Consider the following 49,362-nt stretch of genomic DNA (forward strand, 5'->3'; position numbering starts at 1 on the left):
GAAAAATCTTTCTTCTGTATCTCGGACAAAATACAAAATGATAGTTTATCAAAGATACTGTTGTATTTGTATGTCTATAATTATTTTCCATATACATATTATACTGCTATATGTGTATAAAATCAATTATTACATACATATTTCTTGATCATTTTGCGCTATCCATCCCACACCTAAAGGCGTGGGCTTTTCGCGCATTCATTGTAAAACATGGCAAAAAATAAAACATGATAAAACAAGCGAAAATAAATGTATTTCCATCAACCAAATCTCAGGGAAAAAAGGGAAAAATTGAGAATCCAGAAAAAATCCAGAAATGCGAAAGAGCCAGCGGGGTAGCTGGCTCTTTCAGGAGAAGGTATTTCGTTTCTTATGGGGTGTAGCAAAAAACTATATAATGTATTGGGGGGTTTACGCTAATTATAGTACCATAAACCTCATCCGAAGTGTGCACAAACATGCACAAATTTCGCAACTTTTTTTGTGCATGTTGTCTAGTTTTGTCGCCTTGCCCCGATTCAACCGCTCCCGTTCCTGCGTTGCACAAACGGAAACCGTCTTAAACTTCCTTGCTCAGGTTCACTTTCCGGTTTTCAAAAAGTGCCTCAAACTCTTCCTGACCGATCTTCTCCTTCTCAATCAGCAGGGCACTGCAACTTTCCAGAACATCGCGGTGTTCCAGAATGATCTCTTTTGCCTTCTGATAGCACTCGTCGATGATTCTCTTTACTTCCTCATCAATCTCCGTGGCAACACCCTCGCCGTAACTTCTCGTGTGGGCGAGATCTCGTCCGATAAACACCTCATCGTCATCGGTTCCGTAATCGATCATACCGATCTTCTCGGACATTCCGTACTGGGTCACCATCGCGCGCGCGATCTTCGTCGCATGCTTGATATCCTGGGACGCTCCGGTCGTCACATCCTTGAAAATGATCTCCTCCGCGATTCGTCCGCCAAGGGATACCATGATATCCTGAAGCATCTTGCCCTTGGTGTTGAACATCTCATCATCTCCCGGCAGAGGCATCGTATAACCCGCTGCCCCGACTCCGGTCGGAATGATCGAGACAGTGTGCACCGGTCCGACATCCGGAAGAACATGGAAGAGGATCGCATGACCAGACTCATGGTAAGCTGTGATCTTCTTCTCCTTGTCGGAAATCACACGGCTCTTCTTCTCCGCACCGATTCCAACTTTTACGAAGGAACGGTCAATATCGCTCTGGCGGATATAACTGCGATTCTCGCGAGCTGCAAGGATTGCCGCCTCATTCATCAGATTCTCAAGATCTGCACCCGTAAATCCGGAAGTTGTCCGAGCTACACGCTTGAGATCCACATCCTCCGCGAGCGGTTTCTCTCTCGAATGAACCATGAGGATCTCCTCACGTCCCTTCACATCCGGACGACCGACTGCAACCTTGCGGTCGAAACGACCCGGACGAAGAATTGCCGGATCAAGAATATCCACACGGTTCGTCGCTGCCATCACGATGATGCCCTCATTGACACCGAAACCATCCATCTCAACGAGGAGCTGGTTTAACGTCTGCTCTCTCTCATCGTGACCACCGCCCATACCGGTTCCTCTCCGGCGTGCAACGGCATCGATCTCATCGATGAAGACGATACATGGCGCATTCTTCTTTGCGTCCTCAAACAGATCGCGGACACGGGAAGCACCGACACCGACAAACATTTCCACGAAATCAGAACCGGAGATCGAGAAGAACGGAACGCCCGCCTCTCCTGCGACTGCCTTTGCAAGCAGGGTCTTACCGGTTCCAGGAGGTCCCACAAGAATCACACCCTTCGGAATTCGCGCTCCGACTCCGGTGTACTTCTGCGGATTTCTCAGGAAATCCACCATCTCCTCGAGGTCTTCCTTCTCTTCCTGAAGACCTGCGACATTCTTGAATGTCACATTGCTGTTGTGCGTCATCCGCGCACGGCTCTTTCCAAAATTCATCATCTTGGCATTCGTTCCGCCACCACCGGCTCCGGCACGCATATTCATCATAAAGATGATCAGTGCGACTCCGCCGACCGACAGCACAACCGGGAAGATCACGCTCATCCAGTAACTGCTCTGAGAGACATTCTGAATCGTGAAATCAATTCCCTTTTCCTGAAGCATCTCCTCCGTCTTCTTCACGTCGGAGACATAGGTCTCATACTGTCTTCCATCGCTTGTCTGCATCTGAACACGGCCCGTCGGAACCTGTTCATTCTGATGAATCACAAGCATCTGGACTCCGCCACCGTCAAGAACCTGCTCAAACTGCTGACTGCTCAGCTCTCCCTGCTCATTCTGTCCCGGCAGACGAATCAAAAACAAAGCTGCAATCAGCAGTAAAAGCACCAGAAGCCCAGTGCCTCGATACGTCTGTTGTTTCACTTATTAAGTCCTCCTTACTCCTGTCTTACCGCTCGTACTGCTTTACTGCTGTTCTACCACACCGATAAACGGCAGATTGCGGTATTTCTGAGCATAATCCAGTCCATATCCCACAACGAACTCGTCCGGAATCGTAAAGCAGGTGTAATCAACCTTAACCTGTTTCTTCACACGGCGCTCCGGCTTATCGAGAAGGGTGCACAGATGAATGCTCTTCGGTCCCCTCTGCTTGAGCACCTCAATCAGGTAGGACAGCGTGCGTCCGGAATCAATGATATCCTCCACAATCAGAACTTCCTTGCCTGCAAGCGGTTCATCAAGATCCTTTACAATGCGGACAACTCCGCTTGACTTGGTATCGTCACCGTAGCTGGAAACCGACATGAAATCAAGAGATACCGGAACGGTCAGACGCTTTGCGAGCTCACAGGTGAAAAATACGCCACCCTTGAGCACACAGATCAGATGAACGCTCTTGCCCTCATAATCCTTGCTGATCTGCTCTGCCACTTCACTGATTCTCTTATTAACCTCTTCTTCTGTCAAAAGAACACGAATCTTATCTTCCATTTCATTCTCCTCCGTCCAATGTTCCTGTTACCTCTAATACCGTTTTCGTATCATCCGTAATCTTATAATATTCGCTGATCCGGTACCCAATTACCCAGAGCACATGACTGCCCTCAGCAAGAAGCGGAATCTGATCGCGCAGATGCCTCGGAATCTTCTCATCGATCATGTATCGGGTTATCGCCTTTCGCTTTCCACCCGGAATACTCAGATAATCTCCCTCTTCTCGGAAACGTACCGAAAGTGCACTTTTAATTTTATCATAATCAAACCATTTCGTATACAGGTTTTTCGGAAATTCAGCACCTTTTTCATGTGGAAAAATCCGCATTTGCAAGGTCGGAAGTTTCTTTTCTTCCAGATTTTTCTCCTCGAAAATCTCCTCGCTTCTGTCTTTGTTTTCCTCAAATTCTCCCTTTTCTGTTGCTTCTCTCTCGCCGTTTTTATCTGTCTTACAAATCCAGAGATAGCGGTATCCGGTCTGAGCGCGCAGATTTCCCGGAAGATCCGCACTGCCCCCGACCGAGCCGAATGCGAGACGCTCAAGACTCTCAAAATGACGGCGCGTGATATCCTTCCATCCCGGCTGTGCATGATCGAGCAGAAGCCTAATCAAGTACGATCGAATGATCGCCTGCTCTGCGCGAAATGCGTCAAGCGCGATTCCTGCGACTGCACCGGAGGGCGCATCCTCCTCATTCTCTGCACTCTGCTTTCCGGCATGTTTCCACACCGCAAGCGCCTGCTGTTCCAGATACTCATCCGCCTGTGCAAACAGCTCTCCCGCATGGAGAAGATTCTCCTGCGCCCTCGCATTCACGAGACTTTCCATCATTGGAAGCAATTCCCGGCGAATCCGGTTTCGCGTGTAATCGCCGGACTCGTTTGTCGAATCCTCACACCAGAAGAGTTTCTGATTCTTTAAGTACTCGCGGATCTCCTCACGCCCCGCACACAAAAGCGGACGGATTCTGCGCCCCTGCACCGGATGCATGCCGGACAGTCCGCGAAGTCCGCTTCCCCGAAGCAGATGGTGAAGAATCGTCTCCGCCTGATCCTCCTGATGATGCGCGAGCGCGATTTTTGCAAAACTTACAGAGCTTACAAGATCTGTGCGATTCGTGGAATTCATGGGATTTTCAATCAAACGAAGTTTGGAATTCTCCTCATCCCACTCTCTCGCCATCTGCTCAAATGCCTCGTAGCGCAGGACGCGTCCTGCCTCCTCCTCCGACATTCCATGTTCCCCGGCATAGGCGCGCACATCCCTGTGCACAGAAAAAAACGGGATCTCCATACGCCCGCAGACTTCCTGCACCCACGCCTCATCGCGATCTGCCTCAATTCCTCTCAGACCGTGGTGGACATGAATCACACGAAGAGAAACCGGAAGTACCGTGCGAAGCTGGTCGAGAATCGAAAGAAGACAGATCGAATCTGCCCCTCCCGACACAGCCACAATCACCCGGTCCCCCGGTTCCAGCATATGAGTCTCCCTGATAAACCGAATTACCTTATTTTTCATAAATCAACTGCTCTCCTCTTCTTTTGTTTCTTTCTTCATCTGCTCTTTTTCTTTTCTCTCAGCGCTTCTTCCAGATTCCCGCGACAAACACGGTCATGTCGTCCCGCCCTCCGTCCTGACTCGCAAAGTCGAGAATTCGCTCCGCCAGATCCTGAGGACTCTTCGCGGAAACCTCCTCGAGAAAGCCCTGCATGCACTGTTCTTTGTATACACCCGGACAGGCCTCCAACACCCCATCCGTCATCATCACAATCCAATCTCCATCCCAGAGCTTTCGCGAGAGCAGGGACGGCTCGGCGCCCGGCAGAACCCCGGCGGGAAGCTCCCCTGCCTCAAGGATCTCCGCCTTGCCGTCGCTGAGCACAAACGTTGCGACGGCTCCCATCTTCATCGCCTCGAGAACCCCATTGTGGAGATCGACACAGGCGAGATCTATCGTCGCCGGATGCTGTTGTCTGCCCGTCAAGAGCAGAACCGTATTTGCCATCTTCATCGAAGCGCGGGCAGAAAATCCCGTCTCCAACAACTGACCGATCAGCTCCACAATCCTTCCGCTCTCCTGACCGGCACTCGCTCCGCTCCCCATCCCGTCGGAGAGCCCCAGAATCACCTGTCCCGGCACCTGCTCCGACCAGACGTAATTATCCCCACAGACGCTCTCCCCGCTCTTCGGAATCCGTGCAGTCCCGTACCGCATCTGGTACTGCCCCGCCTCCGCAAACCGGATTGACGCGCTCTGTCGATTGATCAGTGTCCTCGTGTCCGGCGGGGCATACCAGTTTCCGCCGACAACCTCACCAAATAGTTCCGCTGCCTCCCTCGCGGTGACACAGCGATTTCCAAGCGCATGAAGCGTCAGATATGCCTCCCTCTGATGATTCTCGTACTCGAGCAGAAGCATATTTTCCACAGCGACGCGGTGGAGACGAAACATTCTGCGAACTGCGTCCTCCTTCGCCTGCGTCACGTCAGTCGCCCTCTCCATCTGGTGAGCAAACTCATCGAGAATCACCGCAAGCTCCCGAAACTGCACCATGACGGTGTCACGGCTCTCAAGAAAACGATTCTTCCATTCAAGATTCATCGAAGCCCGTCCCAAATTTCGGTTCAGCTGTGCCATGTAATCCGCTTTTCTCCGGCACGCCTCAAGAAAAAGTCGGGGCATGTCCTTCTCATCGACCTGCCCTTTCTGCTCAAACGCGTGAAGCAGGTAATAGAGATAATAGCTGTCCGACTTCTCGCTACTGCTGTAAAGATTACAGCGACTGCAATCCCCGCACACCATCGCCCGCGCCATCTGCATCGCACTCTGGGCGTCCTCCCTCGTCAGCCCTTTTTCTCCCTCTATGCCGTCCAGACAGGAACGCGCCAACAAGCCCAGAGAACGCGCCATTCCGCTCAGCCTTCCCGCCGTATAAATATTCACATCCGCCATATCCCGGCGCCGTTCCCGTTTCCACACAAAAATCCCCTCCTAAGCCACATTATATGTGACAGGAGAGGATTCTATGCCCTCTTACTCTTTTTTCTCAGATGGCTTCAGAAGAATCTCATCTGGATTGACAAGACCCAGTTTCTCTTTTGCAACCTGCTCGATATACTGTTTGGTCTGTACATAAACCCGGTATGCTTCGAGTTCTTTCGCCCGTTCTTCCTCTTGTGTTTTCTGTTTGATCAGGGACGCTTCCTTTACCTGATATTCCAGATCCTTTTTCTTCATCGAGGTGCTTTTTACATTCACTGCAAAAGCCAGACTCGCCACAACCACGGTGATTCCGATGATCGCAAGGCGATTGCTCCACCGATCTCTTTTCTTTTTGCGCGCACGCTTCCGCCTGCCCATTTCATCACCTGCTCTGTTTCTGTGTTTTTTTTCGTATCTTTATTCTAAAGCATCTCCCAGCCTTTTTCAATACTCTAAAAAAATTTGTACTGACAATTCGGTCATACAAAATCATCCCCAGAATCACGACTCCGATCATATAAAAACGGAGGGCTCCGTCATTCTCGAGATAGAAAAGTCCAAACACGGTAAACGATGCAAATACCCAGTAAATCACGTCCTCCACCCCGATCATCCACGCACTGTGTTTCACGAGAAGGCGAAAGAGCCGAAAAATGTCATAGATCATCATCAGCACAATTCCAACCGCCAGACTGCGCCAGCATGCATGTGCCTCGTGAAAAACGGCTTCGCTGAACCGTGTGCCTGACATTCCGGACAACTCAAACAATCCCGGCACCGTGATCACACGGATCTGCCCCGCAATCCTCCCCCAAATCATCGAAAAAGGCGGGCGAGAAGAGACTGCCCCTCTTTCCGATAAGCCTCATTCGAGGAGTAGGCGAGCTGATCGACCGTCCCGTCGACGTCAACCTCCCCTTTTTCCACCGTCAGTCGACTCACATGCAGATCCTTCCCCTTTATCGTCAAAAGACCGAGGTCTGTATCCATAATCACCTGATTCTCGTCAAATGAGACAACCTCCCTCACCCCGGTCAGCGCCACACTGTTTCGATTCGACATCAGGCAGGAGTGAGAGCGGATTTCCTTCTTTTCTTCCATGACAGCAGACCTCCTTTTCCTGATTTCAGTATATGGGAAATCTGGTGCTTTGAGTACAAATTCTGCGACTGCAACTATCTGATCTGATCTAATCTCTACTGTGTTACTGTGCCTTTGCCGACTCCCGCACAGCCGTCAAAATCGCCTGCTCCATGACTTCCGCAGACAGAGTTCCCACCATGTTTAAGTCCGCCGAAACCTTACCGATCGATGCCGCATAGATCGAGTCCCCGTCCGCCATCGTGCCGACCGGATTGATACAGCGCGCATAGCCACAGCGCGTCATCGACGCAATCTTGTTGAGCTCTGCCTTGGAAAAATCACCGTTTGTGATGATCGCGCCGATCGTCGTATTTCCGCCTTTTCCCGCAAACAGATCGGTCTTCATGCTGAGCTTGTAGAGCTGTTCTCTGCTGTCCGCAAATCCCTCGATTCCCGGAAGTTTCGGACCTGCCACCTTCTCGCCGGTCGACGGGTCAAAAATATCTCCGAGCGCATTGAGCACGACGATTGCGCCAATCTGAAGTTCTCCAACCTGAACCGCACAGATTCCGATTCCCGTCTTTGTCGCATACTCTCTTCCGTAGATTTTTCCAACGCTCGCTCCGGTTCCGGCGCCGATGATTCCGCTTGCCGGCTGGTTGAGTTCGGCATTCTCACACGCCTCATATCCCATCTTCGCAGTCGGGCGAATATCTGCTCGTCCGATTCCAAGATCGTAGATGCACGACTGGCAGACGAGCGGGACTTTCGCAAATCCCGTCTCATATCCGATCTCATGCTCCTCGAGATACTGCATCACTCCATCGCTTGCAGAGAGACCAAACGCAGAGCCTCCCGACAGCACAATCGCATTGATCGGATTGTCCGCTGTGATCGGGGAAGTCAGCGGAGTCTCTCTTGACGCCGGACCTCCTCCGCTGATATCCATTCCCACTTTTGCGCCCTCATCAAACACCAACACTGTGACCCCGGTCATCGCCTCAAAATCCTGAGCATTTCCAATCCGAAGTCCCTGCATTTCTGTGATCGGAATCTCCTTTACCAAAGAACTCAATTTCATAACATTTTCCCTCTTCTTTCGTTTTTATTTTTCTGCTTCTATTTTTTTATTTTTTGATTCTTGATTTTTATTTTTTCGTTTTCACCAAAATCGTTTCGCAACATTCTAACCGTTTCATAGTTTCATTTTTTAATCATATTTTAATCATAATGATCGCATATTAAAAAGTAAAAAAGGAGCCTGCCCCATCTGCATCATGCAGGTTCGGACACGCTCCTTTCGGTTTTTTACTTTCTTAAGGCAACTGCCAGTGCTCTCGATACGGCACTTCCAAGCAGAGTGCAGACAACTGCCTCAATCGCACCCTGAACGCCTACAAACAGGACAACGAAGATGAACGGATTTCCTGCTCCGAGACCGGAAGCAAGGTTCTGGATGTAGTCGGTGTTGTAGAAGAATACAACCAGAGAGCTCATAAAGAGCAGGGTGTTGAGAAGCGGGCAGGACAGGCTTGCCACAACAAAGGCACCATTCTTCGATACTTTCTTTACCGCCTGGAAAATCAGACCACAGAGCCAGCCTTCCAGAATACGCGGTACAAGCAGGGTGAATAAAAGTCCAAACGGGTTAATCTGAAGAAGGGCTGCGCTGAATGCGGAACCACCGGTCAGTGCCATGATCATGCTCGTCATACCGAAGGCGCAACCGCAGACAGCACCGGCGGTCGGTCCGAGAATGATCGCTCCGACTGCGACCGGCACAGTCAGAAATGTAATCGTAAGTCCCGGAGTTCTGAGATAACCGAGCGGTGAAAATGCCATGACAAAGATGATGGCAACCATCATCGCCAGCTTCACCATAAAGGAAGTCCGGGAGCGGGATTGTTCAAGAGTAATTGTGTTTTTTGTGACTGCTTTCATTTTGTTCTCCTTTTGCTCTGATAAAACGGCGCACCACAAATCTGCGGGGCGTTCCCCTGCTTTTCAGAATATTTATTTTTTCGGGGATACACATACGAAACAAACGACTCTCAAGAATACAAATTTCATTTTTTAGAAATCAATGAAAAGGAAGATCACATAAGCTCAGACAGAATTCTGCATACAGATACTTAACACGCAGAAATCACTTACCCGGATTACACACAGATTTTTCAAGAAAACTTTTTCCCTGTTTTGAAACACGTTCGCTCAGATCCATCTGCACACCCTGTTACAGCCTCAAGAGGTCTATACATCCATGCCTGTCTCTGATTCATGATTCCAATCTGAAATTCTCTGATTCATTCATCCAAGTAATACGAATTCAGAAATCGCAGAAGCGATTTTTCATCCCGACTGACCGTGATACGTTTTCCCAAGAATAACGTTCATTCGCAACGGTTCATAACGGTTTCCAATCTCTGCACGTTCTGCACACATTCTGCATAAATTTGTAAAACCGTTACATTTCTCTCTTACTATAACACAAATCTTTAAAACAGCAAGTTTTTCTGGAAGGACAATTTTGCAATCACTCCTATATCTTATTTTTTCTGTTTCCATATTTCTCTGAGTACAGACAAAAATTCCTCTTCTGAAAATCCATTTCCACTTACAGAAATTGTTGTCCCATTCATTTTCCACTCAGCACCGTAAGTTGGCAGATCTCCGCCACTGTCCGTCTTCGTCAATGTCACCTTCATCCCCTGAATACGGGAAACCTTTGCATCTTCCACAGCCGGCGATGTCTGTGTGACACGAGACAAGGTGAGGCTCACAAACTGATTCTGCGCTTCATCCTGATACCAGATCTGATTCTGGTCATAGACAACTGCCCCGCCCGCATCTTTATAGAGCGAAAAAGATCCCTGTGCCATCTGCTTCAAATGATCGCCAAGGGTTTTTGGAATCTCACCCAGCTGATAATATTCCACAGCTTCCTCCGGCGACATCTCCTGCCAAATGGCATCCGCCGAAATTGCCACTTTAAAAGAGGACATTCCCATCGATTCATTCCAGTACACGGATGTCCCAAAACGAAGGTGATATAGAGACAAACAGATCAGGCAGACGCAGGCTGCCGACAAAAGCGTCCACATTCGAACAACTTTTTTCGTTTTTTCCGATTTTTTCACTGGCTGTTTTTCGGCTTCAAGAATCAGATCATCGTCAATCTCTCCGATTATGCGATACAAATCTTTTGCATTCACAGAACATATCCCTCCTTTTCTAAGTATTCTTTCAAGCGTCCTCTGACGCGAAACAACAGGGACTTCACCTTGCTCTCACTCACACCATATCGATCTGCAATCTCTCTCACAGAATCTGAGTACCAGTATCTACGGACGAACATATTTCTGGATTCCTCATCTTCCGTCCGCAAAAACGCGGAGATCGCAGATGCGACCTCCCGCTCTTCATACTGCTGTTCCGTGGAATTTCCATGTGTCAGACATTCCTCCAACTCTGACAGCTGTACCGAAAAAGACATATCCCTTTTCTTTGCACTCAGATAGTCATAACGATTCAGGGCAAGGCACCTTACAATCCTCCCCAAATAGGGAAGAAGTCGCAGAGGGCGATCCGGCGGTATCTGATTCCAAGCCGAAAAGTAACCCTCATTGACACACTCTTCCGCCTCTTCCCATATGCTTAAAATATTTAAGGAGAGTTTCATCAGATAGGCACCATACTGCCGGATTGTACATGCAATCGCCTCCTCAGACCGCTTCCAATATAGCTCCACAATCTCCTTGTCTGTTATCCTTCCCATTTTGCTTTCTTCCTGTATTTCCGTTTTTTCCCTGTCAGATTCGATTTCTGACTATTTTCCGATTTCCGGAGTGTTCGTCCAGATCTGAACCGCTGTCACTTCATCCTGTTCCGGTTGATCCTCCGTGTATCCCTGAATGAAATTGCCCGGCAAAATCTCCCGACTCACCTCGTTGTTCGTGTCTGGATCTCCTCCAAACTCCGTATCCTCTGTGAGCAGAATCTTCTTGCCGTCCCCGAGCATGATAACCTGACCATCCACCGAAGACACCTTTCCCTCGAAATTGATTACCGGCTTGTAAGAAGTTACATTTGAATCATCATGTGCGATCGTCTGAATCGTCATCGTCTCGTCATTCGCAGGGTGATTGGAACATCCCGTAACCACTGTCATAGAAACTGCCATAAGCGTCGCCACCATGATACCAAGAGAATTTGTTTTTTTCATAAGCTTACCTCCATCTCTGATTGATGAAACTGTTTTTTGTCCTTTCACCTATCAAGTAAGCATTTCTGTCCTCCTGGTTGCATCATTTTTTTAATTTTTTTATTTAAACTTAAAAATGTAACATGCAAAAAGTAGGGCGCAATCTCTTAGTAAAAAAAGTCCAGTGATTCTGGGTACCTGTCCTGCTGTTCGGATCGGACGTATTTCCCGTTTGAATCACTGAGCTTTTGAGATTTTTTTGTATTATGTTCTTAGTTTTGTGAATACCAAACTGTTTTCTCACAAACCCACTCTTACAGATACTCGAACATTTCCTTCGCATCTTCCTTGCGAATCGTCTCCTGCACGCTTGTCACGCGCACTTTAACCGACTTGTTGCCGAACGCAATCTCAATCACGTCACCGGCCTTCACCTCCGCGCTGGCTCTTGCGACCTTGTCGTTGAGCATCACGCGTCCGCTGTCGCACGCCTCGTTTGCCACGGTTCTTCTCTTGATGATGCGGGAAACTTTCAGATATTTATCTAATCGCATATCGTTCCTCCTTCTAAAATTGACGGACACATCCTTTATCGACACCGATATGTCTCTGATTTCAAGTCGACGCTCGCGGAGACTTGGCGCGTGATTTTGGTCAGCTCTGCTGACATCTTCTTATCAAAATCACTGCGCATCTACGCGGAGCGTATAACTCAGAAGGGGATTGTCTCCCCTCCTGAGAAAGTTTGTGATACCCCCCACCTATAGAGGAGGGGGACATCCACTCTGAGTTATAAAACAAAATTCCCCCTACAATGCAGTCGCACATACCATGCAAGTCGCACATAGAGGGAATTATTTTACGCGTTCTATTAAAATCTCAGATTTTTCCACTGCTAAACGAAGTAACTATACTTTATACCTAAAGGTCCTTCGCAAGTTCACAGGAACTGTACCGTTACCAGGAAATAAACAGAGATTTTATATATTTTCGTTCGTTATAAACTTATGCGTTTACCAGATCCTTCAGAGCCTTACCAGCTTTGAACTTCGGGGTCTTGCAAGCCTCGATCTTCATGCTCTCGCCAGTCTTCGGGTTTCTGCCCTCTCTTGCTGCTCTCTCAGATACCTCAAAAGTACCAAAACCAACCAGCTGGATCTTATCTCCCTTCTTCAGTGCATCAGAAACAACATCAGTAAATGCCTTTACTGCTGCCTCTGCGTCTTTCTTGGAAAGACCTGCCTGCTCTGCTACTGCTGCAACTAATTCTGTCTTGTTCATTATCATTTCCTCCTAGAATGGTCCATAGTACCGTTTCAGGTTACTATCTTGTATTAAAAAATGTACTCTTCCATTTATATCTGTTTTACCTTGCTTTGTCAAGGTTTTTCCACGGTTTTTCCGATAAACACGGCAATGCTTCGCGAGGGCGCCATGAACTTTTTCTGAGACTTGAGTTCCGGCTCTTTTCCTGCCTCATAGAAGCCATTCTGAGCCTCATCTGCGGTCTGAAATACCACATGCCACTTTTTTCCTGCTGACAGCGTTGGAAGCGCAAATTCATGCGGTTCCCAGTGCATATTGTAGACAACGAAGAACGTATCGTCCGGTGTCCCGTCCGCCTTCCGTGCATAATCTCCGCAGTAGAGAATTCCAAACTGTCTGCGGAAATTGTCAAATTCCGGCTTCCACGCACTGATTCCATGGTAGGAGACATCCGGCTGACCACAGGCGAGCGAATCCATGAGTTTCGGCTCTGTCGGCTGATGGAAAACCGGGTGTTCTTTTCGGAACGCGATCGCATGCTTCACAAATTCGAGCTGATCTGCGTTCGTCTTCTGGTTGTTCCAGTTCAGCCATGAGATCTCGTTGTCCTGACAGTAGGCATTGTTGTTTCCATCCTGCGAATTGCCAAATTCATCCCCCGCAAGCAGAAGTGGAGTCCCCTGGCTCAACATCAGAAGCAAAACCGCATTTCGAAGCTGTTTCTTGCGAAGCTGACGGATTTTTTTCCTGCGTACCGGTCCCTCTGCCCCACAGTTCCACGAGCAGTTGTAATCCGTTCCGTCGCGGTTCTCCTCCCCGTTCGCCTCATTATGCTTCCGGTCATAGGAAACCATATCTGCCATCGTGAATCCGTTGTTGGATGCCATATAATTCAGCACGCCGAAGGTCTCGGGATTTCTGCGACTGCGAAACGCCAGTGTGCCCATCTGTCCCTCATCACCCTTGAGAACGCGTCTCATATCGACGAGAAAGCCATCGTTGTACTCGCCAAGAACTCTCGTCCGTCTCTTTGTCTCCTCCGGCAAACCGCTCATTTCTGCGCCTTTTTCAGAAGCCTTCTCTTTTCCGGCACCTTTCACGATTCCTGTACCATTCACGGTTTCCGCACGATTCACGCTTTCCGCATGATTGACATGATTAGCATTGTTCGCTTTTTCTGCACGGTTCGTTTTGTCTGCACCTGCATCTTTGCCGTTTTCCGCTTCCTGCACCTTGCCACGGCTTGCCTGTTGAACCTGTGCAAACTGCTTCTCCCAAATCCGACTCTCTGCGAGTCTTCTCTGGAATGGATCGGTCTTCGACTCTCTTCCCCGCCCGCTTCCAGCAATCTCAATTCCATCCCAGCTCGTCGCCCAGATCATTGTGTCAGCGAGATAAGGATCGGAGGCGAGAAGCGCAATCGGCGCAGTTCCGCTGATGTGGAGTCCATCGACATGGAATTCTCTCACCCAGAATCTTGCCACTTCCACGACATCGGCAGGCGTCTCCTCCCCGGTAAAGAAAAGTTCTGCCACAATTCCGAGTCCTTCCCGGTGCAGGGTTTTTACAAGGTTCTTGAATTCTGTGACCGGATTTTTTCCTTTCCCCGCATAGGATGCCTTCGGCGCAAACAAAAACGACGGTCCATATCCCCAGTAGTTTAAGCGACCATCCGCCTCCATGACAGATGTGCTCGGATTCAGATCCATTTTCTCCGATGTGATTTCCGAGGACGCAATCTCCGAAGGCTCCATTTCCAAGGATGATGACAAGCCCGTTTTCATTTCTTTCGATCGCTCCTGATAGCGATGCATAATCTGCCTCGGGCGCATCATCACCTCATTAAACTCATTTGATGGCATGAGTTCGACCGTTGTCACCCCAAGTTCCTTGAGATACGGGATCTTCTCCGCAATTCCGGCAAATGTTCCCCGATCCTCCACACCGGACGAAGCATGGCGGGTGAAACCGCGCACATGAAGCCGATAGACAATCATATCCTCGTAGGAAATCTCCTGACGCTCATCCTCCTCCCAGTCAAACTCCGGCTGAGAGATCGGCGTCTTTAACAGAATGTTTCCCAGCTCTTTCTTTCCCCAGCGCTCATGTCCCTTAAACGAACGCCCGTGAGGATCTTCAAAACGGACACCATCTGCCTCAAACGCATAGTCATAGCGGTCTAAATCTTCCCCGAGAACGGTCATCGTCCAGACGTTACCGATCCTTCCCTCTTCCGGAAATGCAATCCGTGCCGTCTCTTTCTTCTCCTCCCTCTGCCGTGACTGAGAGCCCGACAGATACAAGAGCAGGACACACTCCTTCGCATCGGCTACCACTGCCACACGAATGCCTCCGTCCACCTTCGTAAGTCCCAGCACTGCGTCTCCCCTCGCACTGCCGTCAATCTTAAATGAATGCATCTCCAGCTCCCCCCTTCTTTTATGATTATGAATTACCACATTTAAAGTCTTTGTCTTCTCTGTCTTCTACGTCCGCAAACATGGCATTCCATGATTTCAATTCCACGATTTCAATAGAAAAAAAGGGCAGTCACAAAACGGCACACAGATCACACTGTTTTTGCTGTTTTATGACGGCCCATTTGAAATCTCCGTTTTCTAGCAACATCCAGCAACATTGTTCTTTTTATGCAGAACTTATCTTTTTTATGCCAAAATTGCTATCCTTTCAGATTCAATTCTACCGGACAGTGATCTGATCCCAGCACCTCTGTGTGAATCGATGCGCTCTCAAGACGGTCTTTTAAAGACTCTGAAACGCAGAAATAGTCGATTCTCCATCCTGCATTCTTCTCTCTCGCCTTGAAGCGATAAGACCACCAGGAATACACACCCTCCTGATCCGGATAGAAATAGCGGTATGTGTCGATAAATCCTGCATCGAGAAGGCGGGAAAATTTCTCGCGCTCCTCGTCGGTAAATCCGGCATTCTTTCGATTCGTCTTCGGATTTTTCAGATCAATCTCCTTGTGTGCCACGTTCAAATCACCACAGAAAATCACCGGCTTCTTCTCCTCGAGCTTTTTCAGCCACGAAAGCCAAGCGTCCTCCCATCCCATTCGATAGTCCAACCGTGCAAGCTCACTCTGGGAATTCGGCGTGTAACAGGTCACCACATAGTACTCCGGAAATTCTGCCGTGATAACACGTCCCTCTCCGTCATACTCCTCGACACCGATTCCGTACATTACGGAAATCGGTTCTCTCCGGGTAAACATCGCCGTTCCGGAATATCCCTTTTTCTTGGCATAATTCCAGTACTGATGATACCCCGGCAGTTCAAGATCAATCTGTCCCTCCTGAAGTTTCGTCTCCTGAAGGCAGAAAATATCCGCATCCGCCTCCTGAAAAAAGTCTAAAAATCCCTTGCCCACGCAGGCACGGATTCCATTGACATTCCAGGAAATCAGTTTAGTCATACAGATGCTCCTTGTAAACACCGTCTGCAATCAGCTTGCGGATCGAATCCACTACGGTCTGCTTATCTGCCTGATAAGTCACACCAAACCACTTGTCGCGGGTCTCAAGAACCTTTACAGAACCACGTCCGCTCTTGATCATCTGGTCGATGATTGTCGGGAGCAGGTACTCAGCCTTGAGATTGCCCTCCTCGATGTTGTCGAGGAACTTCGGGAAACCGGTCTCAAGCTCGTCAAAGAACTTCGGCGGAAGTCCCCACATATTCATAGATACATGCTGATGAGGATCTACGGTTACTGCATTGCCCTTGCCGTCAACTGCACCAAGCACGCCATCCTTCCACTGGATCTCGAAGGTCTCGGTTACGTCCTTTAAAGTTCCATCCGGATTTACCTCGCAGACACCACGGGTTACGGTTCCGTTGTCGCTTAAGGTGTTCTCCAGAATGAATCCGCCCATGCACATATCATACGGATCTGCATCCGGGTCCATCTCATTTACCATGTAATCATGGATCTTCTTGAATCCCTCTTTGCCGTAGTAGTCATCGGCATTGATTACGAGGAACGGCTCGTTTACAAGATCCTTTGCGCACAGAACTGCCTGACCAGTTCCCCACGGCTTTGTACGACCTGCCGGTACGGAATATCCCTCCGGAAGCTCATCAAGCTCCTGGAATGCATACTCTACCTTTGCCACTTTCTCAATACGATTTCCGATGATCTCCTTGAAATCTTTCTCCAAATCCTTGCGGATGATGAAAACGATCTTATTGAATCCAGCCTCCAATGCATCATGGATGGAGTAATCCATGATGATCTCTCCGTTCGGTCCTACCGGTGCGAGCTGTTTGATTCCACCGCCAAATCTGCTTCCGATTCCGGCTGCCATAATAACCAGAGTTGTGTCTCTCATTGTCTTTTTTTCCTTTCCGTGTATTGCTTTCTCTGATTTTCACTATAACATAAGTAATCAAAAATAGCAATTTTATCTTTTCCTCAAAATTCTTATTGTATTTTTAAAAAAATGGTTACTATTACAGTATCCCACAAGTATGGCATCCTGCAAAATTGTCAACTCAAAACATTTCTACCTAATATACAGGAAGATTTCTCTATAACCTATTTTCGTAACATTTGTTACATACTCTCTGGATTTTTTCTGTTAGAATGCGTATAGTAAAAATAGTTAAAAAGCAAAACAAGTCAAGTACACACAAGCATGAGGAGGAAACTGATTTGAATCCATATTTTTCTCTTACCGATAAAGTTTACAATATAACCGAACAGTACCCGGAGTTGATTGAACCGCTCGTGGAGATGGGCTACGAATCTCTCAAAAACGATGCCCTGCGAAAGCTGATGGGGCGCTCCATCTCCCTTGAAATGGCTTTAAAAACCCGCCATCTCGACGTAGAAAAAGCAGAGCAGACACTCGTCGACGTAATCCGTCGCACCCGCGAAAATCCAGACGCACTCCGTGTGACCGGCGTGCTTCCCTGCCCGATCCGTATTCAGCTGATGGAAAAACTCAACAACTGGATCGAAGAACACCACGCGGATGTCAGCTGTGATCTTCAGGCTGCAAGCATGGGACTTGATCACATTGAGGAACAGGTAAAAAACAGCAAGAGCGCCGATGATCTCGCAGATATTTATCTGTCTGCCGGATTTGGTCTCTTCTTCGACCGCAGTCTCCTCGGACACTATTCTGACGCAGGAGTCTTCGCCGATTTAACCGGAATGGAAAGACTCAACTCCTGCTTCGACAATGAACACCTTCAACTGAAAGATCCGAAACATCAGTACACCATCCTTGCAGGCGTTCCCGCTGTCTTCATGGTAAACGAATCCGTCCTCGACGGACGCGCGTTTCCAAAGAGCTGGAGTGATCTGCTCTCCCCGGAATTTGAGAATTCGATTGCAATGCCGGTTCGAGATCTCGATCTCTTCAACGCACTCCTGCTCGGCATTTACAGCCATTACGGGGAGGACGGAGTGCGTGCCCTCGGTCGCAATCTGATGAGTGCAATGCATCCCGCAGAGATGGTCAAGACCGGAACAAAGGCAAAGAAAGCCTCCGCCCCGGCAGTCACCGTCATGCCGTACTTTTTCACACTGATGAACCGTGAAAACAGCACCCTGACTCCTGTATGGCCGTCAGACGGTGCGATTTTAAGCCCGATTTTCCTGCTGAGCAAGGCATCCTCTTCCAAGAAATCTCAGGAATTTATCTCCTATCTCGCCTCCAAAGAGATGGGCGAAGTTTTCTGTGCCGGCGGAAAATTCCCATCCACACATCCGGATGTTGACAACGGACTCTCGCCAGAGGAGACCTTCCTGTGGCCGGGCTGGGATTTCATCTACTCACACGATATCGGCTCTCTCTTAAAAGAGACAGAGCGCATGTTTTTTGAAGCATCGGAGGAAACAAAATGAATCTGATTATTTTTTCTGGTCCGCCCTCATCCGGCAAGACCTCGGTGATTTTAAAGACAATCGCTTCCTTTCAGGCAGATGGAAAGAAAGTCGGCGTTGTAAAATTTGACTGTCTCTTCACTGACGATGACATCCTGTACGAAAAAGCAGGAATTCCCGTCAAGAAAGGGCTCTCAGGCGGTCTCTGCCCTGATCACTTCTTCGCCTCAAACATTGAGGATGTCGTAAACTGGGGAAACCGCGAGGGACTTGATCTTCTGATCACCGAGTCCGCAGGGCTTTGCAACCGTTGTTCCCCTTATCTTGAGGAGATCACCGGAGTCTGCGTCATCGACAACCTTTCGGGAATCAACACGCCGAAAAAGATCGGACCGCTCCTCAAATCGGCGGACATCGTCGTCATCACCAAGGGCGACATCGTCTCCCAGGCGGAGCGGGAAGTCTTCTCTGCCCGTGTCAGTGCCGTCAACCCGCGCGCGATGGTCATCCATGTCAATGGTCTGAGCGGACAGGGTGCACACGAACTCAGCACTCTGCTCTACAATAATGAGCAGAACGTTAAGAGCGTTCAGGGTATGAAACTGCGTTTCTCGATGCCGTCTGCAATGTGTTCCTACTGTCTCGGCGAGCGGAGAATCGGTGAAAAATTCCAGCTTGGAAACAGTCGAAAAATGGATTGGAAGGAGGACGAATCATGCGCAAACAGACAAGTCTGATCAACCGTTTCACGATCGCAGAACTGCTCGAGAAATACCCGTTTACAGAGGAATTCTTTCTTCAGAACCGACTCGATGCAAAGGGTTCAGAATCTCTGACGTTTCCGGAATATCTCGCCCAGCTTGACCAAGATGAGATCGAGGAAAAAGCACTCGACTGCGCCGAACTTCCGGAACAGTTCGATATCTATATCCATCAGATGGCTGAATTTCTCGGAATTCAGACTGACAACCAGGTTCGCTCCCTCACGATTCTTCCGGGAACGGACAAGAGCCATATGCCAGAGGGCTTTGACGAACTGACGATTCTTCCGGGGCAGATCATCTCGATTGTCGGACCGACCGGTTCTGGAAAGAGCCGTCTGCTTGCAGATATTGAGTGGGCCGCCCAGAACGACACTCCGACCGGGCGCAGTATCCGAATCAACGGAGAGCGCCCTGATCCAAAGTGGCGCTACTCTGCAAACAACAAACTCGTCGCCCAGCTTTCCCAGAACATGAACTTTGTCATGGATTTAAAGGCGGGCGAATTCCTCGAGCTTCATGCACAGAGCCGAATGATCGAGAACAGCAAAGAAATCGCAGAACAGATCCTCGAATCTGCCAATCAGCTCGCCGGTGAATCGTTCACCGCCGACACTCCTGTCACCGCCTTAAGCGGTGGTCAGTCCCGCGCCCTGATGATTGCTGACACGGCGATTTTAAGTTCCTCCCCGATCGTCCTGATCGATGAGATCGAGAATGCCGGAATCGATCGCAAAAAAGCGCTCGACGTCCTCGTCTCTCAGGACAAAATCGTTCTGATGGCGACGCATGATCCCCTGCTTGCACTGATGGCAGACCGACGAATCGTGATTCAGAACGGCGGAATCCACAAAGTTCTCTCCACAACTCCCGAGGAAAAAGAACTTCTGAAACGCTTAGAAGAGCTCGATGCAATGATGGGAAACGCCCGCCAGCAACTTCGTCAGGGACTCTCCCTCAACCTCGATCTCGTGCAAGATCTCACACAAAAGCAAGACACTTAAAAAGCAATGATTCTGCCTCTCATGAGAAAATTTGCGATGTCCCCGTCTTACAGAGATGTGGGACATCTACTCTGAGTGGTAAAATCTGTGGTAAAATTTCGTGCCAACGAAAGGATGTTATGCTATGAAATTTGATCTGAATCAGTGTCCTCTCTTTGCTAGAATGTCGGAGGCAGAGATTGAGGAGTGTCTTCTCGTCAGTCAGGCGCGCATTGTCTCCTACCCAAAGGACACCTACCTCTTTCATCAGGGAGAACTGCCACGCTACATGATGGTTCTGCTCTCCGGCTCGATCGTCATCGGCAATGACTCCCTTGGCGGAAAACGTAACATCGTTGCGACGTTTCAGGAGCATGGAGAGATGTTTGGGGAAGTTTTTCTCTTCTTAAACAAAAAGGAATACGACTACTTCGCTCTGGCAGATTCCACCGCTGAAGTTCTCCTGATTCCAAAGGCATTCTTTGATGTGGATGCCGTGAACCAGAATTCCTTCAGCTACCGGCTGATTGCAAATCTTCTCCCTGTCTTCGCCGGAAAGGCGTACTATCTGAACCAGAAAATCCGCATCATCTCCGGAGCTTCACTTCGCCAAAAAATCGCCAGAATGCTGCTTCAACATACACACTCCGATCCCGACTACACATTCTCAATGAACCGGGAAAAGATGGCAGATTACCTCGGCGTTGCCCGCCCTTCCCTCTCAAGGGAACTCTCAAACATGCAGGCGGAAGGACTGATCTCCCTCGAAAAACGGCAGATCCGCATCGCGGATCTCTCCGCACTTCAAGACATCATATAAGTGAGAGTAGAACTCAGATAGGCATCCACTCAAAGTTCTACTCATCCTGCACCAACGCGTCACAGCGCACGGCAACGCGTCGCCCACCTCCGGCGGTGCAGGTAAACAATGTCAGTGCCCACCAACTCTCCGTCATCCGTTCCGTCTCCTCCGCATTCAAAATTTCTGTTTCTGCGACTTCATAGAAAAATCGATTTCCGTCCATATCCGTAAAAATCACAGAATCCCCCTTTTTCAGATTTCCAATTCCAGAAAAATGAGCACGATAATTGTGACCGGCAATCACCAGATTTTGCAGATATGCCGAACCTGCATATCGACACGGAGTCTGTCTTAATCGCCCCTCTGACCATTCACTCATCACCGGAATTTCGCGCTGAAGCGAAGGGATCTCCAACCTTCCAATATAGGCTTCTCCATCCACCACTTTCTCCGGCATTGCCCGACCCGGGTCAAGCAGATAGAGTGGTTGTTCCTGCTTTTTCTTTGCTTGTGCTTCTACCTCCAGCTTTCGTTGACTCTCCCTGACATGATTACACGCTCGAATTTCATCAGAACTATTCTTTCCCGCAAAAATCCCAGCCAAAATCATACAGAATGTCCCTAAAACTCTTAGCATCCACCTCCAAATGCTTCGCCCTTTTCTCTCCCCTGTCTTATCTTCTATTCTCTCTTTTTTTCTCCCCCTTTTTTCGTCATCTACCTTTCTTCTTTTTGCATTCTTCCCACAACAGCTCAAGAGCAAAATTCCGACTGCTCCCAAGATCCAGACCAGGTACCACGAAGTTCCCGTCTGCGGAAGTTTTTCTGTATCAGGCTCTTCTAAATCTGGCAAATCTGGCTCATCCGCCGAAGTCTCCGACACCTCTGGCAAATCCCCGTTCTCTCTCCGGTTTGTCAGCAGAAATGTCTCTCCCTCCTGACGAATCGAGACGATATATCCTTCCGGAACTTCCTCTGCCACCTTCCAGACCCTGTCTGCATCCAGATTTTCCCACACACAGCTCCATTGATTGTCCTCCGACAACACAACACTTTCCACAAGCACACCGTCCCGCAAGAGCTGTACGGCGACCTGCGTCGGCTGATCTGAAATCTCTTGTCGTTCCATTTCCGTATGATCCCTCGTCTTCTCTTCCTCCCAGATCTTCACAGCCCTCACTCGAACCTTTTCTGAGGAGTCATCATGATCCCGATTTGAAGACCGAGGCTTCTCTTCTTCCCGGTACTTCGGGCGCACCGTCACCTGATAAGACCCTTCATTATCCGCATTCTCAGATTTTCCATTCTCCAACTTTTCGTTTTCTGATGAACCCTTCTCCGATACCGCATCTTCCAGTAATTCGCCATTTCTCGCGAGGACAAGTAAAATCGGCTCTGGAATATAAATCTTTCGCCCCTCTATCTTTTTCTCTCCAACAATCAGATAGACTCCTGCTCCCAGATTTTCAAATCTCAATCGACCATTCAGATCTGTCTCTCCTTTTCTCAGCGGAGTCAATCGATCTCTCAGCGCATAAATCTCCAATGTCTCCGCGGTCTCTCGCCACCGCGAAACCTCCTCAAGTTCAATCTGAACCGGACAATTTTCAAAGTCTCCCGTTTTCCGGTAACTTCCACGTTCCGTTTTCTCTGACCCCTGAACTTTCTCTACTACCTGAATTTCCTCTGCCACCTGAAAGATCGAAAAAACAGCTTTCTGAATCGGCTTTTCCCGCCCATATTCCAAGGTCACAGATCCGGTCTTCCGCCCCTCTATGGGACTTTCTGAAAGATTCTCCGTCATCGCCAAAACCTGAATCCCCTGCATATGAAAAAACATCATCACGCACAGGATTCCCACGCACACTCCACCTGAGATAAGTGTCATGATTCTTCGCATTTTATCTCCCCATCTTTTTCTTTTTACACAATGCCGTTTCTGACCTTCTCCTCTACCTTTTCTCTTTCCCTGTTTTTTATCCCTCCATCACTGTTTTCTCTTAATCTCTATCTCTATTTTGTTTTTCTACACGACTTCCCCGAACCAGAAGCCGATGAGAATTCACCCCATAAGGGGTACAGGTGACAAGCGTACAGAAATCCTTTTCCGGGTCAATCTCCAATTTTCCAATGTCATCCGGAAGCACCACATTGATCTCATCGATCTGATACTGCAACGTCCGGTTGAGCACCCGCAGATTAAAAAAATCTCCGGTTTTCAGCTGATCAAGACCCGAAAACAGTCTTGCCGACGGAAGCCCCCTGTGACCGGAAATCACGCAGTGACTCCCAGCTCCTCCCACAGGAAGAGAACTTCCCTCGATATGCCCCGTCGCAACCTGAAGAACCGACTCATCCGTCCCGTGATAGATCGGGAGCGAACACCGAATCGAAGGAATTTCAATATACCCCATGATTCCATTTCCAGTCAGGTTTAGGAGATGCTGGTAGCGAAACTGATCCTCCTCACTCAGATAATAGCGATTCTTCTTTCGCTTTAACTCCATATTGTAAATCCTTGCCTGCTTCCACATGTTCTCAAGATCTTCCTGCTTTTCCTGCGAAACGGCATCTGCATATCCCGCAATCGCACGTGACTGATGCCACCGATTCCATCTATCACTGACAGACGGATAAAACATCAGAGACAATCCCACGACAAATAAAAGCACAGGAACAACTCTCAAAAATCTTCTAATCCATCGTCTCTTCGCGCTCGTCGTCCTCCCCTCCTCTCGACGAATTTTTCATCAGATACATCATTCCGGCTCCCATTGATGCAAAGATCAAAACACCACCGACTGCATAAAACAGAAAAGTTCCGCGTCCACCGGTCTCCGGGAGTGACACTCCATGTTTGTTCACAACGGTCGTCTCAAGAAATCCTTCCTCCTTATCAGCGACAAAGGTGATCTCCCCTGTCGCCGACTCTCCATTCAATGCTTCCAAAATGGGGGAATCTGACAGAATCTGGTGATCCGCCGTGATCGTAAAATAGAGAGTCGGAACCGTATTGTATCCTGCCGGTGTGACCGACTCTGTCAATCGATACGCGCCGTCATCCAATCCCCGAAATGTAAAAACGGTTCCCGTTGCATTCTTTTTTGCCACAAATGACTGCCAGTTTTCATCTCCCTCATCCGTATCCGGCAACTGTTTTTCCAGAATAAATTCCGCACCCTCCAACGCTTTTCCCGTCTCATCCAATTTCTTTACAACGACCTTGTAAGTAAAGACGATTACCGTGTCCTCCGGTGTCTTTCCCGTCTCTCCTTCCTGTCCCTGATTCGGGTTGTTTGAGTATTCCAGATACATCGTATTGAGATTTCCCTCTGCCCCCAAAACTGCCTGATCCGTCAACTGTGACTTATATTCAATCCTCACCGTACTTCCCGCTTTCACTTCCGGGATTGTCTTCATATTTTCAAACACTACCTCAAAAGCATCCCCATCCTCTGTCGCCTCCTGCACTACAAATCCCTGCGTAATCTCCGTTTCGTCCACAAACACTTGCACCGTATCCGCCTGAAATTTCAATCCGTCCGACTGCTGATCATGAAAAACAAAACGATAGCTCGAATAGGAATCATAATTTGACGCTACTTTTCCTGTAAGCTGAAATGGAACCAGATCCTCCACATCATAATCTGCGGAATCCTGCCATCCAGACTCTTCTCCCAGCGTGTCATTTCGATCCTTCACTTTCTTTTCGGACGAAGGCTTGTCCGCTTTCGGAGCTATTTTCACATCGCCTACAACCTTCACGAGCCAAGTTGTATACGCATCATTCTTCCCCGCCTGAGAACCATCTTTATCCTTCATCAGATAATATCCCGACGGAACACTCAAACCCCGTTCTTCCGAGATCGTCTTAAATGCTTCCTCTTTTTTGATTCTTGCATACTTTTTAATCACTGCAAGTTTCTCTGCATCCGTTCCACCTGCCTCCTCAATCTCCTTCAAAATAGAATCCGGAACTCCCGCTCCACACTCTCCACTTCCATTTTCTCCCCACTTCACATTCGCCAGAATCCCCTCGGTCTCATCGCCTGTGAAAATCTGATAGACCTCATACTCATGTCCATTGTCCGGCGCCGTAATTGTATGCGTCGTACCCGCAAGCACTGTAATTCCCATCGTCATGATTCCAATACAAATCACCATCGAAATCCATGCCATCATCCTACATCCCCACTTGTACCACACAGAACTCTCCCTAACATTCTCGCTCATCTTTGATCCTCCTCTGCTTTTTTCTTCTATTTTTTCCAGTCTCCTTCACCTGTTCAATCGGTTCTGAAACACTGGAAACCATATCAAATACACTCCCCATCCCTGCAAATATCAAAAACGCAACCGTTATATATCCATCCGTCCCGACTCCGCCGGTCTGAGGAAGTGTATATGTTTTTATTCTCTGGTCCGTCACCAGAATCCAACTCGAAAGACTCTCATCCTGTCCCGCTTGAATCTCGATCGCCTCTCCATCTTCTGCACCATAGATTCCCGTAAAACGCGCCTCTTCCAACAGCGGACGAATCGACTGCTCATAATCTGATTCCGCAAAATAGAACCATGTTTTCGCCTCATTTTTCTCATATCCATCCGGTGCTTCTATCTCTTGCAGATAATACAGACAATCTCGATCCAAGAGAAAACCATTCACCGGATCTCCCCGAAGCAGACACTCTCCCAGCGCATCCGTAACTCCCTGCACCATCAGCTCTCCCGTAGACGAATAAAGTCCATAAAGAGCACCAGAAACCGCCCTACCGCTATCCTCCTCACTCTTTTTCATTCGCACAAAATATTCCTCTGCACTAGAGCTAAAACTGTAATCCTCTGCACAAAACTCCCGCCCCCACAAAGTAACCTGCGCTTCATTTTTCACCTCACCCGCCCCGCCATCATTTTGGGCTACTGTCTGATAGGTGAACTGATAACAATACGCCCCCGGATTCGCAACATGAATCCGAATGTGCTGAGCACTCCCATCCACTTTTTCCACTGTAAAATCCGTTCCATATTGAAGCGGGAACGTAACCCCATTTTTGTCCGTCACAAGCACAGTCATAGAGCCCGTCACATAGTAAGCATTGCCAGTCATAACGTCATCAATGACAACCTCTTGCCGACTTAAATCATAGAAATCTGGATTTAATGTAATTGTGTATTTAGATGAATCTGAAGAATGAGATTTGCTGAATATGGAGGAAAGATCAATAGTATAAATACTGCGTGTAGTATTTAACCATGCATGATTTTCAATAGAGGAATCTTCATCAGTAAAAAGCCAATCACGGCTATCTTCTAATGTTGAACTATAATTGATTATAACTACTATGTTTTTTCGGAAATACCAATGTACACAATATCCATTACACTTATCTTCATCCGTTTTATTAATCATATATAATCTCGCAGGCTTTTTTGTATCATCCCAACGAAATGCTATCCCTAAGTCATTTTCCTGAATATCGGATTCACTTAATAGTTTTTTCTTTTCTCCATCGCAAATAATATTTATATCTTCAATCATATTTTGACTCCAATTAATGGAATTTCCTTCCAAGTCATACATAATATCCCTAATAGACCACTCCTTCGCCTTTCCGCCAGCATATGCCGGAATCTGGGCTGTGATCGTCCACTCAAATTGTCCTGTTAGTCCATTAAAATATCCTGTTTTCGCAATACTTCCATCTTTATGCGATTCAATTTTAATTGCAGGATTTTCTCTTTCAAAATCAACCGTACAAGAAAACGTCACATTCAATCGAATCTTTTTATTTTCTCTCATACTGACACTCAAGACTTTTCCTGATTCCAATATTTCTAAAGTTCCAATTTCTGCTCCATCGCTTGCTCGAATATTTTGTGATGAAATTTGAATCGCTTTTATTCCTTCTGGCATAACGTATTGATAAATACCTTTTTCTGGAATTCCCATAGGTGCATAAAAATGAACGTTCAGATAATAAAGATCATTCTCATAGACATGATAGACACCATCATCGTCCGGCTCGATTGTTATTCCTCCTGCATCTAACAGAGAAACTTTAAAATTTGCCAATTCATTTGCACTTCCTCTGCTGAGTACATAATCCTTTAAATCTCTTATTTGATTTTCACTTATAGATTCTGTTTTCTGTTCTGAATTTTTTTGATTTTCTGATGTGTTGAAATATAGATTTTCTGATTCTTGATCATTTGTTACTGTATCTTCAAAATTTTCCTGAGGATTCTCGTTTTCTAACTTCTTATCCTCTGTTTTTTCCTGTAAATTCTTGTCATCCCAGTCACTATTTGATGCTTTTATTATCTCATTCAAACAATTATCTTCTTCTAAATTACCATCATCTTTATCCAATCTTACTTCTTCTTTTTTTTGATCATCATCCTCTCTTGCATTTGATCCGGTAGCATATTGACTTATCGCTTCTATCCTATTATTGTTCATTATTGTTTTCCGAATAATTTTTTGATTCTCCTGATCTCGATCATGTACATCTCTTGTTTGCATCGCAAATACAGGAAAAGTGGATACTACAAGCAGAATAAAAAATACCGCCATTAAAATTCCACGCCTCAATCTATGCCCTAACATATTTCGCACTTTAGGGCAAAGTATCCAGTAGATCAACTTTTTCAAATTCCCTCATCTCCTTTTTGGTCTACGTTTATTTATTTTTTAACTTTGATTTTTTATTTGATTTACAATTAGATCTAACCGACTTTTTTAGAATTCTTCTGAAAAAGAAAAACTTAATTCTTATTTTTCTCTGATAGTTGGATTATAGTCTATCCCCCACTCGCTGTCAACTGAAAACTCAAAAAACTCACAGCGCCGTAAGGCTGTAAGAAATCCAGGGGGACCCGTATGAAACGCCGGTGTTTGGACTGCGTATTTTGCAGTCCTATGCACCGCTGCGTTGAATCGGAGCGAGAGCGAGTCCCTATTGGATTTACTTCAGCCGTCGGCGCCCCATTGTTGCCCCTTGTTGCCGACATCCACTTATTACCTTCCTATTATTGCCACCCTATTACCGACATCCACTTATTCCCTCCCCATTTTTCCAAAATTATTTCCTTAATTGCCCATCCACTTATCCTATTCCCTATATATTTTTCAGAACTATTGAGAAATGGATTTCAAATATGTTACAATTAACCATACCATACATAATACCATATCATGCACGAATACATAAATGCGGGAATGGAAGGCATTCATGCAAATGCCATCAATCCGCGCATTCAGCAACATTAACCTTGAAACAGTGACTTAAACCTAAAACCTCTGCTCGCTCAGTTACTCTGCCTGCACCCAACGAAAGGACCCCTATTATGTTTCGATTTTTACATACACCCAAGACTCCCTTTACCTTACGCAATTTATATCTTTATCTATATCTCTGCCTACGTTCCTGCCTATGTATCTGTCTATGCGTCTGCCTGTTCCTCTGCTTCCCCTTCTCCCTTCCTACATCCGCTGTATCCGCTACACTCTCTACACGCTCTACACCCACTGCCCCGTCTACACTCTCTACACGCTCTGCACCCTTTGCACCCTTTACCGCCTCTACCTTCCTTGCCTCCTTCACACCGTTTACACCAGCACCGCTAAAAGCATATGCCGGTGTTCCATCCGAAGATGCAAATACCAAAAATGCAAACAACCGCGACCGCGAAACCATCCGCGTCGGGTTTTTCTCCTTTGACGGCTACCACATTGTCAATGAAGACGGAACCCGCAGTGGCTACGGTTACGATTTTCTCCGCATGGCATCGAGATACTTAAATGTCGATTATGAGTACATCGGTTACGACAAGAGCTGGGATGACATGCTGACAATGCTTCAAAACGGAGAGATCGATCTTGTAACTTCCGCCCAGAAAGTATCCAACCGCGAAGAATTCTTCGATTTCTCCAAACCAATTGGAACCAGCAGTGCCATCCTGACAGTAAGAAGTGACAACAACCAGATCATTGAACAGGATTACAGTACTTACGAGGGAATGCGAATCGGTATGCTCTTAAACAATACCAGAAATGATGACCTCAAAACCTTTGCAGACGAACATCACTTTTCCTATGAGTCCGTCTACTTTTCCTCCTCACGCGAACTCGCAGATGCCTTACAACGCGGAGAAATTGACGCAATCATTTCTAGTTCCCTGCGCCGGACAGAAAACAAACGTGTCATCGAAGATTTCGCAATCAGCGACTTTTACGCCATTGTAAATAAGGGCAACACCCATCTGCTCGACGAAATTAACTATGCCATTGACCAGATGAATGCTGCCGAGGGTGACTGGACCAACAATCTCAAATACAAATATTACAACCACACCGGCGACCGAAACCTGGATTTTTCTGACCGCGAAAAAGAACTGATCCACCAGTATGCATCAGGCGAAAAGACCCTGACTGTCACCTGTAACGTTGATCGTGATCCCTATTCCTATATGGAAAACGGAGAGCTTCGCGGAATCATCCCAGATATTTTTGCCATGATTATGGATAAAGCTGGAATCCCCTACACCGTTAAGATTCCAAAAAGCAGAAAAGAATACGAGGAATTGCAAAAAAGCGAAGCGGTCGATCTCTTTATGGACGCGCGTTTTCCATCTGAGACCTACGTCGAAGACAATCATCTTGCCTTGACCGCACCCTATATCAACATGACTATGGCTATGGTCACACGACGAGATTTTGACGGCACAATCAAAAAAATAGCAGTCGCAGATCATCAGGGACTCTCCAAAATTGAAGATGGTCTAAACAATTCAAGTTTAAATTATGGAAGTTTCCATAATTCAAACCATGATCAAGAAGTGGAAGAAATTCAAACCTCCTCGCGATCAGAAGCCCTGAATATGGTTCTTGACGGAAAAGCCGATGCAACCTTCGTCTATCTATATACGGCACAGAAATTTGTCAATCAAGATGAGCGAGGACTTCTCACCTACACGGCACTGGAAAGCCCTGTTTATCCTCATTACATCTGCCTCTCCAGCACCGTTGACCATGAACTCAGTGGAATCCTGACCAAGTGCATTTACGCGCTTCCAAACAGCGAAATTGAAAGCCTGATCTCAAAATACACGAGATACAAGGCAGAGAACATCACTCCGTTTACCTTGATTCGCCTTCACCCGGGAATCAGTGTGTTCGCCCTGATCTTTCTCGTATGGATTTTGCTCACCCTGATTTTCCTCCAGATGAAACTGCACACCCGCCAGAAAATGTTGGCATTTGAGCAGAAGAAAGCAATTGAGATGAACCATTTGGCACGGCAGGCACAGGAGGCCAATCACAGTAAGAGCCGTTTTCTCTCCAATATGTCCCACGACATCCGCACCCCGCTCAATGCGATCATCGGGTTTGCAAATCTGGCAAAGTGCATTGCATACAATCCGGAAAAAACGCAGGATTACCTCTCCAAAATTTTGATTTCCAGCAATCATCTGCTTGCGATTGTCAACGATATTTTGGAGATGAGCCGAATCGAGAGCGGAAAACTTCAACTCACCGAAGCACCCTGCTGTCTGACCGACATAGTCGATGAGGTTGCCGTCATCATCAACGAACAGACTCACGAGAGAAACCAGACATTCACGATCGACGTCTCCTCCTTGAAGAATCCGTACATTTTGTGTGACAAGCTCCGCATGAAGGAAATCCTTGTGAACCTCCTCGGAAATTCTGTAAAGTTCACACCAAACGGAGGAACCATCGCTCTGACCATAATCGAAAAAACCGACACAAGCTCAAGTGACACTCAAAATCAGGAATCTGTCGACAAGTTCGTCGACAAGTTTGGTTTGTATGAGATTCATGTCAAAGATAACGGCTGTGGCATGAGCCCGGAATTTATGAAAAAAATCTTTGAACCATTTGAGCGTGAACAAAATTCCACAGTCAGCGGGATTCAGGGAACAGGGCTTGGACTTCCAATCACAAAGCGCTACATCGATATGATGAACGGCAAAATCGAGATCCTCTCTGAGGAGCACAAGGGAACGGAAATCATCATCACTCTGAGAAACAAACTCACCAAACCGATCGAGCACTCCGAAGACTCCACGAGCTCCCCCATGCTCTCCCAAAATGAGTTTGCCGGCAGTCGGATTCTCCTTGTGGAAGACAATGAGCTCAACCGAGAAATCGCTTCAACGATCCTGATTGAAAACGGCTTTCGTGTGGATGTGGCGGAAAACGGCGCGATTGCCGTCGAAAAAGTAAAATCCTCAGAAGCCGGATTTTATAACATCATTCTGATGGACATTCAAATGCCTGTGATGAATGGTTACGAGGCGACAAGAAACATCCGCGCACTCGACGATCCTGCCCTTTCCAATATTCCGATCATCGCAGTCTCTGCAAATGCCTATGAGGAAGACAAATCTGCCTCCCTCTCCGCCGGAATGAACGGGCACATCGCCAAACCGATCGATATGAATGAACTGTTCCAAACGATTCATCTCATACTCAAAGAGCGCAATTCGACAGAAATAAAATAGTTACCGTTCATGCGTTGCACGAAATGCCTATATTGTAGCGAATTTTCATTTCAGGAAATTCTTGTCTGTGCATCGCGATATGATAACCTTAACTTTTTATAAAATTTACACATAGGAATTGATTTTTCCCCGTATCATATACTATAATTAAATTGAGCAAATAGCATCTTTTTTATAGAGAGGAGTGATCTTATGAGGATAGAGCGAATTAATGACAACCAGATACGTTGCACCCTGACCAGTACCGATCTGAGCACACGCAACTTAAACCTGGGAGAGCTGGCTTATGGAAGTGAGAAAGCCCGCGGTCTATTCCGTGAGATGATTCAAAAAGCCTCCACTGAAGTAGGATTTGATGCGGAAGATGATATTCCGTTGATGGTTGAAGCAATTCCGCTTTCCGGCGAGAGCGTTATGCTAGTCATTACCAAGATAGAAGATCCAGAAGAACTTGACACCCGTTTTTCCAAGTTTTCTCAGCTTTCCGAGGAAGACCCGGAGTCCACAACCGGATTCGCCGGTGAATTTCTTGAGGGAGCAGACGATCTGATGGAATACTTAAACAAAGAACTTCAGGCGATTTCTGAAGCGCCCGATCCGGAACTTTCCGGCATCGCGACGGCACAGGATTCCGACCTGAATTCTCTTAATTCCACTCAGGGTGAGACGAAGAACGCTTTGCAGGCACTTCCAAAAACTCTGCCTGTCCAGACCCGTATCTATCGTTTCGACAGCCTTGATCAGGTCTCCGAAGCTGCCCGAGTAACTGTCTCGATTCCACAGGGCATCAACACCCTGTACAAGAAGCCGGGAACTTCCCAGTATTATCTGGTACTCAGCAGTAAGGATATGGACCCGCTCGGATTCAGCCGAATCTGCAACATTCTGTCTGAATACGGAACCCGCGTAAAACCGGAATCCGCCAGCGAAGCCTACTATCAGGAGCATTATGAAGTCATCATTCGTGCACACGCACTCGAGAAAATGGCTCTGATCTAATACGATTCATTTTATATCATCTTATATCATCGATTCATTTCATATTCAGAGCGACAAAAACGGACACCCGAAACTCTCGGGTGTCCGTTTTCTTCAGAAAATCTTAAAATTATATTTTATCAATTTTCTTATAAAGTAGCCAGTACCTCATTGATACCGGTAACCAGATCATCACAGTCAATGCCGTGAACCATGCATGCTTCCTCAAGACTCTCCATCTGAGAAGACGGACATCCAAGGCAATGCATACCTGCACGCATCAGCATCGGAGCGATCAGCTCATGCATCTGGATCAGCTCACCAATCAGCATATCTTTGCTGATCTGAATGGTCTCTTTATTCTCCATGTCAATTTCCTCCTTATAGAATTCGCGGATGTACTCATACTATAATACTTTTTCCCAAAATTAGCAAGCTGTATTCCCGTTCTGCCATAAGTTACCTAAAGCTAACTGAAAATTGTACCTAATTTTGTCCATTTGTGCAACATTTTCCTCTTGAATATTTTTCAAAAATGGGATAGAATAAAGTAACAACGAATGTATAAGAATATTTAAGGAGGACTCATATCATGGCATATGTTATTACCGATTCATGTGTTAGTTGCGGAACTTGTGAGCCGGAGTGCCCGGTAAGCGCTATCTCTCAGGGAGACAGCCAGTACAACATCGATGCAGATGCTTGCATTTCTTGCGGAACTTGCGCAGGTGTTTGCCCGACCGGAGCAATCAACGAGGGCTAATTTTTCAATTAACCTACATAATCCCCTTCCGTATTGTCGTGCGGAAGGGGATTTTTTGTATGAGACGCGAGAATGTGCCAAGGCACATTCTTTTTTTATTCACATCTTCTTTCCACTTCTCCCGAATTTCTTCTTTCTGAAAAACGGCATCCTCGTCGCTGCTGCCTCCGCCTTGCTCTTTCCATTTTTCTGGTACGCGCGCAGACTCTCGTCGAGCATCTTAAAACGCTCCTCCTCCCTCTCATCGCTGATCCTCATCATGTACTCAAGCTCCTGCACCATCCGGTCATTGACCTGACGGCTGATTTCCCCGCTGATCGCCTCACTGTTTTCCTTGACAGCCTGTCCGACCGCATTCCCGATGATATGATTCATAAGCTGTTGGAACCGTTGCATCTTCTCTTCCGGAGACAGAGCAGAGAGCTCCTGCTTTCCCCCACCTTCTTTGACACTCTTCTTCTCTTCCACTGCCATGACTTCCCCCGTTTTCCCTTCCTTTAAAATATTGACTGCATTCTGTCTCAAAATTTCATCCGGATCGACGTCTTCCTCCCCGTCAAGCATACGTCTCAATACCTGCTCAATCGCCTTGAGCTGATACCCCTTTTCTTTCAGTTCCTTCACCTTTTTCAAAAGCTGAATATGCAGATCTGTATAATACCGATAGTCCTTCCCATTGCGAGGTATTTTCAGTTGAAGCTCGTCCTCCCAGTACCGAAGAACATGGGACTCAACACCCACGAGCTTTCCCGCCTCCGATATGGAATAATGTGTCCCGTCCATACTTTCTCTCCTTATGGTCTCTCATATTTTTCAGATTTGCCCTGACAGGGATATGTCAAAGATATGTCAGAGATCTATCAAAGATATGCCAGAAATAAATACTCTGATGAATACTCTGACAAATACAGACAGATCCACAATCCCTGCCTTTCTGCACTACTAGAAACATATGACCCCTTGAGAAGAATTATGAATACATGTGAGGATTCTTGCGAAGCATTTTTCTTTCCCAGAATATAACTCAGAGTGGATGTCCCCCCTCCTCTATAGGTGGGGGTATCACAAACTTTCTCAGGAGGGGAGACAATCCCCTTCTGAGTTATACGCTCCGCGAGCGTCGACTTGAAAAAATGACATGGACAGTCAGACAGGAATGTTCTCTCTCATTCCCATTTGACTGCCCATGTCTTTTCTTCTGTAACTTTTCTCTTTTCATTCAAATCAACGCCCGCAAAGACTTGTAAACTCCGTCTACGCAATCCGGTTACTTCGTTACTTCGCCAGATTGACAAACTTTGTGAACTCCGGTTGCCAGAGCAGATTGACGGTTCCGATCGGGCCGTTTCTCTGTTTTGCGATGATGACTTCCGCAATGTTCGGCGTATCGGTGTCTTTGTTGTAATAATCGTCACGATACAGAAACATCACGACATCGGCATCCTGCTCGATCGCTCCGGACTCTCGAAGGTCGGAAAGCATCGGGCGATGGTCGGTTCTCGTCTCGCAGGCACGGCTGAGCTGGGACAGCGCGAGCACCGGAGCATTCATCTCACGCGCGAGCGCCTTCAAGGATCTCGAGATCTCCGAGATCTCCTGCTGACGGTTATCCCCGCTTTTTCCGCTTCCACTCATCAGCTGAAGGTAGTCGATGATAATCATGCTGAGTCCATGCTCAAGCTTCATCTTTCTGCACTTTGAGCGCAGTTCCGTGATTGAGATACCCGGGGTATCGTCAATGATCAGGTTGGAATTGCCGATCACTCCGATTCCCTCGACAACCGCATCCCAGTCGGAGTCCGTCAGATTTCCGTTTCGGAGTTTCTGTGCGTCGACATTCGACTCCATCGCCAGCATTCGGTTGACCAACTGCTCCTTGGACATTTCCAGACTGAACACCATGCACGGCAGACCTTTGCGCACCGCCACATGATCGACCAGATTCAACACGAATGCCGTCTTTCCCATAGACGGACGCGCCGCAATCAGCACAAGGTCGGACGGTTGCATACCGGAAGTTTTGTAATCCAGATCAATAAATCCGGTCGGGATTCCGGTTACACTTCCCTGACTCTTCGAAGCGACTTCAATCTTTTCCAGAACATTCAGAGCGACCTGGCGGATCGGCACAAACTCCCCGCCTCCACGGCTCTGAAGCAGATCAAAAATCGTCTTCTCCGTAGTCGCAAGAATCTGATCCAGAGGCTCCTTACCCGCATAACAGGTATTCGCAATCGTCTCATTTACATGGATCAGTTTTCTCAAAACAGCTTTCTCACGAACAATATTGGCATAAGATCGCACATTCGCAGACGTCGGCACCGTCGTGATGATGTCGCGGACGAAGTCAAGACTGCTGACTTCCGGAGGTACATCCTTCTCCTTCAAACGATCCTGAAGTGTGATCAGATCGACCGGCTTGCCCTCATTAAAAAGCTCTACCATCGTCTCGAACATGATGCCGTACTGCGTCTGATAGAAATCAGAAGCCGTCACGATCTCAGAGGCAGCAATGATCGCCTCCCTGTCCATCAACATGGAGCCGATCACCGACTGCTCTGCCTCAATGCTGTGAGGAGCTACCCTTTTCATCAAAGGTTCATCCATACATTTGTTTCTCCTGTATTTCTCTTTGCACCAAAACATTTATGCAGGCAGGACTCACGCGCTCCACGCGCCTAAAATCCGCCTGCATATCTGCCCGGCACTCTGCATTTCTGCATGTTGCCTTATTATGCTTACGCTTCCGTTACCTTAACCGTCAGCTTTGCAGTTACGTCTTTGTGCAGTTTTACAGGAACCTCATGAGTACCGAAGGTCTTGATTGCTTCCGGAAGAACCATCTTCTTCTTGTCAATGTCAAGACCAAGCTGATCCTTTGCTGCGACTGCAATCTCCTTGCTGGATACAGAACCGAAAGCTCTTCCGCCCTCTCCGGCTTTCATCTTCAGGGTTACGGAAAGCTCTCCGATCTTCTCTGCGAGTGCCTTTGCCTCAGCGAGCTGTTCTGCTGCAACCTTCTCTGCATTTGCCTTCTGAAGCTTCAGATCATTTAAGTTCTTTGCGGTTGCCTCAACGCCGAGCTTCTTCGGCAGGATGAAGTTGCGCGCATATCCGTCATTTACCTTTACAATCTGTCCTTTTTTTCCAAGTGCCTTTACGTCTTCGAGTAATACGATTTCCATTATGAAATATCTCCCTTCTCTAACATCTGGTCGATGACCGCCTTGACACGGCGTTTTGCCTCCTCGACCGTCATTTCCTTCAGCTGAGCGCCTGCAATCGTTCGATGACCTCCGCCTCCCAGCTGTTCCATCATCACCTGCACGTTGACCTCATCGATCGAGCGTGCGCTGACATAGATGACTCCGTGAAGCTCTGTGAGCACCACAGAAGCCTTGATGCCCTTGATCTCAAGCAGTTCGTTTGCTGCCTGGGCACCGACGACAGTCGGACTCTCAAGTCCTTCCGCCGGACATTCTCCAATCGAGAATGCATCCCGGTAGACCTCCGCAGAGGCGATCGTCTCCGCCTTTGCTCTGTAATCCACCATATTATCGCGGAACAGCTTGCGAACTCGCGTCACATCTGCTCCACAGCGCCGTAAGTAAGCGGCTGCCTCAAACGTGCGAACGCCCGTCTGATTGGTAAAATTATTCGTATCAATGACAATGCCGGCATACATCGCATCTGCTTCCGCCGACTTGATCTTAATTCCATCTGCGATGTACTGAAGCACCTCTGCGACCATCTCACATGCGGAGGATGCATACGGCTCCACATACGAGAGCACCGCATTCGAGATGATCTGACTGCTCTGTCTGTGATGGTCGAGAACGACGATCGTCTTCACCATCTTGAGCAGTTCCGGCGCATCGGTGATGCTCGGACGGTTTACATCCACAACGACAAGCATCGTATTCGCATCCACAAGCTCCGCAGCCTGCGCTCCTGACAGGAACATATCATCCGGATACTCCGGATTGTCGACAAAGCGATCCATCATCGGCTTGACGGAGGTCGTAACCTCGTTAATCACGATATGTGCCTTCTTATTCAGCGCCGTCGCAATTCTAAAAATACCGATCGAAGATCCGAAACAGTCAATATCACCGATCCGGTGTCCCATAATCAGGAGGCGATCCTTCGTCTCCATGAGTTCTCGCATCGCATGCGCCTTGACACGTGCCTTGACGCGGGTCGCCTTCTCAAGCTGTTGAGATTTTCCGCCGTAATACTGAATCCGGCTTCCATCTTTCAGAACTGCCTGATCTCCGCCACGACCGAGTGCCATATCAATCGCAACTCGCGCATAATCATAATTCTGCGCGTAAGTGTCTCCATTCATACCGATGCCAATGCTCAGCGTCACTGCCATCTCATTTCCAATGTTGACGGTCTTTACATCCTCCAGGATCGAGAATCTCTCCTCCTGAAGTTGCTGAACGTATTTCTGCTTAATGATAAAGAAATACTTGTCTTTCTCCAGCGTTTTTACCACACCGTCCATCGCACTGATGTACTTGTTGATCTTTCGGTCAATCAGAGCCGTCAGCAGAGAACGACGCACTTCCTCTACACTCTCAAGTGCCTCATCGTAATTGTCGAGGTAGATCAGTCCGGCAACCATCTTCTCATCGGTGATCTCCTGCAAACAACGCAACATTTCTGTCTCATCGAACAGATAGATCGCAAGCAGTTTCTGTCTGCTGACCAGTGCTTCCTTCTCTTCCTCCTCGGAACTGCTCACATAAATCGGCTGAATATCCAGTCGAAATTTCTTGTCCCCGTAAGAGGTATGAACCAGAACCGTTCCATCATCCGGTACCAGATCATTCCGAGTCAGGTTTGGAAAAATGGAAAGAAGGCTTTTTCTGTTTCCCTTTTCTGTCTGTATCGCTTCCTGAAATGAGCGGTTCATCCAAAGCAGTCGTCCATCTTCATCTGCCAGCGCATACGGGATCACCATATCCGTCAGCAACTGCTTCTGAATCCACGCATATTCGGAAGAAAACTCCACCAGACCGCCGAGAATTCGCTTGTGACTGTACACATAAATCCAAACCGCCGTTCCTATGTAGCACACGGTAAATGGAATCATCACCAGTGCGCCCACACGACTTACCAGAAACAGTGCGATATTCCCGCATACCAGAAAGACAGAAAGCACGATGGGCCAGGACAGATATCCCTTGAGCTGTCCCTTTACCACGATATTCTCTTTCATACTTTTGTTCTCCTTGCCGAATTCCTGAGAATTCCAACAGTCATATCATACGCTTTACCCCTAATTATACCATACCAAGCGCCAAACGTCCACAATGAACACAGTATCCATATACAGGAACCGGTATCCAATCTTTTTTCGATCTCAAGATTAATTTTGCCATCCTTCAAAATTTTTCACACTGAAAATTTCCTCCGGCAGACGGGAACCAAGATTGTCTTTTTCTCAAAATTATACTAAAATGAAAAGGTGACTTTTGATGAAAGATTTTTATTTTTCCTACGAAATACGAAAAAGGAGATTATCTTATTATGATTAAAAAAGAAATTTCTGAAATCAAGCGCCAGTTCACTCCAAACAGTTGCTCGATCTCCCGCATCTGTGGCTGTTATGTGGACGGAGAAAAGAATAAAAAAGCGACCTTCAAGGAGGCTTTTCTCTCCCTTCCTGAAGAAGATATGTTCAAATATTTTGAGATTTTGAGAAAAAATCTCTCCGGAACACTCGGAAAAAATCTTCTGAATCTGGAGTTTCCGCTCTCCGCCGAGGGCGAGGGTACCCCGCACGATCTACTGATGAAACTGCGTGCCACCCGCCTGACCGATGATGAACTGCTCGACACGTTCTACGACCGGATTATCGAGAGCTACGACTATGTCGGCAATTTCCTGATTCTGCTGATTCACGATGCCTACGACATCCCGGGACGCACCTCCGACGGAATTGAGATGGAAGACGCCTCCGACGAGGTTTACAGCTACATTCTCTGCTCCATCTGCCCGGTCGATCTCTCCAAACCGGGACTCAGCTACAACGAGATCGAGAGTAACTTCCAGAACCGCATCCGAGACTGGGTTGTCGGAATGCCGGAATGGGGATTCCTCTTCCCTGCATTCAACGATCGCTCGACCGATCTCCACTCTACCCTTCTCTACACAAAGAAGAGTGAGGATCTCCACGACAGCGTTGTCGAGCGGATTCTCGGCTGTCCGCTCCCACTCCCGGCCGGAAGCCAGAAAGAATCGTTTCAGGCGATCATTGAGGACACGCTCGGAGATGCCTGCGACTATGAGACAGTCAAGACGATCCATGAGAACCTCAATGAACTGATCTCTGAGCACAAGGACGATCCGGAACCGGTCGTTCTCGACAAGTATCAGGTCAAGACCCTGCTCGAGAACAGCGGAGTCGAGGAAGAACAGCTTGAGAACTTTGACCAGAACTTCGATGAGACTGCCGGTGAGCGCGCCTCGATCTACGCGTCCAACATCGCAAGCACCCGCGCCTTTGAGGTAAAGACACCGGATGTCGTCGTCAAGGTCAATCCGGAGCGCACCGACCTTGTCGAGACAAGAGAAATCGACGGTCGCCAGTGCCTCGTCATCACAATCGACGGCGGAATCGAGGTAAATGGAATTCTTGTAAACCAGAACGGTGGAACAAATACAGAAAATTAATTAACAGAATTTATAACTCAGAGTGAATGCACAGTGATTTTGATAGGAAGATGTCAGCAGAGCTGACCAAAATCACGCGCCAAGTCAATGCTTGCGTCGACTTGAATCTCATACTAATTCTCCATTTCCTACAACGCTATCAAGCATTGTTGGAGGACAAGAAAGTTGTGCAAAAGGCGACGGGAGTTGAGAAAGTGCATGCAAACCCGTGTGACATGTCGGTGCTTAGACTGCGTAGTTTGCAGTCTTATGCACCGCTACATGGAACCCGGAACGAGAGTGCGTTTGCATGACTTTACTCACGACCGGAGCCGTTTTTTATCTATCACGATTTTTATCCAGAGCTGTTTTTTATCTTATTTCATTTTTCCAGACTCTGTTATAAAACTTCGTCAGCTCCTCACTTCATCGCCCGTCTGACCTTAAAGTAATACGGAATCTCCACGAGAAGCATCACGCTCCATCCGCAGGCACACGCGATCGCGACTCCATAAATCCCCATTCTCGGAGCGAGAATCCATGTAAAAATCACTCTCAGCGTTGTCTGGATAAACGTTCCGAGAAGTGTCATCTTCATCATTCCCATTCCGCGGTAAAATCCCTGAAATCCATTCGTAAATGCCGGAAAAATGTAAAAGAACGCCATCGTCCCGAGATACTGCGCGCCGATCATCACAATCGCCTTCGCATCCTCTCCGGTCACAAAAAGCCCGACGATCGGTCTGCGAAGCAGTAACACCGTCCCGCAGATCAGCACCCAGTAGAGAAACTCGAGGCAGAGTCCATCGCGAAATCCCCTGTGAAGTCTCTCCTTCTTCTTTGCTCCGCGATTCTGCGCGACGAAAGTTGTGATTCCATGGGAAATGCTCTGCTCCGGCATGCACGCGAAATCATCGACCCGGTTCACCGCATTGAACGCCGCAATCGTGTTGACTCCGAGCGCATTGACCGAACCCTGAATCAGAAGTTTTCCGACCGGCTGACACGACTGCTGAAGTGCCGTCACCGTTCCATACTGGAGCGTCGTCTTCAAAAGCCCCATGTCCATCCGAAACTCCCCTCTCTTCAACTGGAGAAGCGGAATCTTCCGGTAGACATACCAGATCGAGAGTCCGGCTGAGACTGCCTCCGCGACAACCGTCGTGACGGCCGAACACACAATTCCAAAACCGAGGATTCCGATAAAGATCAGATCAAGAACTCCATTCAGAATTGAGGAAAACATCAGAAATTTCAGTGGGGTCTTCGAGTCACCCACACTCTTGAGTGCCGATGCCAGCGCATTATAAAAGTAGGTAAACGGCGCTCCGAGAAAGATGATTCTCAGATAAATCGACGTCATCTCCATCAGCTCATCCGGCACATTGAGTGCGCTAAGCAACCACGGTGTAAAGAAAATCCCGAGTGCAATCACGGCAAGCGAAAAATACAATCCAAACAGAACTGCCGTCGCCATTTCCCTCTTTAGTTTCTCATACTGCTTTCCACCAAAAAACTCGCTCATCAGCACACCTGCGCCCATGCAGATGCCCGATATTCCAAGAATGACGATATTCATGACCGGACTCGCCATTCCCTCGGAAGCCAGCGCTTCCTTTCCGATAAATCGTCCTGCGATGATCGAATCCACCGCATTGTAAGTCAGCTGAAACAGATTTCCCAACACCAAAGGAATCGAATATCCAAGCAAATGTTGCGGAATTTTTCCCTCTGTCATATCCACCACTGCCATCTCATTCTCCTCCTCATTTTTTCTGTACATTCATCCCGCACACTTTTCCTTGTACGTTATACGTTACGATTCCGCATTCTCTACTCCGGCTGAATCCGGTTCGCAAGGAATTTTCTCATCGTATCCGTGATTTTCTTTCCGTCCATCGGCTTAACCAGATGCGCATTCATCCCAGCCTCAAGACTCTCCTGAATATCCTGCTCAAATGCATTTGCACTCATCGCAATAATCGGAATTGCAAATGCATCGGCGCGGTTCATCGACCTGATGTGCCTTGTCGCCTCCAGTCCGTTCATAATCGGCATCATGATATCCATCAGAATGATGTCGTAATATCCGATCTCCGATTTTTCAAACATCTCGATCGCTTCCTGACCGTTGACCGCCGTGAAGACCTCAATATCCTCCTGTTCCAGATGAAATTTTGCAATCTCAAGGTTCAAATCATTGTCCTCGACAAGCAGGGCCTTGACACCCTTAAGAGAAATCTTTTTCACCGGCTTTGTTTCCGTCTGCGGGTTCGGATCGATCTTAAACGGAAGCAGGATCGTGTATTTTGTTCCCTCGTTGAGTTTGCTCTCCACCTCCAGCGTACCGCCCATCATCTCAACTGTTTGCTTGACGATCGACAAGCCAAGGCCGACTCCGTTTATGCTGTTCAAAGAAGTATTATTTGCCTGAGAATACGCCTCAAATGCATGCTTCAAGAACTCCTCACTCATTCCGATTCCGGTGTCCGCATTGATCAGCTCAATCCAGACCGTATCACCCTCACATTTGACTTCCTTGCATCGACAGTAAATGCTTCCGCCCTTCTTGTTGTACTTGATTGCATTGCTGTTGAGATTCATCAGAATTCTTGAGAGTCCCTCTGCACTTCCAATCAGATATCTGTGCGTGATGTAGCCCGGTTTCCAGTCCACAATCCCGTGAAGCCCCTGAGCCTTTGTCTGAATATCCGCCATCGCCGTCACACTCATCAGAAGATCAATCAGATTAAACGGCTGTTCCTTCAAATCAATCGACTTATTTTCGAGGTGATTCATATTCAGAACGTTGTTGACAAGAGAGACGAGATAATTCGTCGCAATCCACATCTTCTCCCTGCACTCACCCTGCTTTTTCATATCCGTTGGAAACGCATCCGCAATTCTGAGCATTCCCTGAATCCCATTGATCGGGGTGCGGATATCGTGAGAAATCGACGAGAGAAAACGGCTCTTCATCTCATTTGCAGAGACTGCCTTGTCTTTCTCCTCTTCTAAAAGTTTCTGCTCCGCAAGGTTCAATTCCTTTTCATTAAAATGTTTCGTCCGGTCAAGGATGTAGGAGATTCCCAGCACATCCCCATTTTCCTCATCTTCAAACATGATAAGATGTTGCTGTGCAAGCATCGGCTTAAAGAGAATCGATTGAGTCCAGTAAGTATGAATCAGATGAGTCTCTCCGTTTCTGTAAGCTCCAAGCAGATGTTCCAGGCGAAAGAACTCCAAATAGTCCTCTCTCTCGTTCTCCGCCACCTTGTCCTCCCAGTAAGTGACCAGATCGGTAAATTTGGCGTTGATCGGCAGACCGATCCGCTCATTTACACTGTATTCCTTTCCATCAACTACCTGACGAACAATTCCCGGAATTACATTTTTTGTCAGATTAACGTTATAATAAACTCCCGTCTCCCAAACAAATGCCTGCTCCAAAATCTCCATTTTCTTTTTTAGCTTCTGGATTTCCATAGTAGGTCCTCCTTGTTTGCAGATTCACTTCTCTTTCCCATACTCTTTCCCATATTTTTCAACCCCCTTAGCTTTCCTAAAAATCCCCTAGGAAATGTTTTCGTGAACATTTTCTTAATCCCCATACATTGCGACTCTCTTTCATTATACTCTCATAACATGTTCTGTCAATTTATCCGCTTTCAATCAGATTTCAATCAGAATCTCGCATCAAGTTGACGATTGTGCTGGCTTAAATGATGTTGTTGAATGGCGTTGGCTTGAATGGAATAGAACGCAAAAAAGCGCCACAGAACTTCTGGATTTCCCCATACCATTCTGTGGCACTCTTTAATTTGAACTATACAGCCCCTCGTAACGTTTTCGTTACTTCATCACTTTGGTACCTGATTACTTTAGTGCTTAACTACTTTGATGCCTGATTATCTTGGTACCTCATGAATTTGTTACTCCATGAATTTGTTACTTCACGAAGTGTTACTTTATGAAGTATTGCTTCACGAACTTCTTTACGCCTTCTCAATTCGGATCACGGATTTTTCTCCCCTTGATACCATGCCCTTCTTCAGAAGTGTAATCTTCTCTCCGCTTGTGAAAATTACCGGAGATACGGTCTTCTTACCTGCACTCTTCACATAGTCGAGATCTACTTTTACAAGAACATCTCCACTCTTTACACGGTCGCCCTGCTTTACGGAAACCTCAAATCCCTTTCCGTTCAGCTCTACCGTATCGATTCCAAGGTGAATCAGAATCTCAGAACCATCATCGGAACGAAGTCCAACGGCATGTCCGGTCGGGAATACTACTTCCACAATTCCATCTACCGGAGACTGAACAACGCCCTCAGTCGGCTCAATTGCAAATCCATCACCCATCATCTTCTGAGAGAATGCCGGGTCCGGAACCTGCTCCATCGGAATCACATTTCCTGTGATAGGAGCGGAAAACTCTGCCTGCTTCGGTGCAGATTTCGTCTCTTTCTTCAGTGCCTCACGTACATTTGCAGCGATTCCCTCAACCTTCGGTCCGTAAATAACCTGAATGTGAACGTCGCTTGAATGAACGAAGCCCATTGCACCAGTTTTCTTCAGTCTCGGCTCATCGACTGCGGACATATCCTTTACATCTACTCTCAGTCTGGTCAGACAGTTATTAACTACTTTGATGTTGTCCTTGCCACCAAGACCCTCGATGATCTCAAGTGCCTGTGCAAGCTGTTTGTTGCCGATTGTTGCGGTACCCGCACTCTCGGTCTCTTCCTTAGAATCCTCGTCTGCAACATCGATCGACAGATTCTTCTTGGTCAGGTAGGTCTTGAATACCAGATAGTAAGCGATGAAGAAGAACGGTCCTACAATCACGATCCAGTACCAGTGAGAACCCGGCTGGAATACACCCCAGATGAAGAAGTCGATCAGACCACCACCGGTGTTACCAACGATAACCTTGAATGCTGCCATCAGCATGAAGGAAAGACCACCCATGATTGCATGGAAGACAAACAGTGCCGGTGCTACGAACATGAAGGAGAACTCCATCGGCTCGGTAATTCCGGATACTACGCTGGCTGCAACGCCTGCGATCATCAGTGCCTTTACACGTGCTTTCTTCTCTGCCGGTGCGGTGCGATAAATTGCAAGTGCTGCACCCGGAAGACCAAACATCATCATCGGCATCTTGCCCTGTCCAAGGAATACGGTGAACGGCTGAAGCTCAGACAGATCTACCTTATCTACGAACTGAAGGAAGATGTTTAAGCATCCCTCAACGCCCTGGAACACACCACCGATTGCAGTGGTACGGAAGATACCATTCAGAACGTGATGCAGACCGGTCGGGATCAGCAGACGCTCTAAGAATCCGTAACAGAATACTCCAGCAAGACCTGCTGCGGAAATCAGACCGCCGAGTGCATCGATTCCCATGGAAACCGGAGCCCATACAAGCGGAGCAACGAGTCCAACAGCCGTCATAGCCAGAATTACAACGAGTGCCACGAAACGTTTTCCACCGTAGAATGATACCGCTACCGGGAATGTTACTTTGTGATACTTGTTGTGAAGTGCTGCCGTTACGATACCAGTGATCATACCGGCAACTGCACCCATATCCATCGTCTCAACGCCAAGAATCGTGGATATTTTCAGTGCACTGAAATCCATAAAACCAGAATTAATCATACAAGCGGATGCCACCAGGAATGTATAATATCCGATGAAACCCGCAAACGCCGCAATTTCCTTCTCTTCCTTAGCAAGTCCGAATGCAATCGAGATTGCAAACAGAACCGGGATCAGCGTGAATACAATGCCGGATACCTTGTTGATTGTCGTGATGATGAAATGAAGAATTCCTACCGACAATACCGGTACAGCAGCCTGTACCTGTGCCTTTAACAGCGCAGCACTGAGTCCCAGAACAATACCACAAGCTGCCAATGCCGCAATCGGCATCAGCAGGCTTCGGCCAAGGTCTGAGAAGAAGTTCATGACTTTGCTCTTGTTCATACTAAACCTCCCACGCCACGGCTCCCAATCCGTGGCGCCTTTCACATGTTTTCTGCTTCCCCTCTGTTGTGTTACATTGCCTTAATAATTATTTTATTATTCTATACGTTGCGTTCAAAAGAACGAATTACTTTAACTCCGGCCACATTCCCTTGTTTGCCTCGATCAGGGCATCCAGGACCTTTCTAGCCTTCTTTGCATCGCCGATCAGACGGTTCAGGGTGAATGCCTGAAGAGCCTTCTCATAGGAGTGCTCATAGTAAGCATCTACGATCAGCTTCTCGCAGGATACCTGGTTTACAAGAAGACCAAGATAGAACTGCGGGATGTTGCCGACTCTCATCGGGCGCGGTCCGTTGATACCAAGCTCACAAACAACCTCAACCATTGCATCGTCCTGCATGTTTGCGATTGCACCATTGTTCTCAACGATCAGGATGTGACGGCTGTTCTTGTTGTATGCGATTGCCTCTGCAACCTTGATCATCATCTCTGCATGTGCATCGGAGATAGCATGGAAACGATCTCCTAACTTGCCTTCCTTGATAACTTCTGCACACTCAGTGAAGACTCTCTTCTCACGTCCGGCCATAACCTCATCTGCTCTGGTGAAGTTCGGATCAAGGTGCTGTACCTTGTAATCCGGATACAGATAGTACTGGTCATAGGTGTTCGGCAGGTAGTCCGGGAAGTCAGCCATGATGGTCTGTACCATTCCGTAGGTATCCAGCCAGGACTGATCTCTCTGCTCTGCATCCTGCGGAAGGAAGCCGTTCTTTGCGATCGTCTCACGGATCTTCGGAAGCAGATCCTCGCCGGTATGTGCATCATAGATATGGGTGAACCAACCATAGTGATTCAGGCCGAAGTATACCGGATCAAGATCCTCCCAGTTGCATCCAAGCAGACGGCTGCAGGAACGTACTACGTTCTCCGGCTGGTCACAGATGTTCAAGATTCTCTTGTCATCCGGGAACTCTCTGCGCAGTGCCTCTGCTACGATAGCTGCCGGGTTGGAGTAGTTTAAGATCCATGCATCCGGAGCGTAGTTACGAATGTCGTGAACAGCCTTGATCATGTCTACGCAGGAACGCAGGCCGTAAGCCATTCCACCAGCACCACAGGTCTCCTGTCCGATCATTCCCATGGACAGCGGAATGTGCTCATCTTTTGCACGCATCGGAAGACCGCCGGCTCTCATCTGCATGAATACGAAATCCATTCCCTCGTATGCTTCCTTGATGTCGGTCGTATAAGAGAAGTCAAGCTCCGGGAAACGCTCCTTGAACAGGATCTCGCCGTACTTTCCGATCGGCTCCTGACGCTCTGCATCGATATCAAACAGAACCAGCTTCTTTAACGGGAATTCCTCTCTCAGTCTTACGAAGGACTTTAAGAATCCCAGTGTATAAGTGCTTCCTCCACCTACGATACATACATTATAACTCTTCATTGCTACTCCTTTCTCTCTCTCGAGATACCCTCTTCGTTTCTGTTGACCTAAGCATACACTTTTCTCACTAAGATGTAAATAGTTTCTGTTTGTTCTGATTACAGTCTCGTATTTTATTACAAATTACTCTTATAGTAACTTTTTTCATTGACAAATAGGATGTTTTTGCCATAAAATAAAGACATAAAAGTTGGAATTTATGCAAGATTCCTACGTTTTAAAAAAATGCACAAAAGCATCCCGAGAAAGGAGGATTTCATGTTTCCGCTTCAGTTAAACGATCAAATCATTCAGAGTCTGAGCAAAAATGAACTGAAAATTCTTCAGTATGTATACGGTCACAGTTCAGAGACCTGCGAGATGAGCATCCACGAATTTTCGAGGGTGATCTCCTACTCCCCGGCAACCGTTCTCCGCTTCTGTCGAAAGCTCGGCTTCTCCGGCTTTGCCGAGTTCAAGTACGCACTCCGCACAAATGCATCCAAGCAGTCAGATCAGGAAAACGTCGTCGATTCCGCTTCCAAGAAACTTCCGACTTCAATCTCCATGGAGCGTCAGGTCATGATCTCCGAGATGTTCAACAACATTTCCGGAACGTCCCACCTGATCTCTCAGGATCTTCTCGAGCGCACCTTCGCCTTCTTCGACAGCGACTGCCCGATCTACATCTTCTCGCCCGCCGGAATCACGGAGATTCCGTGCGACTACTTCGAGAAACTACTCTTCTCAATCGGTCGTCAGAATGTCTACCGGACTGCCTCCGCGCGGATGTGCGAGCACCTTCTGCACTCGCTGACCCGAAAGGCCCTGCTGATTCTCGTCAGCACCTCCGGAAACTTCGGTCCGACCGAGCGCCTTGCGCGAGTCGCAAGCACAAACAATATCCCGATCCTTGCAATCACGCCGTACTCAAGCAACAGCATTGCCTCCCTCGCCGACATCAACTATCGATTTTTTACCGACCAGAGAGAAAACAGTGGTGCAGAATTCACTTCGCGTCTGCCAATTTTCTACGTCATCTGCACGATCATCAACTGCTATCTCGACTACAAACAGAAAGGAGATTCCCATGATTCCGATCTTTGAACAGGCCCACTCGCTCTTTCTGACTCCGACCGAAGCCGAGATTCTCGACTGGTTTGAGAATCATTTTCCTCAGTGCCTCTATATGAACCTCGAGGAGATGAGCGATGAGCTCTACACCTCAAGCGCGACGATCGTCCGCTTCTGCCAGAAACTCGGATTCAAAGGCTTCAATGAGTTTAAATATCAGCTCCGCCAACAGCTCAAAGAGCAGAAAAATTCTGCCCTCTTCTCCGATGACATCATTGAACACTCCCTCGCGCTCTTTCGCGACAACCTTGAACAGCTCGATCTCGATGCGCTCCAGGAAGTCGCCGATCTTCTGACCAGCGACCGCCCGATCTACATCTGCGGTTCCAATCTGAGCTCTCTGACTGCAAGTTATCTGCACGCGGTGCTCTCAAGCCTCGATTACAGCTGTATCCTGATCGAATGGCAACGCCTTCTCGGCAGTCTGATCGGGCAGATGAGCCGGGACTCGGTTCTGCTGATCGTCAGCGCACACGGAGATCCCCAGCACTATCAGTCCATCATGGAGACTGCCTCCGAGCGAGGCATCAAGACGATTCTTCTGACCTGTGAACGAGACAGCCCTCTCGTGTCTCTGAGCACCTATGCTTTCTTCTCGAACGATCAGAATCAGGAGCTTGCCAATGTCGACACAAACCCCCGAATCGGTCTCTTCGCGATTGCGCAGATCCTGATCGAGCTTGTGACTCTGAAGAAGAGACACACTTCCGCCAAGCCCCATCCGGCGGAAGAACCCTCTGTTTTCCCGACCGAGAACGATTTTCCTGCCCCAGATAACTCTAAATAAAAAAAGACAGGACGCAATCTCCTGTCATATAACTCAGAGTGGATGTCCCCCTCCTCTATAGGTGGGGGTATCACAAACTTTCTCAGGAGGGGAGACAATCCCCTTCTGAGTTATACGCTCCGCGAGGATGCGCAGTGATTTTGATAAGAAGATGTCAGCAGAGCTGAC

42 protein-coding genes and 1 pseudogene are annotated in these 49,362 nt (G+C 47.6%); 10 read left to right on the top strand and 33 right to left on the bottom strand.

Annotation, left to right across the window (positions count from 1 at the left end; all coding sequences use genetic code 11):
* From ACR0QT_RS10655 to ACR0QT_RS10740, 18 genes and pseudogenes are all read right to left on the bottom strand, one after another.
* Positions 1-91: pseudogene (locus tag ACR0QT_RS10655) on the bottom strand (IS200/IS605 family transposase); the annotation flags it as partial.
* A 468-nt stretch (positions 92-559) separates the two neighbouring features.
* On the bottom strand, positions 560-2,401 hold the full coding sequence (gene ftsH / locus ACR0QT_RS10660) for an ATP-dependent zinc metalloprotease FtsH (protein ID WP_432630765.1): 1,842 nt from the start codon (positions 2,399-2,401) through the stop codon (positions 560-562).
* A gap of 42 nt (positions 2,402-2,443) precedes the next feature.
* Positions 2,444-2,971, bottom strand: coding sequence for a hypoxanthine phosphoribosyltransferase (gene hpt, locus ACR0QT_RS10665; protein ID WP_432626406.1), 528 nt, complete (start codon positions 2,969-2,971; stop codon positions 2,444-2,446).
* A 1-nt stretch (position 2,972) separates the two neighbouring features.
* On the bottom strand, positions 2,973-4,496 hold the full coding sequence (tilS, locus tag ACR0QT_RS10670; protein ID WP_432630766.1) for a tRNA lysidine(34) synthetase TilS: 1,524 nt from the start codon (positions 4,494-4,496) through the stop codon (positions 2,973-2,975).
* 58 nt (positions 4,497-4,554) lie between these two features.
* Positions 4,555-5,958: a SpoIIE family protein phosphatase gene (locus tag ACR0QT_RS10675; protein WP_432630767.1), complete on the bottom strand. Its 1,404-nt coding sequence runs from the start codon at positions 5,956-5,958 to the stop codon at positions 4,555-4,557.
* A 54-nt stretch (positions 5,959-6,012) separates the two neighbouring features.
* Positions 6,013-6,339, bottom strand: coding sequence for a septum formation initiator family protein (locus ACR0QT_RS10680; RefSeq protein WP_432630768.1), 327 nt, complete (start codon positions 6,337-6,339; stop codon positions 6,013-6,015).
* Positions 6,340-6,343: 4 nt separating this feature from the next.
* Positions 6,344-6,781 (bottom strand): spore cortex biosynthesis protein YabQ, encoded by a 438-nt coding sequence (gene yabQ / locus ACR0QT_RS10685; protein WP_432630769.1) that lies wholly within the window; start codon positions 6,779-6,781, stop codon positions 6,344-6,346.
* Complete coding sequence (gene yabP / locus ACR0QT_RS10690) at positions 6,778-7,062, bottom strand: sporulation protein YabP (protein WP_432630770.1); 285 nt, start codon at positions 7,060-7,062, stop codon at positions 6,778-6,780. Before yabP ends, yabQ begins: the two co-directional genes overlap by 4 nt.
* 103 nt (positions 7,063-7,165) lie before the next feature.
* Positions 7,166-8,125 carry a P1 family peptidase gene (locus ACR0QT_RS10695; RefSeq protein WP_432630771.1) on the bottom strand — a complete coding sequence of 320 codons (960 nt, stop codon included), beginning with the start codon at positions 8,123-8,125 and terminating at the stop codon, positions 7,166-7,168.
* A 227-nt stretch (positions 8,126-8,352) separates the two neighbouring features.
* Positions 8,353-8,985, bottom strand: a complete 633-nt coding sequence (locus ACR0QT_RS10700) for an ECF transporter S component (RefSeq protein ID WP_432630772.1) — start codon at positions 8,983-8,985, stop codon at positions 8,353-8,355.
* A gap of 605 nt (positions 8,986-9,590) precedes the next feature.
* The gene (locus ACR0QT_RS10705; RefSeq protein WP_432630773.1) at positions 9,591-10,256 is read right to left on the bottom strand and encodes a hypothetical protein; all 666 of its coding nucleotides are present in this window, start codon (positions 10,254-10,256) and stop codon (positions 9,591-9,593) included.
* Complete coding sequence (locus tag ACR0QT_RS10710) at positions 10,253-10,819, bottom strand: RNA polymerase sigma factor (protein WP_432630774.1); 567 nt, start codon at positions 10,817-10,819, stop codon at positions 10,253-10,255. Before ACR0QT_RS10710 ends, ACR0QT_RS10705 begins: the two co-directional genes overlap by 4 nt.
* 51 nt (positions 10,820-10,870) lie before the next feature.
* Positions 10,871-11,266, bottom strand: a complete 396-nt coding sequence (locus ACR0QT_RS10715) for a hypothetical protein (RefSeq protein WP_432630775.1) — start codon at positions 11,264-11,266, stop codon at positions 10,871-10,873.
* Between the two features lie 293 nt (positions 11,267-11,559).
* Positions 11,560-11,799 carry an RNA-binding S4 domain-containing protein gene (locus tag ACR0QT_RS10720; protein WP_118696143.1) on the bottom strand — a complete coding sequence of 80 codons (240 nt, stop codon included), beginning with the start codon at positions 11,797-11,799 and terminating at the stop codon, positions 11,560-11,562.
* A 451-nt stretch (positions 11,800-12,250) separates the two neighbouring features.
* Entirely contained in the window at positions 12,251-12,526 is a 276-nt protein-coding gene (locus ACR0QT_RS10725) for an HU family DNA-binding protein (protein WP_177978410.1), read from the bottom strand.
* A 98-nt stretch (positions 12,527-12,624) separates the two neighbouring features.
* A complete protein-coding gene (locus ACR0QT_RS10730; RefSeq protein ID WP_432630776.1) occupies positions 12,625-14,931 on the bottom strand; it encodes a hypothetical protein in 2,307 nt (768 codons plus the stop codon).
* Between the two features lie 260 nt (positions 14,932-15,191).
* Complete coding sequence (locus tag ACR0QT_RS10735) at positions 15,192-15,950, bottom strand: exodeoxyribonuclease III (RefSeq protein WP_432630777.1); 759 nt, start codon at positions 15,948-15,950, stop codon at positions 15,192-15,194.
* Positions 15,943-16,866 carry a nucleotidyltransferase family protein gene (locus ACR0QT_RS10740; protein WP_177978407.1) on the bottom strand — a complete coding sequence of 308 codons (924 nt, stop codon included), beginning with the start codon at positions 16,864-16,866 and terminating at the stop codon, positions 15,943-15,945. The genes ACR0QT_RS10735 and ACR0QT_RS10740 overlap by 8 nt, the downstream gene beginning before the upstream one ends.
* 323 nt (positions 16,867-17,189) lie before the next feature.
* Between ACR0QT_RS10740 and ACR0QT_RS10745 the strand changes: the two genes are divergently transcribed.
* The 4 genes from ACR0QT_RS10745 to ACR0QT_RS10760 all read left to right on the top strand — a co-directional run bounded on the left by ACR0QT_RS10745 (position 17,190) and on the right by ACR0QT_RS10760 (position 20,932).
* The gene (locus tag ACR0QT_RS10745; RefSeq protein ID WP_432630778.1) at positions 17,190-18,389 is read left to right on the top strand and encodes an ABC transporter substrate-binding protein; all 1,200 of its coding nucleotides are present in this window, start codon (positions 17,190-17,192) and stop codon (positions 18,387-18,389) included.
* Positions 18,386-19,105: a GTP-binding protein gene (locus ACR0QT_RS10750; protein ID WP_432630779.1), complete on the top strand. Its 720-nt coding sequence runs from the start codon at positions 18,386-18,388 to the stop codon at positions 19,103-19,105. The genes ACR0QT_RS10745 and ACR0QT_RS10750 overlap by 4 nt, the downstream gene beginning before the upstream one ends.
* Positions 19,084-20,133 carry an ATP-binding cassette domain-containing protein gene (locus ACR0QT_RS10755; protein WP_432630780.1) on the top strand — a complete coding sequence of 350 codons (1,050 nt, stop codon included), beginning with the start codon at positions 19,084-19,086 and terminating at the stop codon, positions 20,131-20,133. The genes ACR0QT_RS10750 and ACR0QT_RS10755 overlap by 22 nt, the downstream gene beginning before the upstream one ends.
* A 124-nt stretch (positions 20,134-20,257) precedes the next feature.
* Complete coding sequence (locus ACR0QT_RS10760) at positions 20,258-20,932, top strand: Crp/Fnr family transcriptional regulator (protein ID WP_432630781.1); 675 nt, start codon at positions 20,258-20,260, stop codon at positions 20,930-20,932.
* A gap of 37 nt (positions 20,933-20,969) precedes the next feature.
* Here ACR0QT_RS10760 and ACR0QT_RS10765 read toward each other — a convergent pair whose 3' ends face one another.
* The 5 genes from ACR0QT_RS10765 to ACR0QT_RS10785 all read right to left on the bottom strand — a co-directional run bounded on the left by ACR0QT_RS10765 (position 20,970) and on the right by ACR0QT_RS10785 (position 28,611).
* The gene (locus ACR0QT_RS10765) at positions 20,970-22,814 is read right to left on the bottom strand and encodes a sortase (RefSeq protein ID WP_432630782.1); all 1,845 of its coding nucleotides are present in this window, start codon (positions 22,812-22,814) and stop codon (positions 20,970-20,972) included.
* Between the two features lie 100 nt (positions 22,815-22,914).
* A complete protein-coding gene (locus ACR0QT_RS10770) occupies positions 22,915-23,586 on the bottom strand; it encodes a class C sortase (protein ID WP_432630783.1) in 672 nt (223 codons plus the stop codon).
* Positions 23,587-23,608: 22 nt separating this feature from the next.
* Complete coding sequence (locus tag ACR0QT_RS10775; RefSeq protein ID WP_432630784.1) at positions 23,609-25,147, bottom strand: isopeptide-forming domain-containing fimbrial protein; 1,539 nt, start codon at positions 25,145-25,147, stop codon at positions 23,609-23,611.
* Positions 25,131-27,566 carry a SpaA isopeptide-forming pilin-related protein gene (locus ACR0QT_RS10780; protein ID WP_432630785.1) on the bottom strand — a complete coding sequence of 812 codons (2,436 nt, stop codon included), beginning with the start codon at positions 27,564-27,566 and terminating at the stop codon, positions 25,131-25,133. Before ACR0QT_RS10780 ends, ACR0QT_RS10775 begins: the two co-directional genes overlap by 17 nt.
* A gap of 751 nt (positions 27,567-28,317) precedes the next feature.
* Positions 28,318-28,611, bottom strand: a complete 294-nt coding sequence (locus ACR0QT_RS10785; RefSeq protein ID WP_432630799.1) for a hypothetical protein — start codon at positions 28,609-28,611, stop codon at positions 28,318-28,320.
* A 34-nt stretch (positions 28,612-28,645) separates the two neighbouring features.
* Here ACR0QT_RS10785 and ACR0QT_RS10790 point away from each other — a divergent pair, with 34 nt between their 5' ends.
* Both ACR0QT_RS10790 and ACR0QT_RS10795 read left to right on the top strand, forming a co-directional pair.
* Positions 28,646-31,441, top strand: coding sequence for a response regulator (locus ACR0QT_RS10790; RefSeq protein WP_432630798.1), 2,796 nt, complete (start codon positions 28,646-28,648; stop codon positions 31,439-31,441).
* Between the two features lie 192 nt (positions 31,442-31,633).
* Positions 31,634-32,440: an adaptor protein MecA gene (locus tag ACR0QT_RS10795; protein ID WP_432630786.1), complete on the top strand. Its 807-nt coding sequence runs from the start codon at positions 31,634-31,636 to the stop codon at positions 32,438-32,440.
* Positions 32,441-32,568: 128 nt separating this feature from the next.
* Here the strand turns inward: ACR0QT_RS10795 and ACR0QT_RS10800 are convergent, their stop codons facing one another.
* Positions 32,569-32,769, bottom strand: a complete 201-nt coding sequence (locus ACR0QT_RS10800; RefSeq protein ID WP_177978429.1) for a DUF1858 domain-containing protein — start codon at positions 32,767-32,769, stop codon at positions 32,569-32,571.
* A gap of 242 nt (positions 32,770-33,011) precedes the next feature.
* Here ACR0QT_RS10800 and ACR0QT_RS10805 point away from each other — a divergent pair, with 242 nt between their 5' ends.
* Positions 33,012-33,182, top strand: a complete 171-nt coding sequence (locus ACR0QT_RS10805) for a DUF362 domain-containing protein (RefSeq protein WP_177978398.1) — start codon at positions 33,012-33,014, stop codon at positions 33,180-33,182.
* A gap of 99 nt (positions 33,183-33,281) precedes the next feature.
* On the opposite strand, the gene ACR0QT_RS10810 is transcribed toward ACR0QT_RS10805, so the two are convergent.
* From ACR0QT_RS10810 to ACR0QT_RS10825, 4 genes are all read right to left on the bottom strand, one after another.
* The gene (locus ACR0QT_RS10810) at positions 33,282-33,965 is read right to left on the bottom strand and encodes a helix-turn-helix domain-containing protein (protein ID WP_432630787.1); all 684 of its coding nucleotides are present in this window, start codon (positions 33,963-33,965) and stop codon (positions 33,282-33,284) included.
* Positions 33,966-34,457: 492 nt separating this feature from the next.
* Positions 34,458-35,789 (bottom strand): replicative DNA helicase, encoded by a 1,332-nt coding sequence (gene dnaB / locus ACR0QT_RS10815; protein ID WP_432630788.1) that lies wholly within the window; start codon positions 35,787-35,789, stop codon positions 34,458-34,460.
* Between the two features lie 131 nt (positions 35,790-35,920).
* Positions 35,921-36,367, bottom strand: coding sequence for a 50S ribosomal protein L9 (gene rplI, locus ACR0QT_RS10820; protein ID WP_432630789.1), 447 nt, complete (start codon positions 36,365-36,367; stop codon positions 35,921-35,923).
* Positions 36,367-38,409 (bottom strand): DHH family phosphoesterase, encoded by a 2,043-nt coding sequence (locus ACR0QT_RS10825; RefSeq protein ID WP_432630790.1) that lies wholly within the window; start codon positions 38,407-38,409, stop codon positions 36,367-36,369. Before ACR0QT_RS10825 ends, rplI begins: the two co-directional genes overlap by 1 nt.
* A 311-nt stretch (positions 38,410-38,720) precedes the next feature.
* On the opposite strand from ACR0QT_RS10825, the gene ACR0QT_RS10830 reads away from it, so the two are divergent.
* Positions 38,721-39,866 carry a DUF4317 domain-containing protein gene (locus tag ACR0QT_RS10830; RefSeq protein WP_432630791.1) on the top strand — a complete coding sequence of 382 codons (1,146 nt, stop codon included), beginning with the start codon at positions 38,721-38,723 and terminating at the stop codon, positions 39,864-39,866.
* A 400-nt stretch (positions 39,867-40,266) separates the two neighbouring features.
* Here ACR0QT_RS10830 and ACR0QT_RS10835 read toward each other — a convergent pair whose 3' ends face one another.
* The 5 genes from ACR0QT_RS10835 to ACR0QT_RS10855 all read right to left on the bottom strand — a co-directional run bounded on the left by ACR0QT_RS10835 (position 40,267) and on the right by ACR0QT_RS10855 (position 47,294).
* Entirely contained in the window at positions 40,267-41,598 is a 1,332-nt protein-coding gene (locus tag ACR0QT_RS10835; RefSeq protein ID WP_432630792.1) for an MATE family efflux transporter, read from the bottom strand.
* 80 nt (positions 41,599-41,678) lie between these two features.
* Positions 41,679-43,331, bottom strand: coding sequence for an ATP-binding response regulator (locus ACR0QT_RS10840; protein ID WP_432630793.1), 1,653 nt, complete (start codon positions 43,329-43,331; stop codon positions 41,679-41,681).
* Complete coding sequence (locus ACR0QT_RS10845) at positions 43,313-43,456, bottom strand: hypothetical protein (protein WP_432630794.1); 144 nt, start codon at positions 43,454-43,456, stop codon at positions 43,313-43,315. The genes ACR0QT_RS10840 and ACR0QT_RS10845 overlap by 19 nt, the downstream gene beginning before the upstream one ends.
* 384 nt (positions 43,457-43,840) lie before the next feature.
* A complete protein-coding gene (locus ACR0QT_RS10850) occupies positions 43,841-45,841 on the bottom strand; it encodes a glucose PTS transporter subunit IIA (RefSeq protein WP_432630795.1) in 2,001 nt (666 codons plus the stop codon).
* A 127-nt stretch (positions 45,842-45,968) separates the two neighbouring features.
* On the bottom strand, positions 45,969-47,294 hold the full coding sequence (locus ACR0QT_RS10855) for a 6-phospho-alpha-glucosidase (protein ID WP_432626372.1): 1,326 nt from the start codon (positions 47,292-47,294) through the stop codon (positions 45,969-45,971).
* A 258-nt stretch (positions 47,295-47,552) separates the two neighbouring features.
* Here ACR0QT_RS10855 and ACR0QT_RS10860 point away from each other — a divergent pair, with 258 nt between their 5' ends.
* A complete protein-coding gene (locus ACR0QT_RS10860) occupies positions 47,553-48,380 on the top strand; it encodes a MurR/RpiR family transcriptional regulator (protein ID WP_432630796.1) in 828 nt (275 codons plus the stop codon).
* Positions 48,364-49,194 (top strand): MurR/RpiR family transcriptional regulator, encoded by an 831-nt coding sequence (locus tag ACR0QT_RS10865; protein WP_432630797.1) that lies wholly within the window; start codon positions 48,364-48,366, stop codon positions 49,192-49,194. Before ACR0QT_RS10860 ends, ACR0QT_RS10865 begins: the two co-directional genes overlap by 17 nt.
* The last annotated feature ends 168 nt before the right edge of the window (positions 49,195-49,362 follow it).

Source organism: Brotaphodocola sp. (assembly GCF_050873365.1).
Classification (GTDB): Bacteria; Bacillota; Clostridia; order Lachnospirales; family Lachnospiraceae; genus Brotaphodocola.

Coding starts and splice junctions, on each gene's coding strand:
- ACR0QT_RS10740 (WP_177978407.1), bottom strand. CDS start 16,866: ATGAGAGACACAACTCTGGTTATTATGGCAGCCGGAATCGGAAGCAGA.
- yabQ (WP_432630769.1), bottom strand. CDS start 6,781: ATGATTTGGGGGAGGATTGCGGGGCAGATCCGTGTGATCACGGTGCCG.
- ACR0QT_RS10725 (WP_177978410.1), bottom strand. CDS start 12,526: ATGAACAAGACAGAATTAGTTGCAGCAGTAGCAGAGCAGGCAGGTCTT.
- rplI (WP_432630789.1), bottom strand. CDS start 36,367: ATGGAAATCGTATTACTCGAAGACGTAAAGGCACTTGGAAAAAAAGGA.
- yabP (WP_432630770.1), bottom strand. CDS start 7,062: ATGGAAGAAAAGAAGGAAATCCGCTCTCACTCCTGCCTGATGTCGAAT.
- ACR0QT_RS10760 (WP_432630781.1), top strand. CDS start 20,258: ATGAAATTTGATCTGAATCAGTGTCCTCTCTTTGCTAGAATGTCGGAG.
- ACR0QT_RS10710 (WP_432630774.1), bottom strand. CDS start 10,819: ATGGGAAGGATAACAGACAAGGAGATTGTGGAGCTATATTGGAAGCGG.
- ACR0QT_RS10695 (WP_432630771.1), bottom strand. CDS start 8,125: ATGAAATTGAGTTCTTTGGTAAAGGAGATTCCGATCACAGAAATGCAG.
- ACR0QT_RS10865 (WP_432630797.1), top strand. CDS start 48,364: ATGATTCCGATCTTTGAACAGGCCCACTCGCTCTTTCTGACTCCGACC.
- ACR0QT_RS10850 (WP_432630795.1), bottom strand. CDS start 45,841: ATGAACAAGAGCAAAGTCATGAACTTCTTCTCAGACCTTGGCCGAAGC.
- ACR0QT_RS10860 (WP_432630796.1), top strand. CDS start 47,553: ATGTTTCCGCTTCAGTTAAACGATCAAATCATTCAGAGTCTGAGCAAA.
- ACR0QT_RS10835 (WP_432630792.1), bottom strand. CDS start 41,598: ATGGCAGTGGTGGATATGACAGAGGGAAAAATTCCGCAACATTTGCTT.
- ACR0QT_RS10750 (WP_432630779.1), top strand. CDS start 18,386: ATGAATCTGATTATTTTTTCTGGTCCGCCCTCATCCGGCAAGACCTCG.
- ACR0QT_RS10680 (WP_432630768.1), bottom strand. CDS start 6,339: ATGGGCAGGCGGAAGCGTGCGCGCAAAAAGAAAAGAGATCGGTGGAGC.
- ACR0QT_RS10765 (WP_432630782.1), bottom strand. CDS start 22,814: ATGCGAAGAATCATGACACTTATCTCAGGTGGAGTGTGCGTGGGAATC.
- ACR0QT_RS10840 (WP_432630793.1), bottom strand. CDS start 43,331: ATGGAAATCCAGAAGCTAAAAAAGAAAATGGAGATTTTGGAGCAGGCA.
- tilS (WP_432630766.1), bottom strand. CDS start 4,496: ATGAAAAATAAGGTAATTCGGTTTATCAGGGAGACTCATATGCTGGAA.
- ACR0QT_RS10855 (WP_432626372.1), bottom strand. CDS start 47,294: ATGAAGAGTTATAATGTATGTATCGTAGGTGGAGGAAGCACTTATACA.
- ACR0QT_RS10785 (WP_432630799.1), bottom strand. CDS start 28,611: ATGGTTTCGCGGTCGCGGTTGTTTGCATTTTTGGTATTTGCATCTTCG.
- dnaB (WP_432630788.1), bottom strand. CDS start 35,789: ATGGATGAACCTTTGATGAAAAGGGTAGCTCCTCACAGCATTGAGGCA.
- ACR0QT_RS10825 (WP_432630790.1), bottom strand. CDS start 38,409: ATGAAAGAGAATATCGTGGTAAAGGGACAGCTCAAGGGATATCTGTCC.
- ACR0QT_RS10715 (WP_432630775.1), bottom strand. CDS start 11,266: ATGAAAAAAACAAATTCTCTTGGTATCATGGTGGCGACGCTTATGGCA.
- ACR0QT_RS10735 (WP_432630777.1), bottom strand. CDS start 15,950: ATGACTAAACTGATTTCCTGGAATGTCAATGGAATCCGTGCCTGCGTG.
- hpt (WP_432626406.1), bottom strand. CDS start 2,971: ATGGAAGATAAGATTCGTGTTCTTTTGACAGAAGAAGAGGTTAATAAG.
- ACR0QT_RS10700 (WP_432630772.1), bottom strand. CDS start 8,985: ATGAAAGCAGTCACAAAAAACACAATTACTCTTGAACAATCCCGCTCC.
- ACR0QT_RS10730 (WP_432630776.1), bottom strand. CDS start 14,931: ATGCATTCATTTAAGATTGACGGCAGTGCGAGGGGAGACGCAGTGCTG.
- ACR0QT_RS10775 (WP_432630784.1), bottom strand. CDS start 25,147: ATGAGCGAGAATGTTAGGGAGAGTTCTGTGTGGTACAAGTGGGGATGT.
- ACR0QT_RS10830 (WP_432630791.1), top strand. CDS start 38,721: ATGATTAAAAAAGAAATTTCTGAAATCAAGCGCCAGTTCACTCCAAAC.
- ACR0QT_RS10845 (WP_432630794.1), bottom strand. CDS start 43,456: ATGGGGATTAAGAAAATGTTCACGAAAACATTTCCTAGGGGATTTTTA.
- ACR0QT_RS10720 (WP_118696143.1), bottom strand. CDS start 11,799: ATGCGATTAGATAAATATCTGAAAGTTTCCCGCATCATCAAGAGAAGA.
- ACR0QT_RS10810 (WP_432630787.1), bottom strand. CDS start 33,965: ATGGACGGGACACATTATTCCATATCGGAGGCGGGAAAGCTCGTGGGT.
- ACR0QT_RS10805 (WP_177978398.1), top strand. CDS start 33,012: ATGGCATATGTTATTACCGATTCATGTGTTAGTTGCGGAACTTGTGAG.
- ACR0QT_RS10755 (WP_432630780.1), top strand. CDS start 19,084: ATGCGCAAACAGACAAGTCTGATCAACCGTTTCACGATCGCAGAACTG.
- ACR0QT_RS10795 (WP_432630786.1), top strand. CDS start 31,634: ATGAGGATAGAGCGAATTAATGACAACCAGATACGTTGCACCCTGACC.